This is a genomic window from Thermus aquaticus (assembly GCF_001280255.1).
Lineage (GTDB): Bacteria > Deinococcota > Deinococci > Deinococcales > Thermaceae > Thermus > Thermus aquaticus.
Genome location: NZ_LHCI01000106.1, coordinates 743,868 through 798,453, shown reverse-complemented (window position 1 = coordinate 798,453; position 54,586 = coordinate 743,868). Strand labels below are relative to the sequence as shown.

At 68.1% G+C, this 54,586-nt stretch carries 54 protein-coding genes, 2 tRNA genes, 2 pseudogenes and 1 riboswitch (1 of these 59 running past the window's edge); of the genes and pseudogenes, 22 read left to right on the top strand and 36 right to left on the bottom strand.

What is annotated here, in order from left to right:
- The 9 genes and pseudogenes from fusA to BVI061214_RS12520 all read right to left on the bottom strand — a co-directional run.
- Positions 1-1,580, bottom strand: partial view of an elongation factor G gene (fusA, locus tag BVI061214_RS05325; RefSeq protein ID WP_053767568.1) — the 5' portion only. It extends 496 nt beyond the left edge of the window; only the first 1,580 of its 2,076 coding nucleotides appear in the window; it begins with the start codon at positions 1,578-1,580; its stop codon lies beyond the left edge, outside the window.
- Between the two features lie 3 nt (positions 1,581-1,583).
- Positions 1,584-2,051: a 30S ribosomal protein S7 gene (gene rpsG, locus BVI061214_RS05320; RefSeq protein ID WP_053767567.1), complete on the bottom strand. Its 468-nt coding sequence runs from the start codon at positions 2,049-2,051 to the stop codon at positions 1,584-1,586.
- 7 nt (positions 2,052-2,058) lie between these two features.
- Complete coding sequence (gene rpsL, locus BVI061214_RS05315) at positions 2,059-2,472, bottom strand: 30S ribosomal protein S12 (protein ID WP_003043831.1); 414 nt, start codon at positions 2,470-2,472, stop codon at positions 2,059-2,061.
- 209 nt (positions 2,473-2,681) lie between these two features.
- Positions 2,682-2,756, bottom strand: a tRNA-Thr gene (locus BVI061214_RS05310).
- Between the two features lie 41 nt (positions 2,757-2,797).
- Positions 2,798-3,913: an ABC transporter permease gene (locus BVI061214_RS05305; RefSeq protein WP_053767566.1), complete on the bottom strand. Its 1,116-nt coding sequence runs from the start codon at positions 3,911-3,913 to the stop codon at positions 2,798-2,800.
- 18 nt (positions 3,914-3,931) lie between these two features.
- Entirely contained in the window at positions 3,932-4,360 is a 429-nt protein-coding gene (locus BVI061214_RS05300) for a 3D domain-containing protein (protein ID WP_053767565.1), read from the bottom strand.
- 196 nt (positions 4,361-4,556) lie between these two features.
- Positions 4,557-4,943, bottom strand: coding sequence for a hypothetical protein (locus BVI061214_RS13775; protein ID WP_248841727.1), 387 nt, complete (start codon positions 4,941-4,943; stop codon positions 4,557-4,559).
- Positions 4,882-5,229 (bottom strand): hypothetical protein, encoded by a 348-nt coding sequence (locus BVI061214_RS13770; protein ID WP_248841726.1) that lies wholly within the window; start codon positions 5,227-5,229, stop codon positions 4,882-4,884. The genes BVI061214_RS13775 and BVI061214_RS13770 overlap by 62 nt, the downstream gene beginning before the upstream one ends.
- Positions 5,230-5,314: 85 nt before the next feature.
- Positions 5,315-5,982: pseudogene (locus BVI061214_RS12520) on the bottom strand (DUF4277 domain-containing protein); the annotation flags it as partial.
- A 69-nt stretch (positions 5,983-6,051) separates the two neighbouring features.
- On the opposite strand from BVI061214_RS12520, the gene moaA reads away from it, so the two are divergent.
- The gene (gene moaA / locus BVI061214_RS05285) at positions 6,052-7,029 is read left to right on the top strand and encodes a GTP 3',8-cyclase MoaA (protein ID WP_053767564.1); all 978 of its coding nucleotides are present in this window, start codon (positions 6,052-6,054) and stop codon (positions 7,027-7,029) included.
- Here the strand turns inward: moaA and BVI061214_RS05280 are convergent.
- Complete coding sequence (locus tag BVI061214_RS05280) at positions 7,007-7,837, bottom strand: DMT family transporter (RefSeq protein WP_003043812.1); 831 nt, start codon at positions 7,835-7,837, stop codon at positions 7,007-7,009. The two genes, moaA and BVI061214_RS05280, sit on opposite strands and share 23 nt — an antisense overlap.
- Positions 7,838-7,854: 17 nt before the next feature.
- On the opposite strand from BVI061214_RS05280, the gene BVI061214_RS05275 reads away from it, so the two are divergent.
- The 5 genes from BVI061214_RS05275 to dusA are packed head-to-tail and all read left to right on the top strand — an operon-like array spanning position 7,855 to position 11,669.
- Positions 7,855-8,847, top strand: coding sequence for a polyprenyl synthetase family protein (locus tag BVI061214_RS05275; protein ID WP_053767563.1), 993 nt, complete (start codon positions 7,855-7,857; stop codon positions 8,845-8,847).
- Positions 8,848-8,854: 7 nt separating this feature from the next.
- Complete coding sequence (locus tag BVI061214_RS05270; protein WP_053767562.1) at positions 8,855-9,046, top strand: hypothetical protein; 192 nt, start codon at positions 8,855-8,857, stop codon at positions 9,044-9,046.
- Positions 9,034-9,624 (top strand): hypothetical protein, encoded by a 591-nt coding sequence (locus tag BVI061214_RS05265; protein WP_053767561.1) that lies wholly within the window; start codon positions 9,034-9,036, stop codon positions 9,622-9,624. The genes BVI061214_RS05270 and BVI061214_RS05265 overlap by 13 nt, the downstream gene beginning before the upstream one ends.
- Before the next feature lies 1 nt (position 9,625).
- Positions 9,626-10,648 (top strand): 4-hydroxy-3-methylbut-2-enyl diphosphate reductase, encoded by a 1,023-nt coding sequence (gene ispH, locus BVI061214_RS05260; protein WP_053767560.1) that lies wholly within the window; start codon positions 9,626-9,628, stop codon positions 10,646-10,648.
- Positions 10,641-11,669: a tRNA dihydrouridine(20/20a) synthase DusA gene (gene dusA / locus BVI061214_RS05255; protein ID WP_053767559.1), complete on the top strand. Its 1,029-nt coding sequence runs from the start codon at positions 10,641-10,643 to the stop codon at positions 11,667-11,669. The genes ispH and dusA overlap by 8 nt, the downstream gene beginning before the upstream one ends.
- On the opposite strand, the gene BVI061214_RS05250 is transcribed toward dusA, so the two are convergent.
- The 6 genes from BVI061214_RS05250 to glgC are packed head-to-tail and all read right to left on the bottom strand — an operon-like array spanning position 11,565 to position 16,468.
- A complete protein-coding gene (locus BVI061214_RS05250) occupies positions 11,565-12,146 on the bottom strand; it encodes a tetratricopeptide repeat protein (RefSeq protein WP_053767558.1) in 582 nt (193 codons plus the stop codon). The two genes, dusA and BVI061214_RS05250, sit on opposite strands and share 105 nt — an antisense overlap.
- The gene (locus BVI061214_RS05245) at positions 12,143-13,465 is read right to left on the bottom strand and encodes a glycogen synthase (RefSeq protein WP_053767557.1); all 1,323 of its coding nucleotides are present in this window, start codon (positions 13,463-13,465) and stop codon (positions 12,143-12,145) included. The genes BVI061214_RS05250 and BVI061214_RS05245 overlap by 4 nt, the downstream gene beginning before the upstream one ends.
- Before the next feature lie 3 nt (positions 13,466-13,468).
- Positions 13,469-13,843 carry a gamma-glutamylcyclotransferase family protein gene (locus BVI061214_RS05240; protein ID WP_053767556.1) on the bottom strand — a complete coding sequence of 125 codons (375 nt, stop codon included), beginning with the start codon at positions 13,841-13,843 and terminating at the stop codon, positions 13,469-13,471.
- Positions 13,843-14,517 carry a response regulator transcription factor gene (locus tag BVI061214_RS05235; protein ID WP_003043787.1) on the bottom strand — a complete coding sequence of 225 codons (675 nt, stop codon included), beginning with the start codon at positions 14,515-14,517 and terminating at the stop codon, positions 13,843-13,845. The genes BVI061214_RS05240 and BVI061214_RS05235 overlap by 1 nt, the downstream gene beginning before the upstream one ends.
- 17 nt (positions 14,518-14,534) lie before the next feature.
- Positions 14,535-15,221, bottom strand: coding sequence for a SagB/ThcOx family dehydrogenase (locus BVI061214_RS05230; RefSeq protein ID WP_053767555.1), 687 nt, complete (start codon positions 15,219-15,221; stop codon positions 14,535-14,537).
- Positions 15,222-15,223: 2 nt separating this feature from the next.
- Positions 15,224-16,468, bottom strand: a complete 1,245-nt coding sequence (gene glgC / locus BVI061214_RS05225) for a glucose-1-phosphate adenylyltransferase (protein ID WP_053767554.1) — start codon at positions 16,466-16,468, stop codon at positions 15,224-15,226.
- Positions 16,469-16,536: 68 nt separating this feature from the next.
- On the opposite strand from glgC, the gene BVI061214_RS05220 reads away from it, so the two are divergent.
- The gene (locus BVI061214_RS05220; protein ID WP_053767553.1) at positions 16,537-18,627 is read left to right on the top strand and encodes an AAA family ATPase; all 2,091 of its coding nucleotides are present in this window, start codon (positions 16,537-16,539) and stop codon (positions 18,625-18,627) included.
- Here BVI061214_RS05220 and BVI061214_RS05215 read toward each other — a convergent pair.
- A complete protein-coding gene (locus BVI061214_RS05215; RefSeq protein WP_053767552.1) occupies positions 18,624-20,927 on the bottom strand; it encodes a penicillin acylase family protein in 2,304 nt (767 codons plus the stop codon). The genes BVI061214_RS05220 and BVI061214_RS05215 overlap by 4 nt on opposite strands.
- A 27-nt stretch (positions 20,928-20,954) precedes the next feature.
- On the opposite strand from BVI061214_RS05215, the gene BVI061214_RS05210 reads away from it, so the two are divergent.
- The 3 genes from BVI061214_RS05210 to BVI061214_RS05200 are packed head-to-tail and all read left to right on the top strand — an operon-like array spanning position 20,955 to position 22,650.
- Entirely contained in the window at positions 20,955-21,428 is a 474-nt protein-coding gene (locus BVI061214_RS05210) for an AbrB family transcriptional regulator (protein ID WP_053767551.1), read from the top strand.
- 9 nt (positions 21,429-21,437) lie between these two features.
- Positions 21,438-21,647: a CDGSH iron-sulfur domain-containing protein gene (locus BVI061214_RS05205; protein ID WP_053767550.1), complete on the top strand. Its 210-nt coding sequence runs from the start codon at positions 21,438-21,440 to the stop codon at positions 21,645-21,647.
- 43 nt (positions 21,648-21,690) lie between these two features.
- Positions 21,691-22,650 (top strand): aldo/keto reductase family protein, encoded by a 960-nt coding sequence (locus tag BVI061214_RS05200; RefSeq protein WP_003043765.1) that lies wholly within the window; start codon positions 21,691-21,693, stop codon positions 22,648-22,650.
- Here the strand turns inward: BVI061214_RS05200 and BVI061214_RS05195 are convergent.
- Complete coding sequence (locus BVI061214_RS05195) at positions 22,647-23,264, bottom strand: hypothetical protein (RefSeq protein ID WP_053767549.1); 618 nt, start codon at positions 23,262-23,264, stop codon at positions 22,647-22,649. The genes BVI061214_RS05200 and BVI061214_RS05195 overlap by 4 nt on opposite strands.
- A 57-nt stretch (positions 23,265-23,321) precedes the next feature.
- Between BVI061214_RS05195 and BVI061214_RS05190 the strand changes: the two genes are divergently transcribed.
- From BVI061214_RS05190 to mutM, 10 genes and pseudogenes are all read left to right on the top strand, one after another.
- The gene (locus tag BVI061214_RS05190; RefSeq protein ID WP_248841725.1) at positions 23,322-24,098 is read left to right on the top strand and encodes an MFS transporter; all 777 of its coding nucleotides are present in this window, start codon (positions 23,322-23,324) and stop codon (positions 24,096-24,098) included.
- Positions 24,099-24,103: 5 nt separating this feature from the next.
- Positions 24,104-24,313: pseudogene (locus BVI061214_RS05185) on the top strand (hypothetical protein); the annotation flags it as partial.
- Positions 24,314-24,424: 111 nt separating this feature from the next.
- Positions 24,425-25,576, top strand: coding sequence for an MFS transporter (locus BVI061214_RS14025; protein WP_053767548.1), 1,152 nt, complete (start codon positions 24,425-24,427; stop codon positions 25,574-25,576).
- Between the two features lie 243 nt (positions 25,577-25,819).
- Positions 25,820-26,989, top strand: a complete 1,170-nt coding sequence (locus BVI061214_RS05175) for a hypothetical protein (protein ID WP_053767547.1) — start codon at positions 25,820-25,822, stop codon at positions 26,987-26,989.
- A 221-nt stretch (positions 26,990-27,210) separates the two neighbouring features.
- Entirely contained in the window at positions 27,211-28,587 is a 1,377-nt protein-coding gene (locus BVI061214_RS05170) for an FAD-binding oxidoreductase (protein WP_053767546.1), read from the top strand.
- 9 nt (positions 28,588-28,596) lie between these two features.
- A tRNA-Met gene (locus tag BVI061214_RS05165) sits at positions 28,597-28,673 on the top strand.
- Positions 28,674-28,726: 53 nt separating this feature from the next.
- Positions 28,727-28,969: a 4a-hydroxytetrahydrobiopterin dehydratase gene (locus BVI061214_RS05160; protein WP_053767545.1), complete on the top strand. Its 243-nt coding sequence runs from the start codon at positions 28,727-28,729 to the stop codon at positions 28,967-28,969.
- A gap of 6 nt (positions 28,970-28,975) precedes the next feature.
- Positions 28,976-29,350, top strand: a complete 375-nt coding sequence (locus tag BVI061214_RS05155) for an acyl-CoA thioesterase (protein ID WP_003043715.1) — start codon at positions 28,976-28,978, stop codon at positions 29,348-29,350.
- On the top strand, positions 29,334-29,645 hold the full coding sequence (locus tag BVI061214_RS05150; RefSeq protein ID WP_053767544.1) for a DCC1-like thiol-disulfide oxidoreductase family protein: 312 nt from the start codon (positions 29,334-29,336) through the stop codon (positions 29,643-29,645). The genes BVI061214_RS05155 and BVI061214_RS05150 overlap by 17 nt, the downstream gene beginning before the upstream one ends.
- On the top strand, positions 29,638-30,432 hold the full coding sequence (gene mutM, locus BVI061214_RS05145; protein ID WP_053767543.1) for a DNA-formamidopyrimidine glycosylase: 795 nt from the start codon (positions 29,638-29,640) through the stop codon (positions 30,430-30,432). Before BVI061214_RS05150 ends, mutM begins: the two co-directional genes overlap by 8 nt.
- A gap of 88 nt (positions 30,433-30,520) precedes the next feature.
- On the opposite strand, the gene BVI061214_RS05140 is transcribed toward mutM, so the two are convergent.
- From BVI061214_RS05140 to BVI061214_RS05070, 15 genes are all read right to left on the bottom strand, one after another.
- On the bottom strand, positions 30,521-32,029 hold the full coding sequence (locus BVI061214_RS05140) for an ABC transporter permease (RefSeq protein ID WP_053767542.1): 1,509 nt from the start codon (positions 32,027-32,029) through the stop codon (positions 30,521-30,523).
- Positions 32,030-32,184: 155 nt separating this feature from the next.
- On the bottom strand, positions 32,185-33,219 hold the full coding sequence (locus BVI061214_RS05135; RefSeq protein ID WP_053767541.1) for a thiamine ABC transporter substrate-binding protein: 1,035 nt from the start codon (positions 33,217-33,219) through the stop codon (positions 32,185-32,187).
- Positions 33,220-33,241: 22 nt separating this feature from the next.
- Positions 33,242-33,334, bottom strand: a riboswitch (TPP riboswitch).
- The gene (locus tag BVI061214_RS05130; protein WP_053767540.1) at positions 33,335-34,177 is read right to left on the bottom strand and encodes an alpha/beta fold hydrolase; all 843 of its coding nucleotides are present in this window, start codon (positions 34,175-34,177) and stop codon (positions 33,335-33,337) included.
- Positions 34,147-34,386: a hypothetical protein gene (locus BVI061214_RS05125; protein WP_003043704.1), complete on the bottom strand. Its 240-nt coding sequence runs from the start codon at positions 34,384-34,386 to the stop codon at positions 34,147-34,149. The genes BVI061214_RS05130 and BVI061214_RS05125 overlap by 31 nt, the downstream gene beginning before the upstream one ends.
- Before the next feature lie 64 nt (positions 34,387-34,450).
- Positions 34,451-35,029 carry a fuculose-1-phosphate aldolase gene (locus tag BVI061214_RS05120; RefSeq protein ID WP_053767539.1) on the bottom strand — a complete coding sequence of 193 codons (579 nt, stop codon included), beginning with the start codon at positions 35,027-35,029 and terminating at the stop codon, positions 34,451-34,453.
- Positions 35,030-35,081: 52 nt separating this feature from the next.
- A complete protein-coding gene (gene rpoC, locus BVI061214_RS05115; RefSeq protein WP_053767538.1) occupies positions 35,082-39,656 on the bottom strand; it encodes a DNA-directed RNA polymerase subunit beta' in 4,575 nt (1,524 codons plus the stop codon).
- Between the two features lie 19 nt (positions 39,657-39,675).
- Positions 39,676-43,035, bottom strand: coding sequence for a DNA-directed RNA polymerase subunit beta (rpoB, locus tag BVI061214_RS05110; protein WP_053767537.1), 3,360 nt, complete (start codon positions 43,033-43,035; stop codon positions 39,676-39,678).
- A gap of 188 nt (positions 43,036-43,223) precedes the next feature.
- Entirely contained in the window at positions 43,224-43,856 is a 633-nt protein-coding gene (locus BVI061214_RS05105; RefSeq protein WP_003043697.1) for a hypothetical protein, read from the bottom strand.
- Positions 43,857-43,928: 72 nt separating this feature from the next.
- Positions 43,929-44,360 (bottom strand): 3-hydroxyacyl-ACP dehydratase FabZ, encoded by a 432-nt coding sequence (gene fabZ / locus BVI061214_RS05100; RefSeq protein WP_053767536.1) that lies wholly within the window; start codon positions 44,358-44,360, stop codon positions 43,929-43,931.
- 4 nt (positions 44,361-44,364) lie between these two features.
- Positions 44,365-45,396 (bottom strand): rod shape-determining protein, encoded by a 1,032-nt coding sequence (gene mreB, locus BVI061214_RS05095; protein WP_053767535.1) that lies wholly within the window; start codon positions 45,394-45,396, stop codon positions 44,365-44,367.
- A gap of 11 nt (positions 45,397-45,407) precedes the next feature.
- Positions 45,408-47,135, bottom strand: coding sequence for a ribonuclease Y (rny, locus tag BVI061214_RS05090; protein WP_053767534.1), 1,728 nt, complete (start codon positions 47,133-47,135; stop codon positions 45,408-45,410).
- Complete coding sequence (gene recA / locus BVI061214_RS05085; RefSeq protein WP_053767533.1) at positions 47,136-48,158, bottom strand: recombinase RecA; 1,023 nt, start codon at positions 48,156-48,158, stop codon at positions 47,136-47,138.
- Positions 48,109-48,702 (bottom strand): RNA 2',3'-cyclic phosphodiesterase, encoded by a 594-nt coding sequence (gene thpR, locus BVI061214_RS05080; RefSeq protein WP_053767532.1) that lies wholly within the window; start codon positions 48,700-48,702, stop codon positions 48,109-48,111. Before thpR ends, recA begins: the two co-directional genes overlap by 50 nt.
- On the bottom strand, positions 48,699-49,883 hold the full coding sequence (locus BVI061214_RS05075; RefSeq protein WP_053767531.1) for a CinA family nicotinamide mononucleotide deamidase-related protein: 1,185 nt from the start codon (positions 49,881-49,883) through the stop codon (positions 48,699-48,701). The genes thpR and BVI061214_RS05075 overlap by 4 nt, the downstream gene beginning before the upstream one ends.
- On the bottom strand, positions 49,856-50,629 hold the full coding sequence (locus BVI061214_RS05070; RefSeq protein ID WP_053767530.1) for a YgfZ family protein: 774 nt from the start codon (positions 50,627-50,629) through the stop codon (positions 49,856-49,858). Before BVI061214_RS05070 ends, BVI061214_RS05075 begins: the two co-directional genes overlap by 28 nt.
- A 37-nt stretch (positions 50,630-50,666) precedes the next feature.
- Here BVI061214_RS05070 and BVI061214_RS05065 point away from each other — a divergent pair, with 37 nt between their 5' ends.
- The gene (locus tag BVI061214_RS05065) at positions 50,667-51,704 is read left to right on the top strand and encodes an MFS transporter (protein ID WP_053767529.1); all 1,038 of its coding nucleotides are present in this window, start codon (positions 50,667-50,669) and stop codon (positions 51,702-51,704) included.
- The gene (locus BVI061214_RS05060) at positions 51,697-52,323 is read left to right on the top strand and encodes an HAD family hydrolase (RefSeq protein WP_053767528.1); all 627 of its coding nucleotides are present in this window, start codon (positions 51,697-51,699) and stop codon (positions 52,321-52,323) included. The genes BVI061214_RS05065 and BVI061214_RS05060 overlap by 8 nt, the downstream gene beginning before the upstream one ends.
- Here the strand turns inward: BVI061214_RS05060 and BVI061214_RS05055 are convergent.
- The 3 genes from BVI061214_RS05055 to BVI061214_RS13425 all read right to left on the bottom strand — a co-directional run.
- Positions 52,318-53,394 (bottom strand): enolase C-terminal domain-like protein, encoded by a 1,077-nt coding sequence (locus tag BVI061214_RS05055; RefSeq protein WP_053767527.1) that lies wholly within the window; start codon positions 53,392-53,394, stop codon positions 52,318-52,320. The two genes, BVI061214_RS05060 and BVI061214_RS05055, sit on opposite strands and share 6 nt — an antisense overlap.
- Positions 53,395-53,474: 80 nt before the next feature.
- Complete coding sequence (locus BVI061214_RS05050; protein WP_053767526.1) at positions 53,475-54,197, bottom strand: DEAD/DEAH box helicase family protein; 723 nt, start codon at positions 54,195-54,197, stop codon at positions 53,475-53,477.
- Positions 54,198-54,396: 199 nt separating this feature from the next.
- The coding region (locus tag BVI061214_RS13425) for an IS4 family transposase (RefSeq protein ID WP_082333122.1) at positions 54,397-54,586 on the bottom strand (190 nt) is incomplete at its 5' end.

The following is a 54,586-nucleotide window of genomic DNA, read 5'->3' as shown; positions in this document are numbered from 1 at the left end:
TTGACGAACTCAAAGCCGGAGCCCCGGGGCAGAGGCTCGGCCTTGATCTTCACGTGGCCGTACTGGCCGCGGCCACCGGTCTGGCGGATGAACTTGCCCTCCACGTCCACGGGCTTGGTGATGGTCTCCCGGTAGGCCACCTGGGGCTTGCCCACGTTGGCGTCCACCTTGAACTCCCGCCTGAGCCGGTCCACGATGATCTCCAGGTGGAGCTCGCCCATCCCGGAGATGATGGTCTGGCCGGTCTCGGGGTGGGTGGAGACGCGGAAGGTGGGGTCCTCCTCGGCCAGGCGGGCCAGGGCCTGGGAGAGCTTGTCCTGGTCCGCCTTGGTCTTGGGCTCAATGGCCACGTCAATGACGGGCTCGGGGATCTCAATGGACTCGAGGATCACCCGGGGCGCATCCTCGCCCACCAGGGTGTCCCCGGTGATGGTCTCCTTGAGGCCCACCACGGCCCCCAGGTCCCCCGCCTTCAGCTCCTCCACCTCCTCGCGGTGGTTGGCGTGCATGCGGAGGAGGCGGGCCACCCGCTCCTTGCGACCCTTGGTGGTGTTGTAGACGTAGGAGCCAGAGGTGATGGTGCCGGAGTAGACCCGGATGAAGGTGAGGCGGCCCACGTAGGGGTCGGCCATGATCTTGAAGGCCAGGGCCGCCAAGGGGCCGTTGGGGTCGGGGTGGATCTCCACCTCCTCCCCATCGGGGGTGGTGCCCTTGATGGGGGGAATGTCCAGGGGGGAGGGCAGGTAGTCCACCACGGCGTCCAGGAGGAGCTGGACGACCTTGTTCTTCAGGGCGGAGCCCAAAAACACGGGGGTGATCTTGATGTCTATGGTGCCCTTGCGGATGGCCGCCACCAGCTCCTCCTCGGTGGGGGCTTCCCCCTCCAGGTACTTGAGCATCACGTTCTCGTCAAAGTCGGCGGCGGCCTCAATGAGCTTCTCGTGGTACTCCCGGGCCTGCTCTAGGTACTCCTCGGGGATGGGGATCTCGCGGATGTCGGTACCCAGGTCGTTGCCGTAGGTGTAGGCCTTCATCCTGAGGACGTCTATGATCCCCGAGAAGGTGTCCTCGCGGCCGATGGGGAGCTGCATGACCACGGGCCTCGCCCCCAGGCGCTCCTGCATGGTGCGGATGACGAGCCCAAGGTCGGCCCCGGTCTTGTCCATCTTGTTGGCGAAGGCGATCCGGGGCACCTTGTACTTCTCCGCCTGGCGCCAGACGGTCTCGGACTGGGGCTCCACCCCCTGGCTGGAGTCAAAGACCACGATGGCCCCGTCCAGAACCCGCATGGAGCGCTCCACCTCAATGGTGAAGTCCACGTGGCCGGGGGTGTCGATGATGTTAATGCGGTGGTCCCTCCAGAAGCAGGTGGTCACGGCGGCGGTGATGGTGATGCCCCGCTCCCGCTCCTGCTCCATGAAGTCCATGGTGGCCGCGCCCTCGTGCACCTCGCCGATCTTGTGGATCTTGCCGGTGTAGTAGAGGATGCGCTCGGTGGTGGTGGTCTTACCGGCGTCAATGTGCGCGGCGATGCCGATGTTGCGAAGCCTCTTTAGGTCGTACTCTACCTTAACCGCCATGGTTTACCACCGGTAGTGGGCGTAGGCGCGGTTGGCCTCGGCCATGCGCTCCACGTCCTCCTTCTTCTTCACCGCCCCGCCCTTGCCCTCGGCGGCGTCCATGAGCTCGTGGGCGATGCGCACCGCCGCCCCGCGCTCGGAGCGGGCGTTGGCCGCCTGGACCAGCCAGCGGAGGGCCAGGGACTGCTGCCTGCGGGGGGAGACCTCTATGGGCACCTGGTAGTTGGCCCCACCCACGCGGCGGGAGCGGACCTCCATCCGAGGCTTCACGTTCTCCACCGCCTGCTTGAAGACCTTGAGGGGCTCCTGACCGGTCTTCTCCTGGAAGATGCGGCAGGCCTCGTAGAAGATGCGGGCGGCCAGGTTCTTCTTGCCGTCCCGCATGATCTTGTTGATGAAGGCCGAGACCACCACATCCCCGTAGACCAGGTCGGGCTGGAGCTGGCGTACTTCTGCTCTTCTTCTGCGCATACCTCACCTACTTCTTCTTGGCAGGAGCCGCGCCCTTGGTCTCCTTGGGCTTCTTGGTGCCGTACTTGGAACGGCTCTTCTTCCGGTCCTTCACGCCCTGGGCGTCGTAGACGCCGCGGACGATGTGGTAACGCACGCCCGGAAGGTCCTTCACACGGCCGCCCCGGACCAGGACCACGGAGTGCTCCTGCAGGTTGTGCCCCTCGCCGGGGATGTAGGCGGTCACCTCGTACCCGGAGGTGAGGCGCACCTTGGCCACCTTCCGCAAAGCGGAGTTGGGCTTCTTGGGGGTCACGGTGCGGACCACGGTGCACACCCCCCGGCGAAAGGGCGAGCCCTTCAAGGCCGGAACCTTGCTCTTCTTCTGGACCTTCTCGCGGCCCCTTCGTACCAGCTGGTTGATCGTCGGCAGTGCCACCACTCCCTTCTTCTTGGACTTGCCCCTGTGTTCTCAAGATCCGCCCGGGGAAGGAGGCCTTCCCCGATTTTGCCCGCACAGGGCACCGCCTTCAGGACCAGGGGCTGGCCCTGAAGGCCCTCAACTTGCCTAGTGTACAGGACCCTGCTCCTCTTGGCAAGACGGGGGAAAAAGCCAAACCCCGCCCGCGAAAGGCCCCGGGCGGGGTCCATTGGAGCCGGTGGCCGGATTTGAACCGGCGGCCTACCGCTTACGAGGCGGTTGCTCTACCGCTGAGCTACACCGGCCCGCCCTAGAAGAGTCTAGGGCAGAAACCCCGGGGGCGCAACTACCTGAGGACCACCCCCGGACGCACCCTAAAGGCGCGGGCCAGGGGCAGGAGGGAGGCCAGGAAGGTGGCGAGGAGGCTGGCCCCGCTCACCTGCAGGAAGTCCGTAAGGCGCATCTCCACGGGGAGGTGGGTGAGGAAGTAGAGCTCCCCGGGAAGGCCCACGGGCCGCAGGGAAAGGTAAAGGCAGAGGAGGTAGCCCATAAGGTTGCCCAGGGCTACCCCCAAAAGGCCCAGGACCGCCCCTTCCAGGGCGAAGACCAGGCCCACGGTGAACCTCGAGGCCCCCATGGCCCGGAGGAGGGCGATCTCTGGCGTCTTCTCCACCACCTTCAGCACCAGGAGGTTGGCCACGCCCAAAGCAGCCACGGCCACGATCAGGAAGATCAGGATGCCCAGAACCCGCTTCTGGAGGGAAAGCTGCTCCAAAAGCGTCCGCTGGGTGTCCTGCCAGGCCTGGGGGAAAAAGCGCGTTCCCGCCAGGGCCTCCCCCACCTCTTTGGCCCGCCAGGGGTCCTTGAGGCGCACCTGGTACCCCTGGGCCTTAAGCCCGGCCAGGGCCTCCACCGTCTTCAGGTCCACGAAGGCGTAGCCCGAGTCCAGGAGGAAGTTGCCCGTGCGGAAGGAACCCAGGACCCTAAGCCTGACCCTCTCCTGGGTGGCGGACATGGCCAAGAGGGTGTCCCCGGGGTAGACCCCCAGGGTCTGGACCAGCGCCGCGCCCAGGTAGATGCCTCCAGGCTCCAGCTTGAGGCCGAGCTCGGGGTAGAGGGCCTCTCCACCCTCCCCCAGGCCCACCAGGGTGGCGAAGTCCACCCCCGCCCCCCGCCCGCCCTCCGCCGGGCGCACCAACAGGGCTTTGGTGGCGGCGAAGGGGGCGCTTTGCTCCACCTCGGGGTGGGGGGGAAGAGGGGGAAGCTCCTCGCCGAAGCTGAAGAGAACCAGATGGGGATAGGCCTTGAGGGTGGCCCGCACCAGGCCGTCCGTGAAGCCGTTGGTGAGGGAGAGGGCGGCCAAAAGCACCGCCACCCCAACCCCAATGCCCAAAAGGGCCAGGCCCGTCTGCAGGGGGCGCCGCTTCAGGTGGGCCAGGGCCAGGAAAAGGGCGAAGCGCACGCCCTCAGGATAAGGGCTTCAGCGCCTGGGGTACTCCACCACCTCCAGCTGGACTAAGCGGCGGCCAAAGCGCAGGGCGGTGGCCCGGTCGGGAAGCCAGACGTCCAGCTTCTGCCGCATCCTGGGGTTCATGACGTCGGCCACCACGAAGACCCGCCCCTCAAAGAGGTAGCTGAACTGCCCCCGGCCCCGGCCCTGGACTGTGCCCAGGTCCTTGAGGCGCACCTTGGTGCCGTAGGGAAGGACCCTGAGGAGGTCCGGGCTCACCGCCAGGACCCCGAGCCGCGTGCGCATGCCGGTGGCGGTGACAAAGGGGGTGCTGTCGGTCTCCCGGACGCTGGAGGTGTAGGCCGTGGCCTGAAGGACCATGACCTTCTTGGGCCCGGTCTGGGCCAAGGCTCCCGCAATGGCGAGAACCAGATAAAGCGAAAGGAGAGAACCCCGCATAGCGTCCATGAGTATGCTGGGGCCTTCCGGAGGAAGCTGAGAAGGATGAGGCTTCCTCCTCATCCGGAAGCTCCCTGTTTATTTGGAATCGCTTTATGGGTTTAATAACCCCGCCGAGTAGGGGACTCCTAAGGCGGGCTTGCATGAGAAAAGTCTTAAGCGCCTTTAGCCTGGTCTCACCTAACTCAAAGAAGGCCTACGGGCAAGGGGTGTCGGAGATCTCCAGCGTGTAGCGGCCGCTTAAGGACTCGTCAAAACCGGCCCGGGCTAGGCCCCGGTCCCGCACCACCAGAAGGGTGGCGGGGGCGATGGGGGCACAGTTCACCACCGGGTCCAGCGTGCGGGGATAGGCGTCGTTGAGCCTGTTATAAAGGAGGAGGGCCACCAGGTCTAGAGGGCCGCTGTAGGTGAAGCGCAGGTAGCCCGTGGCAGAGGCCACGTTGTACCAGTCAAAGTCATCAACAAACTCTATGGCCCCTCGCTTGGTGCTGGAAGAGAAGGCCTCTCCCTGGCCCTGGGAGTTAGGGGTGAAGGCATCGGCGTAGAGGGTGACCCGGTCCTCGCTCAAGGCGTAGTTTTCCACCGTTTAGGTAGAAGACCTGCCCCGCCTGGCCCCGGAAGTTGAGGCGGAAGCCGGGGTCGGTGGTGATCTGGGGCCTCAGGGCCAGGGGGGTGAGCTCCTGGCGGGCTGCGAACCAGTTCCGGGCCACGCTCACGGCCTGCACCACGCCCTTCTCGTCCAACAGGACCAGGTGGAGCCGGGCGGAAAGCTCTAGCTGGCTGGAGACCGCCGAAATCCGCACGGCCCCATCCGAGGTAAGGGGAATCCGGTAGACGGCCACCCTGGGCCTGAGCTCCCCTCCCCCCACCTCCTGGGCGGCAGGCAGGTCGGCGATCTGGTACCCACATTCCGCACCCCCCTCACTCCAGGAGATAATATCGCCGTGCCCCCAGTAGGCCCCGCCTCGCCCGCTCCAGCTTCCCCTCGTCCACCTCCAAGCGGGCCAGGAAGCGGTAGCCCACCGAGAGGGGCGCCTCCCCCTTCCAGGGACGCCCCACCCGCCCCCAGCGCCGCTCTTCCTGTACCCCCAGGTAGACCAGGCGGTGGTAGGAAAGCTTCCCACTGGCCTCCTCATCTACCGCCAGGGCCCGCCGGGCGTCCGCCTCGCAGGCGAACCTGCGGGAAAGGAGCTTTCCCAGGGTCTTCTCAGCCTCCCCCTCCGCCCGCGCCACCCGCCGCCGGAGGCCCTCTTCCGGATCCGAGAGAACCCCTCCAGGGCCCGGAGGTTCTCCCGGCTGTACCCCGCCCCGTCCAGCACCACCACCGCCCCCAGGTCCAGGGCCTGGCGGTAGCGGGCCAATAGAGGCACCAGGGCCTCCCGGTCCGACTGGTTTCCGTCCCCGGGGGCGAAGAGCAGGGGAATCCCCCCGGTGTCGGCGCAGACCAGGTTCATGGCGTTCAAGAGGGCGGCCTTGAGGGCCATCCCGGTGGAGACCTTTTCCCCGGGCCTAGGGCCCACGAGGCGGTCCACGGTCTCCACCAGCCGGATTCTGTCCAGCACGCTAGCCACCAGGCCCAGGTGGCCCAGGTCGTAGACCTGTAGGTTGGGTGGGGTTTCCATCCCAAAATCCTAAGGCATGGGGGGAGGGGTGCGGAATGTCGGGTGTATCCTGTTGGGCAAGGGGGAAGCATGCGCCTACTGGACACCTACGGGAGGGTCATCAAGGACGTTCGCATCTCGGTGACGCCCCGTTGCAACCTTCACTGCCTCTACTGCCACCCCCTGGGCCTCGAGGTGGCCGAGCCCCCGGGTACCCTCACCGTGGAGGAGGTGGACCACTTTCTGGAGGCCGCCTCCCTCCTGGGCCTCTCCGCCGTGCGCTTCACGGGGGGCGAACCCCTGGTGCGCAAGGAGCTTCCCCAGATGATCGCCAAGGCCCGGGAGAAGGAGGGCATAGAGGACGTGGCCATCACCACCAACGGCCTCCTCTTCGCCAAACGGGCCAGGGAGCTGGTGGAGGCGGGCCTCAACCGGGTCAACATCTCCCTGGACGCCCTCACTCCCGAGGTCTTCACCCGCATCACCCGGGGGGGCAGGGTGGAAAGGGTTTTGGAGGCCGTGGAGACCGCTTTGGAGCTGGGCCTCCACCCGGTGAAGCTGAACGCCGTGGTCATCCGCGGGATGAACGAGGAGGAGGTGGTCCCCCTGGCGGGGCTCTCCCTGGAGCGCCCCCTCCACATGCGCTTCATTGAGTACATGCACCTGGACAACTCCGACCCCGAGGAGTACCGCCGCCGCTTCGTTCCGGGCAAGGAAACCCGGGCCCGCATTGAGGCGGTCTACGGACCCCTGGAGCCCGTTCCCCACGACCCCTCCTCCCCGGCCCGGGTCTTTCGCATCCCCGGAAGCCAGGGAACAGTGGGCTTCATCAACCCGGTCACCGAGCCCTTCTGCTCCAACTGCTCCAGGCTCCGCCTCACCTCGGACCGGAAGCTCAGGCCCTGCCTCCTCACCGACCTAGAGATGGACATCTCCTGGGCCTTCGCCGCCGAGGAGCCGGTGGAAGCCCTGGTGGACGCCATCCTGATCGCCACAAAGCGGAAGCCCGCCTTCGGCAACACCCTGCCCACCCTGCGCAAGCGGGTCATGCTGGGGATCGGCGGATAGCCTGGAAGGTGGCCAGTATGACCAGAAGGGCCCCCAGGAGGCCTGAAGGCCCCAGCCTCTCCCCCAGGACCAGGAAGGCGAAGAGGGTGGCCCAGACCGGCTCCAGGGTGTAGAGGATGGCCGCCTGGGGCGCGGGCACGTGCTTCTGCCCCCAGGTCTGGAGCCAGGTGGTGAGGGCCGTGGCCGCCACGCCCAGATAGAGGACCGCTCCCCAGGGCACCCCCTCCAGGCGGAAGCCCTCCGCCAGAGCCCAGGGCAGGGCCAAGAGGCCTGTGCCCAGGACCTGGACGGCGGTGAGGGGCAAAGAGGGTACGGCCTTGGCGTGGACCTCGAGGCGGACGATGTAAATGGCGTAGGTGAGGGCGGTGAGAAGGGTCCAGAGGTCCCCCACGTTCAGGGGGGGCTGCCTGGGGTCGTAGGAGAGAAGCCCCACCCCCAGAAAGGCCAGAAAGGCCGCCAGCCAGACCCCCTCCACCCGCCTCCCCGCCAGGGAGAGGAAAAGGGGCACCAGGACTACGTTCAAGGCGGTGATGAAGGCGCTCCGGCTGGCGGAGGTGTGCTCGAGGCCCATGGCCTGGGAGGCGTAGCCTAAAAGGAGCCAGAAGGCCAGCTCCAGGCCGGGGCCCAAGGACCCGGGAGGGAGGCGGAAGAGAAAGGGCAGGAAGAAGAGGCCCGCCACCAAAAAGCGCAGGAGGACCAAAAGGCTGGGAGAGATCTCCGCCACCGCCCCCTTGACCACCACGAAGGTGGTGCCCCAGATAAGGGTGAGGAGGTTGAGGGCGAGAAGGCCCAGGGCGTAGGCGCGCATGGCCTAAAGTGTATAGCATGGTGCCCGAGCCCCAGGAAGTGAGGCGGGCGCTTTTGGAAAGGCTCCTAAAGCGCCTCCTCCACCCCGACCCCCTTTACCAGGAACTCCTCCAGGACTACCCCCGCCGCGGGGGGAAGATGCTCCGGGGCCTCCTCACCTACTACAGCGCCCTGGCCCACGGGGCCCCAGAAGAGGCGGCCCTGCTGGCCGGGGAGGGCCTGGAGCTTTTCCAGAACTGGGTCCTCATCCACGACGACATAGAGGACGGCTCCGAGGAGCGCCGGGGGCTTCCCGCCCTCCACCGCCTCCACCCCATGCCCCTGGCCCTGAACGCGGGGGACGCCCTGCACGGGGAGATGTGGGGCCTCCTAGCCGAGGGGGTGGCCCGGGGAAGCTTAAGCCCCGAGGTCCTCCTGGAGTTTCACCAGGTGGTGCGGCGGACCGCCTACGGCCAGCACCTGGACCTCCTCTGGACCCTCACGGGACGGCTGGACCTGACCCCGGAGGACTACCTGCGCATGGTGGCCCACAAGGCCGCCTACTACACCGCCGTGGCCCCCCTGCGCCTGGGAGCCCTTCTTGCGGGGAACACCCCCCATCCCCTCTACGAGGAGGCGGGCCTCAAGCTGGGGACGGCTTTCCAGATCGTGGACGACGTCCTGAACCTGGAGGGGGACGAGGCCTACGGCAAGGAGCGGGCCGGAGACCTCTACGAGGGCAAACGGACCCTGATCCTGATCCGCTTCCTGGAGGAGGCCACCCTCGAGGAGCGCCAGAGGGCCATGGCCCTTCTGCGCCTCCCCCGGGAGGCCAAGCCGGAAGAGGAGGTACGCTGGCTCTGGGAGAGGCTCCTTGCCTCCGAGGCCCTGGCCTGGGCCAAGGGCGTGGCCCAACGCCTCAAGGAGGAGGGGCTTGGGGCCCTTCTTCCCCTCCTGAAGGCCCTGCCCAACCAGGAGGCGGCCCGGGTTCTAGTGGGCCTCCTCGAGGCCCTGGTGGAAAGGAGGGCATAATGGGGCCATGCAGGGGGTGCACTTCAAGGTCATCACCGGGAACGACCCGGACATTTTTCAAGAGCGTCTTAACCGCTTCGTGGAGAGCCTGCCGGAGGACGTGGTCCTGGTGGAGGTGAAGTTCGCCGTGGCCGAGGGCCCCTCTCCCCTCTTCGCCGCCTTGGTGCACTACAAGGAAGTGGAGGCGTGGAAGGAGTAGAGGCCTTTCGCCTTTTTCTGGCCCTCAAGGGGGAGGCCCTCCGGGAGGAGGTCAGGAGCCGTTTTCCCCGCCTGGTGCCCCTCCTCAAGGCCCTGGGGGAAGAGGTGGAGGCCCAGGGGGAGGCCTTCCGCCTCGCCCGCCCCCTGAGGCTTTCCTGGTTCGCCCCCCTCCTGGCCGCCCACCTTGCCCACCTCTCCCAGGAAGAGCGCCTCCTCGCCCTGGAAAGGCTTGTGGAGGCCGCCCACGCCTCCGCCGAGGCCGGTGAGCCCTGGGTGGAGGGGGATGGCCTTCTGGCGGCGGCCCGGGCCTTCCAGAGGGGAAGCGAGGCCCTCCTGAAGGGGCGCTACCGGGAGGCCCTCCACCGCTTGGGCGAGGGGCTTGGCCTTTTGGAGGCGGCGGGCCTCCCCTTTCCCGCCACCGCCCTGGGCCTTTTGGCCCTGGCCCAGGAGGGGTTCCGCCCGGGGGGCAAGGGGAGGCAGACGGCCAGGAAAGCCCTGGAGAGGGCTCAAACCCCCTTCGCCAAGGAGCTTGCGGCCAGGGTCCTCCAGACCACAGAGGAAGGGCCGAGGAAGCCCTAGAATGGAGGGCATGCTGGGGCTTAGGCGGGTTTATCTGGCCCGGCCTCGAGGCTTCTGCGCCGGGGTGGTCATGGCCATTGAGGCCGTGGAGCGCTGGGCCGAGGCCCTGAGGGACCAGGGGGAGCTCGTCGTCTACCACGAGATCGTCCACAACCGCACCGTGGTGGACCGCCTCCGGGGCAAAGGGGTCCACTTCGTGGAGGACCTGAAGGAGATAGAGGAGCTCCGCCAAAGGAGGCCGCTTGCCGGCACCCTGGTCTTCTCCGCCCACGGCCACCCGCCCCAGGTGCGGAAGGAGGCGGCCCGGATGGGCCTCACCATCCTGGACGCCACCTGTCCCCTGGTCACCAAGGTCCACACCGAGGCCAGGCGCTACGCCAGGGAGGGGTACTGGATCCTCCTCATCGGAGACTCCGCCGACCACCAGGAGATCAAGGGCACCTACGGGGAGGCCCCGGAGAGGACCATCCTGGTGGCCGTCCACACCCACGTGGGCAAAGACCCCCGCCTGGCCGACCCCCACACCGTGGCCGTGCCCGACCCCGAGCGGGTGGTGGTCCTGACCCAGACCACCCTCAGCGTGGACGACACCCTGGCCACCATAGACATCCTCAAAAAGCGCTTCCCCAAGCTGGTGGTGCCCCCTAGGAAGGACCTCTGCTACGCCACCCAGAACCGCCAGGAAGCGGTGAAGCGCCTGGCCCCCAAGGTGGAGGCCTTTCTGGTGCTCACCAGCCCCCACTCCTCCAACGGGATGCGCCTACTGGAGCTCGCCCAAAGCCTTACCGGGCGGGCCTACCGCCTCGAGGGCCCCGAGGACCTGCGCCCCGAGTGGCTCCAGGGCGTGGAGAGCGTGGGCATCACCTCCGCCGCCAGCACGCCCGAGGACCTGGTCCAGGGCCTCCTGCAAAGGCTTAAGGCCCTGAGCCCAGGCCTAGAGGTCATAGAGGAGGGGGAGTGGGAGGAAATCGCCTTCCGGGAGCCCAAGCCCCTTCCCCCTGAGGAGGCCTTGAAGGATGCCTGACCTCCGCCTGGCCGTGGCCCCCATGGTGGACCGCACCGACCGGCACTTCCGCTACCTGGTCCGCCAGGTGAGCCGGGGAGTGCGCCTTTACACGGAGATGACCGTGGACCAGGCGGTCCTCAAGGGAAACCGGGAGCGCCTTTTGGGCTTCCGCCCCGAGGAGCGCCCCCTGGCCCTGCAGCTTGCGGGCCACGACCCCGAAAGCCTGGCCGAGGCCGCGAGAATCGGCGAGGCCTTCGGGTACGACGAGGTCAACCTCAACCTGGGCTGCCCCTCGGAAAGGGCCCAGGAGGGAGGCTATGGGGCCTGTCTCCTAAGGGACCCCGGGCGGGTGGCCGAGATCCTCAGGGCCATGGTCCAGGCGGTGCGGGTGCCGGTCAGCGTGAAAATGCGCCTGGGCCTGGACGGAGGGGAGTCCTACCCCGCCCTGGCCCGGCTGGTGGAGCGCTTCGCCCAAAGCGGGGTGGAGGTCTTTATCGTCCACGCCAGAAGCGCCCTCCTCGCCCTCTCCACCCGGGCCAACCGGGAAATCCCTCCCCTGAGGCACGAGTGGGTCTACCGCCTAAAAGAGGACTTCCCCCACCTCACCTTCGTCACCAACGGCGGCATCCGGAGCCTGGAGGAGGCCTTGGCCCACCTCAAGCGGGTGGACGGAGCCATGCTGGGCCGGGCCGTCTACGAGGACCCCTTCGTCCTCGAGGAGGCCGACCAAAAGGTCTTCGGCCTCCCCCACCGGCCAAGCCGCCTCCAGGTGGCCCGGGCCATGCGGGCCTACCTGGAGGAGGAGGTGGCCCTGGGCACCCCGCCCTGGGCCGTTCTCCGGCACATGCTCAGCCTCTTCCGGGGTAGGCCCAAAGGGAGGCTCTGGCGGAGGCTTTTGAGCGAAGGAAGAAGCCTGAAGGCCCTGGACGAGGCCCTAAGGCTTGTGGAGGAAGAGGTAGGCGAGAAGGGCCAGGAGGAGGAAAAGGGCCCAGAGGGGAAAGCGGAAAGGGCGCTTGCGCTCCCCCGTGAGGGGGTCTAGGGCGGGCGGGGCCATCTTCAAGCGGGTCGCCCGCTTCATGTGGGCCACCATCTTGTCCAGGTCCCCTTTCTTCTTGTAAAGGGCGGCCAGGTTCTCGTGGAGGAGGGGGTCGTCGGGGCAGAGCTTCAGGGCCCTTTGGTAAAGGTCCAAAGCGGCTTCCAGCTCTCCCCTTTCCAGGTACAAAGTCCCCAAGTTGGTGAGGGCCCGGTGGTGAAAGGGGTCTAACTGTAGGGCCTTGTGGAAGCGGGCCTCCGCCTCCTCCCGCCTGCCCTCCCGCACCGCCTTCACCCCCAGGACCACCTCCCGCTCGGCGGCGAAGAGGGGGTCTTCTAGGGCCTCCGGGTCCCTCTCCAAAAGGTCCAGGCCCCCAAGGAGCCGCTCCCTCTCCCCCTCGGGGAACCCCTCGGCGTAGGCCCTGGCCCCCCCGTAGTCCTTGCGGCGGAGGAAGGCCAGGAAGCGGTCCAGGGCCTCCTTCATCCCCTCCAGTTTAGGGCCTCCCGGTAGACCCCGTGGTAGGCCAAAGCCGGCCCCCGCCAGGAGAAGTCCTTCTCCATGCCCCTGAGGCCCAGGGCCTCGGCCCCCAGGTGGAAAAGGCGCAGGACCCCGTAGAGGAGGCCCTCCGGGTGGTAGCTTTGGAAGAGGACCCCGGTCCGGCCGTCCTCCACGGTGTCCTTGAGGCCCCCCACCGCCCGGGCCACGGGGGGCGTGCCGTAGCGCTGGGCGATCATCTGCACCAGGCCGCAGGGCTCAAAGCGGCTGGGCACCAAAAGGGCCTCGGCCCCGGCGTAGGCCAGGCGGGCCATGGGCTCGTGGTAGGCCTCCAGGAAGGCCACCCGGCCCGGGTGGGCCTCCGCCGCTTCCCGGAAGGCCTGGGCCAGCCCCTCCTCCCCCACCCCCTGGACGTAGAGGCTGAAGCCCAGCTCCGTGAGGCGGGGAAGGGCGGCCTGGAGGAGGTCCAGGCCCTTCTGGAAGTCCAGCCGCCCCACGTAGGCCAGGATGGGGGGCTTCAGGCCCGTCTTTTCCCGGAAGGCCGCCTTGGCCAGGGCCTTCCCCGAGGGGTCCTCCCGGGTGTAGGGGGCGGGGAGGTGGGGGTCTTGGGCCGGGTCGTAGACCTCGAGGTCCAGGCCGTTCAGGATCCCCTTAAGCTTGCCGGCGTGGCGGCGGAGGACCCCGTCCAGGCCCATGCCCAACTCCGGGGTCTTGATCTCCTCGGCGTAGCTGGGGCTCACCGTGGTCACCCGCCGGGCGAAGACGATCCCCCCCTTCATCAGGTTGACCTGGCCGTAGTACTCCAAAGCCTCTATGTGAAAGAGGTTCCAGGGAAGCCCCGTCCAGTGGAAAAAGGGGCCGGGGTCCACAAGCCCCTGGTGGGCCAGGTTGTGGATGGTGTAGACCGTGGGGGCGAGGAGGGCGAGAAGGGCCGCCGTCCAGTCGTGGGCGTGGACCAGGTCGTAGCCTTGGGCCAGCCTCCCCGCCGCCAGGGCGAAGCGCAGGTAGCGCTCCTGGTCGTCGGGGTAGCCGTAGACCCGCTCCCGGCCAAAGCCCTCCACCCCGAGGAGGAGGAAGCGCACCCCCCCTTCCACCCGCTCCCCCAGGGGGGCCACCTCCTCCCGCCCGGCGAAGGTGAAAAGGACCTCGCCCACCCGCCTGGCCTCGAGGCCCCCGTGCCAGGGGAGGAGGACCTCGGCCTCCACCCCTAAGGGCCTCAGGGCCTTGGGCAAGGCCCCCACCACGTCGGCGAGCCCCCCTACCTTGATCAGGGGGTAGGCCTCCGGGGCCACGTGAAGCACCCGCATGGGCTAAGGATAGCCCCCCCAGGACCCGGAAGGAAGGGGCCTCGCCCCCTCCAGGTCCCCCAGGTAGAGGTAGGCCCAGGCCTCCAAGGGGCCCTCGGGGGTCTCCGCCCGCCCCCTCACCCGCCTATACTCCACCCCCTCCTCCTCCAGCTCGTCCAGAAGGGGTAGAGCCTCAGGGTCCAGGAAGAGCACCTCCCCCTCCACCCAGCCCTCCCCCGGCACCATGGCCGGGTAGGGGTAGGGGCGGCCTCCCCCTTCCAGGTGGAAGAGGCGGAAGCCCAAGACCCTCCCGGGAAGGACCCGGTGGAGGTAGGGGGCCACCAGGGCGTGGTTGCGCTCCCCCCGCTTGAGGGTGCCGTAGACGAAGACCCGCTCCACTACTCCCCCAAAAAGCGGTAGCCCATCCCCACCACGGTCTCAATGAACCGGGGGGCCTGGGCGTCGTCCTTGAGCTTCTTGCGCAGGAGGCGGATGTAGGCGTCCACCACCCGCTCCGAGCCGGGAAAGTCCGGCCCCCAGACCCTCTCCAGAAGCTCCTCCCGGGTGTAGACCCGGCCCGGGGCCTGGACCAGGGTCAGGAGGAGGTTCATCTCCGTGGGGGAAAGCTTTAGGGGCTCCCCCTCCAAAAAGGCCTGCCGGGCCTCCAGGTCCAGCTCCAAAGGGCCAAAGCGCCGCCTCCCCTCCTTGCCCGCCCGGCGCAGGAGGGCCTTGATGCGGGCGAGGAGCTCCTTGAGGGAAAAGGGCTTGCCCAGATAGTCGTCGGCCCCCTCCAGAAGCCCCTCCACCCGGCTATCCTCGTCGGCCCGGCCCGTGAGGAGGAGGACGGGCAGGAGGGGGTCAAGCTCCCGGAGCTCCTTGAGGACCTCGAGGCCCTCCATGTCGGGAAGGCCCCGGTCCAGGACCACCAGGTCCGGGCGCTCCCCCTCAAAGACCCGCCCCAGGGCCTCCCCCCCGGAGCGGGCCCAGAAGACCTCCATCCCCTCCTTCTCCAGATAACGCCGGACCAGCTCCCCCACCTGCGGGTCGTCCTCCACCAATAGAATGCGCGCCATAATCCTTACCCGAATCCCTACCTTCCCAGAACCAGCACCACCCCGGGGTACTCCCCCTCGGGCAGGCCCAATAACCGGGCCACGGCCTCATCGTAAAAGGTCTCGGCTGGGTAGGCAGCCAGACCCTGGCCCACCGCGGCCAGAAAAGCGAGCCCCGTGGCGTAGCCCACCTCCAGAAGAGCATACCGGTACCCCCTGATTCCAAACAAGGCCTCGCTGCGCTCGGGGACCAGGGTGAAGACGAGAAGGGCGGCCGCCTTGTCCAGGGGAAGGTCCAAAAGGGCCTGGGACCAGGCAAGGGCCTCGGCCCTGGCGGAGAGCTGGAAGAGCTGGTGCTCCTTGGGGAAGTAGTGGTAGACTCCGGGGAAGACCCCCTCCACCCGGAAGGTCACCAGATAGGCCTCGAGGGGGTAGGCCTCCCCCGCCGAGGGAAAGCCCCGCCCCCCCTCCCGCTCCGCCAAGGGGTAGAGGATCTGGGAGAGGTCCTTGAGGGAGAGCGCCGAACCCACCTGGGGGAGGAGGGGCTTGAGGTGGGACAGGGCCCGGAAAAGGGGAGGCCCCCCATCCTGGCGGAAGGGGGGAAGGGCCTGGGTCTCCAGGGGGTTGGCGTAGACCTTGGCCTTGGGCTTCCGCCTGAGGGGGAGCTCGTCCTCCGGGCTCAGGCGGGAAAGGCGGTAGAAAAGCTTTCCCGGGTGCTTCTCCATGGCTAGAAGCGGTAGCTTTTGGGCACCACCACCACGCCCTCGGGGGTCACGGTGAAGCCCCGGGCCCGGTCCAGCTCCAGGTCGTAGCCGATCTCGGTGTGGGGGGGGATCTTCACGTTCTTGTCCACGATGGCGTTCCTTATGCGGCAGTAGCGGCCCACCTCCACATCGTCAAAGAGGACGGAGCGCTCCACCAGGCTGTAGGAGTTGACCCGCACCCGGCGGAAGAGGACGGACTCCCGCACCGTCCCCCCGCTCACGATCACCCCACCCGCCAGGAGGCTATTCAGGGCCCGGCCCACCCGGTCCCCGGTCTCGTGGACGAACTTGGCCGGGGGGCTGAAGAGGTTGGCGGTGCGGAGGGGCCACTCGGGGTTGAAGAGGTCAAACTCGGGGATCACCTTGACCAGGTCCATGCTGGCCTCGTAATAGGCGTCCAGGGTGCCCACGTCCCGCCAGTAGAGGTTGGGCCCTTCCTGGCCCGGAATGGGGTTGCGGTGGAAGTCATAGGCGTAAACCCTATACCCCTCCTTGAGGGCCTTGGGGATCACGTCCTTGCCGAAGTCGTGGCTGCTGGTTTCGTCCCTGGCGTCGGCCTCCAGGAGCTCAAAGAGGACCTCGGTGCGGAAGATGTAGTTGCCCATGGAGGCCAAGGCCAGGTGGGGCCTGCTGGGGAGGGGCTTGGGGGCCTTGGGCTTTTCCTGGAACTCGGTGATGCGCCACTCCTCGTCCACCTGCAGGACCCCAAAGCGGCTCGCCTCCTCCACCGGCACGGGGTAGGCGGCGATGGTGATGTCCGCCCGCTTCTCGTAGTGGTACTCCACCATGTGGCGGACGTTCATCTTGAAGATGTGGTCCCCGCCGAAGACGGCCACCGCCTTGGGGGCGTGGTTCTGCACCAGGTGGAGGTTCTGGTAGATGGCGTCGGCCGTGCCCCGGTACCAGACGGGCCCCAGCTCCTCGTAGCGGTACATCTGGGCGGGCACCAGGAGGATGAAGTGGTCCTCCAAAAAGGCCCCGAAGCGCCAGTAGCGCTGGATGTGCTCCGTGAGGGACTGGGCCTTGTACTGGGTGAGGACGTAGATGGCGTAGATGCCGGAGTTGACGAAGTTGTTGAGGACGAAGTCAATGATGCGGTACTTGGCCCCGAAGGGCACCGCGGGCTTGGCCCGCTTGGCGGTGAGGGGGTAGAGGCGGCTCCCCTGCCCTCCCGCCAGGATCATGCCCAGAACCTCCACCTTCACCATAAAATCCCTCCTTGCCCGCCAGTTTACCCCAAGGCGGCCGGGGCAAAGGTCCGGGTATAGTGGGCCCGATGCGGGTCCAACGCCTTCGCTGGTTCACCCCTCCCACCGCTCCCAAACCCGCCCCGGCCTTCTTCGGCCAGGAGCGGGCCCTAAAGGCCCTCGAGGCCGCCTTCCGCCACGGCGGGCACGGGTACCTGGTGGGGCCTAGCGGCCTGGGCAAGCGCAAGCGGCTTCTGGCCTATCTCCAGGGCAGGGCCTTCCCCAAGGAGGAGCTAGTCTACCTCCCCCTGGGAGAGGAGGCCTTCCCCCTCCTCCTTCCCGAGGGGAAGGGCAGGGCTTTGGTGGAGGGGGTGGAGGCCCTCATGGCCGAGTTCACCCCAGCCCTCTTCCGGGAGAAGGGCTTCCTCTACGCCAAAAGCCTGGTGGAGTCCCGCTACGAGAAGGAGGCCGAAGCCCTTCTAGAGGCCCTGGCGGAGGAGGCCAAGGGGCACGGCTTCACCCTTGCCGAGGGGGAGGGCGAGCTCAGGCTCTCGGGGAAGGGCCCCCTGCCCCCGGAGCTTTCCGCCAGGCTGGAGGAGACCATCCTGGCCTACCTGGACCTGCGCCAGCGGGCCCAGGCGGAGGTGGCCGCCCTCAGGCGGGGCTTCGCCGAGCGCTTCCTTCTACCCAAGGCGGAGGGCCTGAAGGCCCAGTTCCCCGAGGCCGGGCCCTATCTGGACTACCTCCTGGAGAACCTCCTCAGGGCGGCGGCCCTGGAGGAGGAGCCCGCCCTGGAGGCCCTCTTCCCCAAGCTCCTGGTGGCGGGGGGAACGCGGGTGGTCCACGAGCCCAACCCCACCCCAGAACGGCTTTTCGGCCACCTGGAGTACGAGGCCAGGGAGGGGGTCCTCTCCACCCACCTGGGCCTCCTCCGGCCCGGGGCCCTGGTCCTGGCCACGGGGGGGGTGCTGGTCCTCGAGGCCCACCGGGTCCTGGAGCTGGGGAGCTACCCCCTCCTCAAAAGGGCCCTGGCCACGGGGGAGGTGGAGCCCCTCACCCCCAGGCCCGAGGTCCGGGGCCCGAGGCTCAAGCCCGCCCCCTTAAGGGCCCAGGTCTTCCTGGTGGGCCCGCCCGAGGTCCTGGCCCTCCTGGAGGAAGACGAGGAGTTTTTGGAGCTTTTCCCCTTCCGGGTGGAGTTCAGCCCGGAGATCCCCTACACCGAGGAGAACGTGGCCTACCTGGGGGGCTTTCTGGAGGCGGAGGGGGTGGCCGTCACCCCGGAGGGCGTGGCGGCCCTGGCCGACGAGGCCCGCCGCCTGGCGGGGCACCGGGACCGGCTGGACGCCAGGCTCTACCGCCTCCTGGACCTAGCCAAGGAGGCCGTGGCCTACGGAAGCCCCCTGGACCGGAAGGCGGTGGAGCGGGCGGTCCTGGCCCGGGAGGAGCGCTTTGGCCTGGAGGAGGAGCTCTACCTGGAGGAGCTCAAGGAGGGCGTGGTGGCCCTCGAGGTCCGGGGGGAGCGGGTGGGGGAGGTCAACGGCCTGGTGGTGGTGGAGGGCCCCTTGCCCGCAGGCCGCCCGGTGCGCATCACCGCCCAGGCGGGGCCCGGGCGGGAGGGCATCCTCTCCATTGACCGGGAGGTGGGCCTGGGGGGGCAGGTCTTCCACAAGGCGGTCCTCACCCTGGCCGGGTACCTGCGGGGCACCTACGCCCAGGTGGGGGCCCTCTCCGCCACCGTGAGCCTGGTCTTTGAGCAGAGCTACGGGGGCCTGGAAGGGGACTCGGCGGGGCTCGCTGAGCTTCTGGCGGTTCTTTCCGCCCTGGCGGGCCTCCCCCTGAGGCAGGACCTGGCGGTGACCGGGGCCGTGGACCAGACGGGAAGGGTTCTGGCCGTGGGCCGGGTGGCGGAGAAGGTGGAGGGGTTTTACCGGGTGTGCCGGACCCTGGGCCTCACCGGCACCCAGGGCGTGGTACTCCCCAAAGCCAACCTCCCCCACCTCACCCTGAAGGAAGAGGTGGTGCGGGCGGTGGAGGAGGGCGCCTTCCACCTCTACGCCGTGGAGGAGGTGGACGAGGCGGTGGAGCTCCTCTTCGGCCGCAAGGCCTACTGGGTCCACGAGAGGGTGCGGGAAGTGCTGGAACACTTCCAGAAGTTGGAAAACGGGGAGGAAAAGGCTTAGCGGCCGGGCTCCAAAAGGAGGGTCCTCCCCTCCCCGGCGAAGCCCATGGGGAGGTAGTCCCCCCGAGCCCACAGGGGGAGGAGGTCGGCGTAGTGGGGGGAGAGGAGGTGGCCCGCTTGGCCCATGGGGTGGACGAAGAGGGAGGCCTCCATATCGGCCAGGTCCACGATCTGGCGGTAGCTGGGGCCGTGGTCCATGCGGAGCGTCCTAGGGTCAAAGGGCCCCACGTTGACCGTGTAGCGGTCCCCGCCGAAGGGCAAGGCGCGGTCGCTGAGGCGCTTTAGGGGGGTGTGGCTGAGGACGGCGTGGGCGAAGCCCGCCCGGTGGACCTCCCCCCAGGCCCTGGCCTTCAGGGCCTCTTTGCGCTCCAGGGCCCGCTCCAGGGCCAAAGCGGCGTAGTCCAGGCAGGTCTCCTTGTACTCGGTCTCGGGCTGGTCGCAGTTCTTATCCCCCTCCCGCATGGCCCGAAGGAGGTAGCGGGGCTCGTCCCAGTAGGCCTCCCCCACTTCCCTCTCGGGAAGCCGGGTGAGCTCGGTGTACCAGAGGGCGAAGACCAGGGCCTCCTCGGAGGAGGCCGCCATGGTGCCGTCCCAGGCGAGAAGCCTCTCCCGCCAGACCCGGGCCCTCTCGGAAAGGGGGGAAAGAAGCTCCAAAACGGGGCGGAAGTCCCGGTAGAGGAGGCTCTTTTGGTCCTGCTGGATGGCCTTCATGTCCTCGAGGGAGAGCTTTTCCTTGCCCAGGATCAGTTCCTCTATGCGCCTGGCCCGGTAGGGCTCGGCCCAGTCGTAGGTGAGGGCGTAGGGGAAGCCCTCGGGGGTCACCTTGTGGTTGGCGGTGACGATGTAGCCCCTGGGCGGGTCCAGGACCTGGGGCCACTCCTCGGGCCTGCGGTAGCCCAGCCAGTCCCAGTCCCCATTGCCGGGCACCGGCACCATGCCCGTGTGCCCCGCCTTGCGGATGGGGAACTTCCCGGGGGCGATGTAGCCGATATGGCCTTCCACATCGGCGTAGACGAAGTTCTGGCTGGGGGCGGAGTAGTCCCTTAAGGCGGCCACGAAGGAGGCCCAGTCCCGGGCCCGGTTCACTCCCAGGAAGGCCATGAGGATGTGGTCCTCTGGGTCCAGGCTCACCCAGCGAAGGGCCATGGGGGTCTTGGGGGGGTCCTGAAGGGCGTCGGTGATGACGGGGCCGTAGACCGTCTCCCGCACCTTGAAGACCTCTTCCCTGCCTCCCTTGACCCGGATCCTTTCCTCCCGCACCCGGTAGGGGCGCACCTGGCCCTTGTAGCGGTACCCCCCGCCCGCCTCCTCCAGGAGGTAGAGGTCCTGCACGTCGGCCCCCACGTTGGTGACCCCCCAGGCGATGCGGTCGTTGCGGCCGATGACGATGCCGGGCACCCCGGGGAGGCTGGCCCCGATGGCCCGGTAGCCGGGGGCCTCGAGGGCCATGAGGAACCAGAGGCTTGGGGCCTGGAAGCGGAGGTGGGGGTCGTCGGCCAGAAAGGGCTTGCCGGTGGTGGTGCGGCTTCCCGCCACCACCCAGTTGTTGCTGGCCTCGAGGAAGCGGGGCGGGGCCATCTGGAGAAGGACCGAGGGCGCCTCCTCCCGCTTGATGGGCAGGCGGAGGTCCTCGGCCCTGAGGATGGTGGGGGCGTCCTCGGGGTAGGGGGGCAAGAGCTCCAGAAGCCGCTCTGGGGAGACACCCCGGGCCAGGAGGCGGTGGCGCAAAAGCTCCTCCTCCCAGTTGCCGGAGAGGTCAAAGCTCATCATCTTGGCCCAGACCAAGACGTCGGGGCCCGTCCAGGGCTCGGGACGGAAGCCGAGGAGGGTGAACTCCGGCGGCAAGGGGGCCCCAGAGGCCAAGAAGGCGTTCACCCCGGCGGCGTAGGCGTCCACCGCCTCCTTCTCCTCGGGGTAGAGCCTTTCGTAAGCCGCCTCGGCCGCGCGGTAGAAGCCCCAGGTGCGGAGAAACCGGTCTTGGGGAAGCGTGGCCTCCCCCAGGACCTCGGAGAGGCGCCCCTGGCCCACCCGGCGCTGGAACTCCATCTGCCAGAGCCGCTCCTGGGCGTGAGCGAAGCCCTGGGCGAAGAAGAGGTCCCTAAGCGTCGCCGCCCGGATCCGCACCACCCCCTTTCCGTCCCGCACCACCTCCACCGGAGCGGAAAGCCCCTTCAGGGCAATGCGGCCCTCCTCTTGGGGCAGGGAGGACCTCAGGTAGAGGTACCCCGAAAGGGCCAGGAGAAGGACCAGGAGAAGCCCTAAGGCCAAAAGCCAAGCCATCGCCCGCAAGAAGCGCTTCATGGTTGGCAGGAAGCATACCATAACCCCATGGACCTCCTGCGCGCCTCCTTGAGCGGGGTTTTCCTTGGGCTTCTCTTTTACCGCCTGGGCCTTCCGGGCGGGGCCGTGGTGGGGGCCATGCTGGGCACGGGCCTCCACCAGCTCCTCGCCTCCCCCGCCCCCATCCCCAAGGGCCTGGACCTCACCGTACAGCTCGCCGCCGGGGTCTTGGTGGGGCTTTCCTTCCGGAAGGAGCTCCTCTCCCCCAAGCTCCTCCCCTATGCCCTCCTCAGCGCCCTCGCCTTCCTCGCCCTCGCCCTCCTCCTCGCCTTCCTCCTGGCCAAGCCCCTGGGCCGGCCCCCCCAGGCCCTCCTCTTCGCCCTGGCCCCCGGGGGGATCACGGGCATGGGGCCCTTGAGCCAGGCCGAGGGGGGAAGCCCCGCCCTGGTGGGGGTCTTCCACACGGTGCGCGTCCTCGCCCTCTTCCTCCTCGTCCCCTTCCTCGCCCGGCTTCTTAGGTAGAGTAAAGGCATGCGGCTGGAGTTTCTGGAAAACGGCCCCATCCGGGTAGAGGGTAGGCGCTTCGTGGTGCGCGTGGGGGAGAAGGAGGAGGTCTTGGAGCGCCCACGGGTCTTCCTCTGCCGCTGCGGGGGTTCGGCCAACAAGCCCTTCTGCGACGGCACCCACAAGCGGATCGGCTTCCAGGCCTCGGGCGGGACCTTGGAGGTGGAAGGCGACTGACCCGCTGGTCAATCCCGGCCGGAGGGGGTAAACTCCGGGGGCTATGGGCGCGATGCGCTACCGGAAGCTCGGCAAGTGGGGCCTGAAGGTTTCCGAGATCTCCCTGGGCGCCTGGGTCACCTTCGGCGACGCAGTCAAGGACAAGGAGACGGTGCGGGAGATCGTCCGGATCGCCTACGAGGGCGGGGTGAACTTCTTTGACAACGCCGACGTCTACGCCCGGGGCCTGGCGGAGGAGGTCATGGGCGAGGTCCTGAAGGACTACCCCCGCCACACCCTGGTCCTTTCCACCAAGGCCTACTGGCCCATGTCCGAGGACGTGAACGACCGGGGCCTGAGCCGCAAGCACCTCCTGGAGAGCATCACCAAAAGCCTGAAGCGCCTCAAGACCGACTACGTGGACCTCTTCTTCGCCCACCGCTACGACCCCGAGGTGCCCATGGAGGAGATCGTCTACGCCATGCACACCATCGTGGAAAAGGGCTACGCCCTCTACTGGGGCACCTCGGAGTGGCCCGCGGCAAGAATCGCCGAGGCCGTGACCTTCGCCAAGGCGAACGGCCTCCACCCGCCCGTGGTGGAGCAGCCCCAGTACTCCATGCTCTACCGGGAGCGGGTGGAAGGGGAAATCCTTCCCGAGGCCGAGCGCTTTGGCATGGGCCTGGTGGTCTGGAGCCCCCTGGCCATGGGGGTTCTGGCGGGCCGGTACGACGAGGGCATCCCCCAAGACAGTCGCTTCGCCCGATACCCCCAGTTCATGGAGCGCCTCCTGACCGAGGAAAACCGCCAGAAGGCCCTGAAGCTTAAGGCCGTGGCCGAGGAGCTGGGCCTCACCCGGGCCCAACTGGCCCTGGCCTGGGTCTTAAGGCTTCCCGGGATCTCTAGCGCCATCACCGGGGCCACCCGTCCCGAGCAGATCCGGGAGAGCCTGGGAGCGGCGGGGGTAGACCTGCCGAAGGAGGCCCTGGAGAAGATTGAGGCCATCCTCCGGGGTGAGGCCTAAGGAGCCGGGGCCAGGCCCAGGTGGACCAGGTAGCGGGCCTCGCCCTCTTCCTGGCGAACCGGGGAGAGGGCGGCGTAGCGGTGGTAGAGCCCAAGAAGCTCCCGCTGTAAGGCCTTGGCCTCCTCCCGGCGAAGGTAGAGCCCGGCGCTCCAAAGGTTCAAAAGGGGCGGGAAGTCCTCGGCCAGGATATCGGGCTCTTCCTCAGAGCCGAACTCCAAAAGCCCCTCCGGGTTGAGGAAGACCCGTAAGATCGCCCCGTAGCCGGGATCGTGGGCTTCCAGGGCCTTTTGCCACTCCTCTTGCCAGCTTTGGGCGGCCTCCAGGGCCCGCAGTACCCTCTCCGGCACCAGTTTCCGGAGGATGCGGAAGTCGGTGTCCACCGCCCGGTAAAGCCGGATGGGCCTGCCCCGGCGCCTCCTGACCCCCACGGGCTCCAGGAGACCCGACTTTAGGAAAAGCCCCACCAGATAGTGGGCCCTTTGCAGGCTGATGCCCCGGGCCTGGGCCAGGTCCTTCACCGTGGCCGGGCCCTTCATGAAGGGCTTCAGGCAGACCGCAAGGTCCGGATCGGCGAGCAGACGGGCCGCCAAGGGGTGCTCCACTAGGTAGGCCATGGCTCTGCTCCAAATCCCCGCTTGCTCCTGGAGTAAAGGAGGGGCAAGAGTGGGAGGGTGCGGGGTTTTGCCGCCTTTCGCGTCCTCTGGCTGGGCCAGGCCCTGGCCCTTCTAGGCCGGGAGATGACCTGGTTCGCCCTCACCCTCTACGCCTACCAGAAGACGGGCCAGGCCACCACCCTCTCCCTCCTGGGCTTCTTCCACTTCCTCCCCCTGATCCTCCTCTCCCCCCTGGCCGGGGCTTTGGTGGACCGCTACCCCAGGAAGTGGGCCATGCTGGCCGCGAACCTCGGCGGGGGGCTGGCCACCGGCTTCCTCCTTTTGCTCTATCTCCTGGGCCGCCTCGAGGTCTGGCCCCTCTACCTGGTCTCCGCCCTCACGGGGGCCCTCTCCAGCCTCCACTGGCTCGCCCTCTCCGCCGCCTTGTCCGCCATGCTGGAGAAGCGGGACTACGCCCGGGCGAGCGGCATGATGAGCCTGGCGGAGTCCCTGGCTAGGGTGGGGGCCTCCATCCTGGCCGCGGCCCTCTTGAAGCCCCTGGGCCTCGGGGGGATCTTCGCCCTGGACCTTCTGGGGGCAAGCGCCGCGGTCCTCAGCCTTCTCCTGGTACCCATCCCCAACCCGAGGCTCGAGGCCCGGGAGAAGACCTCCTGGATAGGGGAAGCCCTCTTCGGGTTCCGCTTCATCCTGGAAAGGCCTCCCCTCCTCGGCCTCCAGCTCATGTTCTTCGGGATCAACTTCCTCACGACGCCAAGGAGCCTTTATGAGAGCTTCCTGAGTTACGTGGGCGTTACCTTCCCCTTGCTACCCTGGGGCCAACCCGTAAGGGGGTGAAGGAGATGCAGGAGGTCAAGGTCGGCGGCCGGACGCGGCGGGTTTACGTGAGGCCCTTCGCCTGGAACCTGCACGCGTCCTCCCACATGGAGTGGGTCCCGGATGGAAGGCTCCTGGTGGTGGAGCGCACCACGGGCAAGGTGAAGGACGTCACCAAGGGTGGGGACATGGAGGAGGCCAAGCCCTTCGCCTGGGGGCTCCAGGGGCCCTCCAGCACGCCATGGCCTCATGCGTACGCTTCTCCCCTGATGGCGAAAAAATGTTCGTCTGCTCACCGCAGAGTGGGGCAATTTGGCAAGTAGAGGGGTTCTCTGGATAAGCCTGCTTTGCAGACAAAGCATCTTTTCGCCGAGTCCCTAGGTGTCTTCGGGGGGAGCCTGGCCTTCACGGTCCTCAGGCTCCTCCTGGGTCTCGAGGAGACCCCCTGGGCCCTGGCCCTCCTGGCAGCCCTTCCTTACCTCACCCTGCCCCTGGACCTCCTCGCCGGCCTCCTCCTGGACCGGCTGGACCGCAGAACTCTCCTCCTCGTAGGCGTCTGGCTTAGGGCCGGGATCCTCGGCCTCCTCGCCTTTCTCCCCAAGGAGCCCCTCTTCCTCCTGCCCCTGGCTTTCCTCTTCCAGGCTGTCCTGGCCCTGGACCTCCCGGCCTGGCACGCCCTCCTGGTCCGCCTGGCCCGAGACCGGCTGGAGCGAGAGGGGGGAAGGCTGCAGGCGGCCCAGCTCCTCGGGGACAGCCTGGGGGACCTCCTGGCCGCCCCCCTCCTGCTCCTCGCCAAGCCCCTGCCCTTCGCCTTGGGAGGGCTTCTCCTCGCGGGAGGGGGCTTGCTCCTCCGGGACCTCCCCGCCTACCCACCCCCGCGGGCGGCGAAGGGGGAGGGCTTCACCTTAGGGGCCCTCTTCGCGGGGCTCGCCTTCCTCCTCGGAGACGGGAGGCTCCTTCCCCTCACCCTCTACGCCCTGGCCATAAGCTTCATCTCCGGGCTGGCCCTGGCCCTCCTGCCCCTCGTGGCCCTGGCCCAGGGGGCGCCCCCCGCCCTCTACGGCCTCTACCCCTGGGGCCTCTCCATAGGGGGCTTCCTGGGAAGCCTCCTGGCGGGAAGGATCGGGCCCTGCCTCGGGGTTTGGGGCGGGCACGGGTTGAGGATCCTGGGGCTTGCCCTCCTCCTCCTGCCCTTTCCCTTCGGGCCCCTGGGAACCTTCCTCGCGGGGGTGGGCGGTGCCTTGGACGGGGTCCACCTCCGGGCTTACCGGCAACGCCTCGCCCCGGAGCCCCTCCTGGGCCGGGTACAGGCGGGGTCGGTGGCCCTCCTCTCCTCAGGAAGCCTCCTCGGCATCCTCCTTGCTGGAGGCTTGGGGGGGCTTAACCCTCGCGCCCCCCTCCTCACCGCCCTCCTGGGCCTCCTTCTCCTCCTGCCCTTGGCCTTGGGGCCTCTGGGCTGCGGGCGGCTCCTCGCCTTGAGGGAGGGGAGGTCCCCGTGAGTCTTCCCCTTCTCCTCTTCCTCGGTCCCTGAGCGGGAAGGGGGTGGACGGGCCAAGGTAGATCCCGATTCCCTAAAGCGGACTGGCTAACCTGGAAGGGGGTGAAGGAGATGCCCAAGGCGGTGCAGGAGGTCAGGGTCGGCGGCCGGAGGCGGGTCCACCAAATGGCGCAAAAAATGTTCGCTTGCTCTATTTCCGGCCTCCGGCGGGGTGGTCTGGGTGATATGAGGAGGTTCTCTCCACATGAGGCATAGCGCGTCTGTCTTGGCCGAGGCCCTGAGCAACCTCGGGGCCTCCCTAGGCTTTAGCGCCCTCGCCCTGGAAGTAGCCCGCACGGGGGAAGCTTTCTGGGTGGGCTTCTTTGCCGCCTTGGGCTACCTCACCCTGGGACCCCTTCTCTTCCTCAGCCCTTGGGTGGAGCGGCAGGGCCTAGCCCGGGCCCTCCTAAAGTTGCGCCTGGCCCGGGGCCTTCTATTCCTTCCCCTTCTTTTCCTGCCGCGGGAGGCTGCCCTCCTGGTCCTCTACAGCTATCCCCTCATGGTCCTCACCGACCTCGCCGTCGTGGCCTGGGAGGGTCTCCTGGTGAGGCGGGACCGGGGCAGGCTGGCGGAGAGGAGCGGCAAGCTCTACGCCGCCTGGGAGGTAGGAGGTCTGGCGGGGACGGCCCTCGGCCCTATCCTCTTCATCCTCCATCCTGCCTTGCCTTACCTGCTTTCCACCGGTATCCTCCTCCTGGCCTGGACCCTCCTCCGCTCCGACCTCCTGGGGGAGGAAGGCTCCGACCTCCTGGGGGAGGAAGAGAGAAAAGAAGGGGAAGCGAAGCCCGAGGGCTTGGGCCGGGCTCTTCGCCGCCTCCTGGCCTGCACGCCCCTCAGACCCTACCTCCTCATCTCGCTCTTCTTCACCCTGGCCCACGCCCTCACCACCGCTCTGCTGGGCCTTTTAGTCCTCCGAGCGGGCACTCCGGAAGCCTTTTTCGGCTTGGTCTTCGCCCTGCAGAGCCTGGGCTACGCCCTGGGGAGCTACTTTGCCGGCCGGGTCCCACTGGCCTTGGCCTTTAGGCTGGGCCCATTAGGGGCGGCCCTCGGGGGGATGGGCTTTCTCCTGCCCTTTCCCCTTCTCCTCGCCGCCCCACCCCTCTTGGGCCTGGCCGTGGCCCTCCTCAGCACCCACCTGCGGGCGGTGCGGGGTTGGCTCCTGCCCGAGGTGGGCCTGGCCCCAAGTCTCGCCGCCATCCGGGCCCTCCTCTACGGGGCCGGGGCCCTGGGGGGCCTGGGAGCAGGGGTCCTGGGCCAGGGGGATCCATCCCTGCCCCTCCTCCTGGGGGCCTCGGGATTCCTGGTGCTTCTCCCTTTCACCCTCGGACCCCTCCACCCTAAGCGGCTGGAAGCCTTGAGGCAGAAGGTGGAGTGAAGCATGACACCAAACTTCCTCTTCACCCTCCTGGAGGCCCTGCGGATGGTGGCGCCGGAGAGAAGTAGGTGAACCCCCGTAGGTTCCCCCCCGAAGCCCCGGGGCCGGGTAGCGGTGGGGTTACTGGCTGGGGCGGGACTTCACCTACTCCTGGCGGGGGGGCTACTCCTTAGGCTTCGCGGCCCTTTCGGGGCGGCGGAGGGCGGCGTAAACTCAGGGGCATGGAAAAGCTGGAAGCCCTGAAGCGCCTCTTTCCGGGAAAGGTGGACCTCTCGGAAAGCGAGCGCCTGCGCCACGGAAAGGACGAGGGCTACCCCCTGGCGAGGCCGGTCTTGGCCGTGGTCCACCCGGAGAGCGTGGAGGACGTGCAGAAGGCCCTCCATTGGGCCCGGGAGTGGGGGGTGGCGGTGATCCCCTTCGGGGCGGGCACGAGCCTCGAGGGCCACCTCTACCCCACTCGGGAGGCCATCAGCCTGGACCTGAGCCGGATGAACCGCCTCCTGGAGGTGAGGGCGGAGGACTTCCTCTGCGTGGTGGAGCCCGGCCTCACCCGCAAGGCCCTGAACGAGGCCCTTAAGGGCACGGGCCTCTTCTTCCCCGTGGACCCGGGGGCGGACGCCTCCTTGGGGGGCATGGCGGCCACCAATGCCAGCGGCACCACCACGGTGCGCTACGGGGGGATGCGGCAAAACGTCCTGGCCCTCCAGGTGGTCCTGGCGGGCGGCGAGGTCCTGGAGCTAGGGAGGCCGGTGCGCAAGACCTCTTCGGGCTACGACCTCAAGGACCTCTTCATCGGAAGCGAAGGCACCCTGGGCATTATCACCCGCCTCACCTTAAGGCTCCACCCCCTCCCCGAGCACGTCCACACCCTAAGGGTCTTCTTTCCCGGGGTGGAGGAGGCGGTGGAGGCGAGCTATAGGGTCATGACCACGGGGCTTCCCGTGGCCAGGCTGGAGCTTTTGGACGAGCTCGCTATGCGGGCGCTGAACCGGTACCTGGGGGCGGGCTTCCCCGAGCGCCCCGCGCTTTTCCTGGAGTTCCACGCCTCCACGGAGGAGGCCCTGGAAGCGGAAAGCACCCTGGCCCTGGAGCTCATGCGGGAGGCAGGCGCCCTCTCGGTGGAGGCCGCCAAGACCGAGGAGGAGCGCAAAAGGCAGTGGGAGGCCCGGCACCAGGCCTACTGGGCCCTGGTCCACCTTTACCCCGGCCACCATTTCGTCATCACCGACGTGGCCGTGCCCCTCTCCCGCCTGGCCGAGATGGTGCGCTACGCCCAGGGCCTCATGGCGGAGATGGGCCTAGCGGGCAACATCCTGGGCCACGTGGGGGACGGCAACTTCCACACCCTGGTCCCCGTCCTCCCCGAGGCCTACCCCAAGGCGGAGGCCTACGCCGAGAGGCTGGTGGAAAGGGCCCTGGAGCTTGGGGGTACCTGCACCGCCGAGCACGGCGTGGGCCTCAGGAAGAAGAAGTTCCTCCCCAAGGAGCACGGGAACGCCCTGGAATGGATGCGAAAGATCAAGGCCCTCCTGGACCCCGAGGGGCTTCTGAACCCGGGGAAGGTGCTTGACATATCCCCTTCCCCCGGCTATAGTTGAGGATGGCGACGCGGGGTGGAGCAGCCTGGTAGCTCGTCGGGCTCATAACCCGAAGGTCGCGGGTTCAAATCCCGCCCCCGCAACCAGAATCCTGCCCCCGGGCACCATGGGCCCGGGGGTTTGGCCTTAGGCTTGGGGCATGGACTGGGAGGAGCGGGAAAACCCCAAGCGCCTTTACAAGGCCTTCGCTTTTAAGAACTTCCGCGAGGCCCTGGCCTTCGCCCAGAGGGTGGGGGAGCTTGCGGAGAGGGAGAACCACCACCCCCGCCTCACGGTGGAGTGGGGGCGGGTCCTGGTGGAGTGGTGGACCCACTCGGCGGGGGGTATCACGGAGAAGGACCGGGAGATGGCCCGCCTCACCGACGCCCTTTATGTAGGCTGAGGGCGTATGGAGGCGCGCACCCTAGAGCTGGTCTTCCCCGAGCACACCAACCCCCTGGGAGCGGCCTTTGGCGGTTTTGTCCTGGGCCTCATGGACAAAGTGGGCTCCTACGCCGCCGCCCGCCGGGCCAAAAAGCCGGTGGTCACCGTGGCCGTGGGGAGCGTGGAGTTCAAGGTGCCCATCCGCACCGGGGACCTTCTGGAGGTGGTGGCCAAGGTGGTCCGGGTGGGGAGGACCTCCTTGACCGTGGAGGTGGAGGTCTACAAGGAGCGCTTCGGGGAAAACGGCCGCGTTCTCGCCACCAGGGGCATCCTCACCTATGTGGCCGTCAACGAAAGGGGGGAGCCCGTCCCCGTGGAGGACCATGCGGGTGCTGATTGACGCCCGCTGCCCCTACTGCCGGGCCTTGGGCAGGGCCTTAGAGGCCCTAGACCTGGGGAAGGGGCTAAAGGTGGAGCCTTTGCAGGAAGCCCGCGACCTGCCCCAGGAGGCGCTTCTGAAGGAGCTCCACGTCCTGGAAGGGGAAAGGGTTTACCGGGGCTACGCCGCCCTCCTCCAGCTCGCCCGGCGGCTTCCCCTCCTCCGCCCCCTCTACCCCCTCCTCCTCCTGGGCCGGGTGGGGGGCCTGGGGGAAAGGCTTTACCAGGCTTGGGCCAGGAGGCGGCCCCGTGCCTGAGCTTCCCGAGGTGGAGACCACCAGGAGGAGGCTTCTGCCCCTCCTAGAGGGCAAGCGCCTCCTCGAGGTGCGCCACCAGGACCCCCTCCGCTACCGCCACACGGAAAGGGCAAGGGAGCGGGCGGTGGAAGGGGTGGGAAGGCGGGGGAAGTTCCTCCTCCTTGCGCTCTCCGGGGGTCTGGAGATGGTGGTCCACCTGGGGATGACCGGGGGCTTCCGCCTGGAGAAGACCCCCCACACCCGGGCCGAGTTCCTCCTGGAAGATGGGGTCCTCCACTTCCACGACCCCCGGCGCTTCGGGCGCATCTGGGTGGTGGAAAGGGGAGCCTACGGGGAGATCCCCCTCCTGGCGCGGCTTGGACCCGAGCCCCTCTCCCCAGAGTTCCGCCCGGAGGCCTTCCTCCTGGGCCTCCAGAAAAGCCGCAAGCCCCTAAAGGCCCTCCTCCTGGACCAGACCCTGGCGGCGGGGGTGGGCAACATCTACGCCGACGAGGCCCTCTTCCGGGCGGGCCTAAGCCCCTTCCGCCTGGGGCGGGAGGTTTCGGAGGAGGAAGCTTTGAGGCTCTTCCAGGCTCTCCGGGAGGTCCTGGCGGAGGCGGTGGCCTTGGGCGGCAGCACCCTCTCCGACCGCACCTACCAGCAGCCCGACGGCCTCCCGGGAGGCTTCCAAAAGCGGCACGCCGTCTACGGGCGCACGGGCCTCCCCTGCCCCAGGTGCGGCGCCCCCATCGCCAAGGGGGTGGTGGCAGGGCGGGGGACCCATCACTGCCCCCGGTGCCAGCGCTAAGGGCCCGCACTTTGGTCATGGGGTGCCCAAGGTCGGGGCTAAAGGCTTTTCTGGGGCCCCCACCGCGGCTTTTGCCGCGGTGGGGCACTTAGCCGATCCGCCCCCGCCCCCGGTCCAGGAGGTAGAAGAGGAGGCCGGAGAGGAGGGCCAGGAGGGCGGCCAGGGCCAGGGCCTCCCGGTAAGGGCCTTCTCCGGGCCGCCCCAGCCTTTCGTAGATGGCCAGGGTCAGGGTGGTCCACTCGGGCCGCCAGAGGACCAGGCTCGCCCCAAACTCCCCCAGGATGGCGGCCAGGGCCAGGGCGCTCCCCGAGGCCAGGGCGGGGAGGAGGAGGGGAAGCTCCACCCTCAGGAAGGCCCTAAGGGGAGTGGCCCCTAAGACCCGGGCCGCCTCGAGGAGGCTTTTGGGAAGGCTCCTCAGGGCGGGGAGGAGGGCCCGGGCCAGGAGGGGGTAGGCCAGGAGGGCGTAGGCGGCGAGGAGGAGGGCCAGGGAGCCCCTGAGGGAGGGGTAGGCCAGGAGGTAGCCCAGACCCACGGCCACCGGGCTCACCATGAGGGGGAAAAGCCCCAGAAGGTCCAGGCCCCCCCGCTCCCGGGCCGCCCCGGCGTAGGCCACCCCCAGGGGCAGGGCCAGAGAAAAGGCCAGAAGGGTGAAGCGGAGGCTATTCCCTAGGGCCACGGGCAGGGGGGTGAAGTCCTCCGAGGCCCAGGCCCGGGCCAGGGCCCCGGGGTCCACCTCCAGGAAGAGGGCGAGGAGGGGGGCGTAAAGGAGGAGGAAGAAGGCGGAAAGCCCCAGGGTGAGGGCCCAGGGCCGCCCCACGGGCTCCGGCCCCCCGGGGGGAAGGGGGTAGGTGGGGAGGCGGAGGTAAAGGAGGGCGGCCAGGGCCAGGGTGAAAAGCTGGAGAAGCGTGAGGGCGGCCGCCTCGGCGAAGGCCAGGCGGTGGGCCAGGAGGGTGTAGACCTCCACCTCCAGGGTGGCGTACCGTCCGCCCCCCAAAAGCAGGGGCACCCCGAAGGCGGAGAAGGCGTAGATGAAGACGAGAAGCCCCGCCGAGCCCAAGGCGGGCAAAAGAAGGGGAAGCCCCACCCTGAAGAAGGCCCGGTAAGGCGTGGCCCCCAGGACCCGGGCCGCCTCGAGGGCCCCCCGAAGCCTCAGGGCCACGGGGACGAGGACGCGAAGCGCTAGGCCCAGGTTGTAGAAGAGGGCCACCAGGAGGAGGAGGGCCAGGGTGCCGTAGAGGTCCACCCCCAGAAGCCCCCTGGGCCCCAAAAGGGCCATGAAGGCCAGGGCCACCACCGGCGTGGGAAGGACGAAGGGGAGGGTGCTGAGGGCCAGGAGAGCCTCCCGCCCGGGAAAGCGGAAGCGGAAGAGGAAGGCCAGGGGAAAGGCCAGGGCCAGGGTGAGGAGGGCGGAAAGGAGGCCGTACTGGAGGCTGAAGAGGTAGCGGCCCAGGTAGTAGGGGTTGCCCAGGGCCTCCCAGAACCCCGTCCCCAGGCCCAAAAGGAGGATCCGGGCCAGGGGGTAGAAGAGGGCGAAGGCCAGGAAGGAAAGGAGAAGCGCCCCTAATACCCTTGTTTCCTGTTTCCCTCGGCCCCCCATGCCTGGTAACTTGCCGGGGCCCCCATGCTGGCGTAAGCCAGCATGGGGTGGTATTAAGTGCTCGCGCTTTGGTTTCGCAACATGGAGTGTCCAAATCGGGGCTTTGGAAGGGCTTTTCTGGGGCCCCCACCGCGGCAAAGGCCGCGGTGGGGTACTTAGCGCCTCGCCCGCCTCACCGCCTCGGGGCTCTGGCCCTGGAGGACCACCTTGGTCCACTCCTCAATCCAGCGCTCCCGGTTCTTGGCCATGACCACGGGGTCCAGGCGCACGCTCCCCACGGGCTCGGGAGCGAAGCGGAAGACCTCAGGAAGCTTGGCGTCCCGCCTGGCGGGGTACATCCACATCTCCGTGGGCAGGTTCTCCTGGACCGGGCGGGAGAGGAACCAGTCCACCACCTTTTTGGCCCCCTCCAGGTTCTTCGTCCCCTTGAGGATGCCCACAAACTCCACCTGGAAGAAGCTGAGCTCCGGGAAGAGGTTCCCCGTGGGGGGTTCCTGGTACTTGCCCTCAGAGTAGTAGACCTCCGCCGCCGGGGAGGTGGTGTAGGAGACCACCAGGGGCCGGTCCCCCTTGTAGAGGGTGAAGTGGGTGTAGTAGGCCTCGCTCCAGCCCTTGGCCACCCGCACGCCCCCGTCCCTTAGAGCGGCCCAGAAGTCCAGGTAGCCGTCCTCGCCGAAGCGGGCCACCGTGGCCATGAGGAAGGCCAGGCCCGGGGAGCTGGTGGCGGGGTTCTGGACCACGAGGAGCCTGGCGTACTCGGGCCGGGCCAGGTCCTTGGGCGCCTGGGGCAGGGGGCGGCCTTTGAAGTAGGCCCGGTCGTAGTTGAGGCTCACCCAGCCGTAGTCCACGGGGAGGGCCCGGAAGGTGGGGTCTAAAAGCAGGGTGGCCTTCAGGTTCCGGATCTCCGGGCTCCGGTAGGGGAGGAGGATGTCGGCCTCCAGGGCCCGGGAGAGGAAGGTGTTGTCAAAGCCGTAGATGACATCGGCGATGGGGGCTCCTTTGGTGAGGATGGCCCGGTTCAGGGTCTCCCCGGCGTCGCCGCCTTTGAGGAAGCGGAGCTTGAGGCCCGTTTCCCGCTCAAACCGGGCGATGAGGGCCTTGTCCAGGGAAAAGCTGCTGTGGGTGAGGACCGTGATCTCCTGCGCCAGGCCGAAGGCCAAGAAGACGAGAACCGCCAGGATCCTAAGCATAAAACCCCTCCTTCGTCACCGGGAGGGGCCTCGGTCACCTTCCCTACGCCGGCATTACCCGGATCAGGTTCCAAGGGTATCTCTCAGCCCCTTAGGGGCACCCCCGGTGACGCCTCTAGTGTAGCACCCGCAAGGCGGCCAGGGCCTCGAGGAAGGCCTGGCCGAAGGCCTCCGGCTGGTCAATCCAGGGGAAGTGCCCCGCCTCGGGCACCACGTGGATGGGGGCTTTGAGGCGCTCGGCCACCTCTTCGGCGTAGGGGTAGCTGGTGCCGTCCTTTTCCCCCACCACGATGGCCACCGGCCTCCGGCTTGGGGTGAGGTAGGGGGTGTAGTCCAGGCGCCAAAGGCCATTCCTCAGAAAGGCTCGGGCCGGGGCGTCGGGGCCTACGACCCCAGAGCCCTCCACCACCCACTCGTACTCCAGGCGGCCCCTGGGGCTTGGGAACATGAGGCGGTCAAAGAGGGCCTTGGGCTCGGCCCGTTCCAGGGCGGCCCGCAGGTTGGCCTCCGGGTCCCCCTCCGGGGTGAGCCCGGCGGCCTCGGCGAGCCTCTGGGCAAGCCAGGGAAAGCTGACCCAGGGCCCGAGGAGGATGGCCCCCTCCACCCCCGGGTAGCGGCGGAGGACCTCCAGGGCCACCAAGGCCCCAAAGCCGTGCCCCAAAAGGGCGAAGCGCTCCAGGCCCAGGGCCTCGGCCAGGAGGAGGGTGTCCTCCACCAGGGCGTCTATGGTGAAGAGCCTGGGGTCTTCGGGAAGCTCCAGGCTACGCCCCGAGCCCCGCTGGTCAAAGTAGATGGCGCGGAAGCCCTCCAGGTACTCCCCGAGGCCCTCCCGCAGGGCATAGGCGTTGCCCCCGGGGCCGCCGTGGAGGACCAAAAGGGCGGGAGCGTGGGGGTCCCCCACGTCCTCCACGTAAAGCTCTGCCTCCCCTACGGGGATGTAGCCGATTTCTTCCCGCATCCCCTATAGACTATCCCATCCTGGAGGCGGAAGGCCCAAACCTTAACCCCCGGCACCTCCCGGGCCCGGGCCAGGGCCTCCTCCGAGGCCCCGAAGACCTGCAGGAGGAAGACGCCCTCCCCCGCAAGAAGCCAGTAGGGGTGGGGAAGCGCCTGGGCTAGTGCCCTAAGGGCCGCCTCTTCCTTGCCCTCTACGAAAAGAACCCTCATCCCCTTGCCTCCATTTTCCGGCCCCCCAGCCCGGGTAAGCCTCGGTTCCCAACATGGGGTGGCCTCATCCCTTCTCCCAAAGGCGGTGGTAGAAGAGGATCTCGGCGCTCTCCTCCAGGGTGGTCATGAGGCTGTAGGCCTCGAGGAGGGCCTCCTCGGGCTTTTCCTTCCCGCTCCAGGTGAAGGCCCCGTGGCCCCTCAAGAGGCAGGCCCGGTGGGCCCCCAAAGCCTCGGCCACGGCCCTGGCGGCCTCCTCGGTGGCGGAGACCGTCTTGGGGCTAAGAACGGGCACCTCCTTCAGGTAGAACTGGCCCTCGAGGTCCAGGGGAACCAGGCTCCTGAGGTGAAGGGAGAGGGCCACCGCCACCCGGGGATGGGCGTGGACGATGGCCCGGGCCGGGGTCTTGCGGTAGACCTCCCGGTGGATGACGCTCTCCACGCTGGCCCCTTGGGGGATGGGGCCCTCTAGGGGCACCTCCACCAGGTCCTCGGGGGTGAGGTGGGCCTTCTGCACCCCGCTTCGGGTGATGAGAAAGCCCTCCTTGGTGCGCACGGAGAAGTTGCCCGCCGTGGCCGAGATGAGCCCCTGGTGAAAGAGGTCCTCCCCCACCTGGCGGAAGGCGGAAAAAACCTTGGCCAGCATTCTCCTCCCTAAAGGGGGTCCCCGCCAGGGCTTTGCCCCTAGCGGGGTAGGCCTAAAGGCCCTTCCCCGGCTGCTCCCGGCGCACGGGGCGGCGGGGAGCCTCCTTCTCCTTGGCCTCCACCGCCTCCTTGCGGGCCTCCTCAATGGCCTTCAGGGTCCTCTGGTCCACCACCTGGGTGAAGCGGACGAAGTCGGAGCCCGTGCCCGCAGGGATCAGGCGACCCAGGATCACGTTCTCCTTGAGGCCGATGAGCTCGTCCTTCTTGCCGGCGATGGCCGCCTCAGTGAGGACGTGGGTGGTGTTCTGGAAGCTGGCGGCGGAGAGCCAGCTCTTGGTGGAGAGGGCGCTCTTGGTGACCCCCATGAGGAGGGGCTTCCAGGCCACGGGCACCTTGCCCTCGGCGATCAGGCGCTCGTTCAGGGCCTCCACGTCCCACTTCTCCAGGACCTGGCCCTCCAAAAGGCGGCTATCCCCGGGGTCGGTGACCTCCACGTACTTGAGCATCTGCCGCACCACGATCTCAATGTGCTTGTCGTGGAGCTTCACGCCCTGGGCCCGGTAGACCTTCTGGATCTCGTCCACCAGGTAGCGCTCCACCGCCTCGGGACCCTTGGCCTCCAAAAGCTGGTGGGGGTCAATGGCCCCGCGGGTCAGGGGCTGGCCCGCCTCCACGTAGTCCCCGTCCTTGACCAAAAGGCGGGCGTCCTTGGGGAGCTTGTACTCCTTGGAGAAGCCCTCGGACTCCACGAAGACCGAGAGCCGGTCCTCGCCTTCCTCAATGCGCACCACGCCGTCAATCTCGGAGATGACCGCCTTGGCCTTGGGGCGGCGGGCCTCAAAGAGCTCAATGACCCGGGGAAGACCCTGGGTGATGTCGGTGCCCACCGCCACGCCCCCGGTGTGGAAGGTGCGCATGGTGAGCTGGGTGCCGGGCTCGCCGATGGACTCGGCGGCCACTACGCCCACGGCCTCCCCGATGGACACGGGGCGGGCCATGGACAGGTCGTAGCCGTAGCACTTCTGGCAGACCCCGTAACGGGTCTGGCAGGTGAGGGGGCTCCTCACGGGAACCTCCCGCACCTCCCCCGCCTCCGCCGCCTTGATGAGGAAGTGGACGTCCTCGAGGGAGAGGTAGCGCCCCTCCTCCAGCCTGCGGCCCAGAGCCTCCACCTCCCGGGCCAGGACCCGGCCGTAGAGGCCGGACTCTATGTCCGAGCGCTTCCTGAGGCGCAGGGTGCGGGTCACCTCGTCCATCTGGAAGAGGGGGACGGAGATGTAGTTGGTGGTGCCGCAGTCCGCCTCCCGCACCACGATCTCGTGGGCCACATCCACCAGCTTCCGGGTCAGGTAGCCGGAGTCGGCGGTGCGGAGCGCGGTGTCCGCCCCGCCCTTCCTGGCCCCGTGGCTACTGATGAAGTACTCCAAGACGGTGAGGCCCTCGCGGAAGGAGGAGCGCACCGGCACCTCAAAGGTCTCCCCCGAGGGCTTTTGCATCAGGCCCCGCATGCCGCAGAGCTGGCGGATCTGCTGCGGGTTACCCCGGGCCCCGGACTGGGCCATGACGTAGAGGGGGTTGAAGGGGTAGTTCTCCTCAAAGTTCTTGAAGACCGCCTGGGTCACCTTCTCCGTGGTCTCCGTCCAAAGCTGGATCACCTGGTCGTACCGCTCCCGGTCGGTGAGGAAGCCCATCTCGTAGGCCTGCTCAATCTGGCGGAGCTTCCGGTCGGCTTCCTCCAGGTACCTCTGCTTCTCCTCGGGGATCACGGCATCGTCAATGCCGATGGTGATGCCGCTGGTGGTGGAGAGGGTGAAACCGTAGTACTTGAGGGCGTCCAGGAGGCGGGCGGTCTTCTCCATGCCCAGGCGCAGGAAGGCCTGGTAGACCAGGTCCTTGAGGGAGTTCTTCTCCTGGGGGACGTCCATCTGGATGAGCTCCTGGGCCACCTTTTCGTCCCCCACGGCCTCGCCCACGATGCGGGCGAAGAGGATCCGCCCCGGGCTCGTCTCCAGCCGCCTGCCCAGGTAGCGGACGGTGACCACGTCCTGGAGGTCCAAAAGCCCGTGGGCCACCGCCAGAAGGGCCTCGTCGGGGTTGGCGAAGACGAACTTCAAGCGGCCCACGCTGGTCTCCCTGCCCGCCACCACGATGGGGGCGTTCAGGGCCACCTCGCCCCTTTCGTAAGCCGCCAAAGCCTCCTCGGGGGTAGCGAAGGCCATGCCGGCTCCCTTCTTCTCCTTTCGCACCTGGGTGATGTAGTAAAGGCCCAGGATGATGTCCCGGCTGGGCTTGGCCAGGGGCTCCCCCGAGGCCGGGGAGAGAAGGTTGTGGGCGGAGAGCATCTGGATCCGGGCCTCGGCCTGGGCGAAGGAGGAAAGGGGGACGTGGACGGCCATCTGGTCCCCGTCAAAGTCGGCGTTGAAGGCCTCGCAGACCAGGGGGTGGAGCTGGATGGACTGCCCCTCCACCAAAACGGGCTGGAAGGCCTGGATCCCCAGGCGATGCAGGGTAGGGGCCCGGTTCAGGAGGACCACCTTGCCGTGGATGACCTCCTCGAGGGCGTCCCACACCTCGTCCTTGATGTCCCGCTGGCGCTCCAGCATGCGCCTGGCCGCCTTCACGTTGGGGGCGATGCCCTTCTCCTCCATCTTCTTGAGGAGGAAGGGCTTGAAGAGCTCCAGGGCCATGCGCTTGGGCAGGCCGCACTGGTGGAGCTTGAGCTGGGGCCCCACCACGATCACGCTCCGGCCCGAGTAGTCCACCCGTTTGCCCAGAAGGTTCTGGCGGAAGCGGCCCTGCTTGCCGGAGAGGATGTCGGTGAGGCTGCGGAGGGGGCGCTCGGAGCCGGGGTTGGTGACGGGGCTGCCCCGGCGGCCGTTGTCTATGACGGCGTCCACCGCCTCCTGGAGCATGCGCTTCTCGTTGCGGATGATGATCTCGGGGGCCCCCTGGGCCAGGAGCTTCTTCAAGCGGTTGTTGCGGTTGATGAGGCGGCGGTAGAGGTCGTTGAGGTCGCTGGTGGCGAACCGCCCCCCGTCCACCTGGACCATGGGGCGGAGGTCCGGGGGCAGGACGGGGACGGCCTCCAGGATCATCCACTCCGGGCGGTTGCCGGAGTCCAGGAAGGCCCGCACCACCTCCAGCCGCTTCCTGGCCTTGGCCCGCCGGGCCCGGGAGGGGTGCTTCATCTCCTCCAAAAGCTCCCTCTCCAGCTTCTCCAGGTCCAGCTCCTTGAGGAGCTCCTGGATGGCCTCGGCCCCCATGCGGGCGTCTATGTCGTAGGACTCCACCACCCGCACCACATTGCGGACCAGGTCCACCTCCACCCGGCCGTAGATCTCGCTCTTGACCTTGCCCCCGTCGGCCAGGACGTCCCCGGGGGCCACCCGGTCCCCGGTGGTCACCTCCACGTCGTCCTCAAAGGGGTAGACCCGGGCCTTGACCACCAGGATGCTGGCGGGCTCGTGCAGGTGGACCACCCCCTCGGCCTCGGCGATGACCTCCTCCTCGGGGTCAATGGCGGCCACGATCTTCTCCCCCGCCTGCACCTTGGCCCCCTCGGGGACGATGACGTTCATGTGGGGGGCCACCTTGTAGTCCTTGGGCTCGGTCCACTCCAGGAACAGGGTGAGGTGGACGCTGTCCCCTTCCTCCTCGGCCTCCACCTCCTTGGCCGTCATGTGGCGGGGCAGGCGCAATAGCCCCTTCCCCTCGGCCAGAGGCTGGCCCACCTCCACGATCTCCCCCTCCACCACCAGGGGAGTCATGCCCGCGGGGAGGAAGTAGCGGGCCACCACCTCCTCCTCCTGGCGCAGGTAGATGAGGTGGCCCTCGGCGAGATCCTTGAGCTCCACCACCCCGCTCTCCTCGGCCCGGAAGAGGTAGGGCTCAGATAGCTCCGCCAGGACCTCCCCGGGCCGGTAGGCCTCCTTCTCCACCCAGGCGGAAAGGGGGATCCTGAGGGCGGCCCGCTCCTTCCTCAGGTAGTCCACCCGCACCCGGCGGGGGAAGCGGTAGAGAGCCACGCCGTCCATGCGGCTCACCACGCCGGGGGCCAGCTCCTGGCCCTTCACCACCTCTTCCCCGTCCTTGACCAGGGCATCCACCCCGGCGGGCAGGGGGTAGGTCTCCTGCTTGCCGTAGCGGAGCTCCCGGTACTCCTCGTCGGTGAGGAGCTGGCGCTTTTCCACCGGCACCCCGTCCAGGACGGCCCCCTTGGGGTCCAGGACGATGTACTTGTTGAAGTAGAGGACCTGCTCCAGCTCGGTGGCGGAGAGGTCCAGGAGGGTGCCGATCTTGGAGGGCACGTCCTTGACGAACCAGATGTGGGCGGCGGGGGTGGCCAGCTCAATGTGGCCCATGCGGTAGCGGCGGACGATGCTCCTCGTCACCTCCACCCCGCACCGCTCGCAGACCTTGCCCTCAAAGCGCTGGCGCTTGTACTTGCCGCAGGCGCACTCGTAGTCCTTGATGGGGCCGAAGATGCGCTCGTCAAAGAGCCCGTCCCGCTCGGGCTTCAGGGTGCGGTAGTTGATGGTCTCGGGCTTCTCCACCTCCCCGTAGCTCCAGGAGCGGATCTTCTCGGGGGAGGCCAGGGCGATGCGGACCTTGCGGACTTCCTTTTTCATCTTTCCTCCAGAAAAGGGCTCACCTCTTGGAGGCCAGGCCCTCAAAAATGTCCACGGGGTTGTCCTTCTCGTCCAGGGTCTGCACGTCCAGGGCCAGGGCCTGAAGCTCCTTCACCAGCACGCGGAAGGACTCGGGCACGCTGGGCTCGGGCACGTCCTCGCCCTTGATGATGGCCTCGTAGGCGGCGTTCCTGCCCTCAATGTCGTCGGACTTGATGGTCAGCATCTCCTGCAGGGTGTGGGCGGCCCCGTAGGCCTCGAGGGCCCACACCTCCATCTCCCCGAAGCGCTGGCCGCCGAACTGGGCCTTGCCGCCCAGAGGCTGCTGGGTGATGAGGGAGTAGGGGCCAGTGGAGCGGGCGTGCATCTTGTCCTCCACCATGTGGTAGAGCTTCATGATGAACATCTGCCCCACCACGATGGGCCCCTCAAAGGGCTCCCCCGTGCGGCCATCGTAGAGGACCACCTTGCCCTGGACGAAGAGCTCTTTGAGTTGCTCCTCGGGGCTCTTGCCCGGGGAAACCAGGCCCAGCTTCTCCGCCCGGGCCAGGACCTCCTTCTCCCGCTTGTCCACGCCGAAGCCCTCGCCCTGGCGCTTGCCGAAGTAGAGGTTGAAGGCCTCGGCCAGAAGCTCCTTGATCTCGGGCTCCGTGGCCCCGTCAAAGACGGGGGAGATGTAGCGCTGGCCCAGGAAGTAGCCCGCCAGGCCCAGGTGGGTCTCCAGGATCTGGCCCAGGTTCATCCGGCTGGGCACGCCCAGGGGGTTCAGGATCACGTCCACGGGGGTGCCGTCGGGCAGGTGGGGCATGTCCTCCACGGGGAGGATCTTGGCCACCACGCCCTTGTTGCCGTGGCGGTTGGCCAGCTTGTCCCCCACCTGGAGCTTGCGCTTCTGGGCCACGAAGACCCGGACCACCTCCCGCACCCCGGGCTTCAGCTCCACCCCGGGATCGCCCCGCCTAAGGCGCAGGCGCCCCACCACGATCCCCCCTTCCCCGGGGGGGACCCTCAGGGAGGTGTCCTTCACGTCCCTGGCCTTCTCCCCGAAGATGGAGCGCAGGAGGCGCTCCTCGGGGGAAGGTTCCTGCTCGCCCTTGAAGCTGGTGCGCCCCACCAGGATGTCGCCGGGCTTGACCTCGGCCCCGATGCGGACGATGCCCTCCTCGTCCAGGTCGCGAAGGGCGGCCTCGGAGAGGTGGGGGATGTCACGGGTAATACGCTCGGGGCCCAGCTTGGTGTCCCGGGCCTCAATCTCGTAGCGCTCAATGTGGATGGAGGTGTAGAAGTCCCGCTTGAGGAGCTCCTCGCTGATGACGATGGCGTCCTCAAAGTTGTACCCGTCAAAGGGCATGATGGCCACCAGGACGTTCTGCCCCAGGGCCAGAAAGCCCTCTTCCGAGGCGGGGCCGTCCGCCAGGAGGTCCCCCTTCTTCACCCGCTGGCCCACCCTGACCCGGGGCCGCTGGTCGAAGGCGGTGCCTTGGTTGGAGCGGGCATAGCGGCGCAAAGGGTGCTCCACCAGGCGGCCGTCCTCATAGCGGACGGCGATCCTGGTGCCGTCCACCTTGACCACCTCCCCGTCCTCCTCGGCGTAGAGGGCGGCCAGGGAGTCCCGCACCACGCGCTCCTCCAGGCCCGTCATGACCACCGGGGCCTGGGCCCGGATGAGGGGCACGGCCTGGGTCTGCATGTTGGAGCCCATGAGGGCCCGGTTGGCGTCGTCGTGCTCCAGGAAGGGAATGAGGTTGGTGTTGAGAGAGAAGACCTGCTTGGGGGAGACGTCCATGAACTCCACCTCCTCCGGAGCCACGATGACGGGCTCCCCCCTGCGCCTGGCCACCACCCGGTCGGTGGCGATGCGGTCGCCCTCGAGGGGGGTGTTGGCCTGGGCGATGGTGTAGCGGTCCTCCTCGGAGGCGGTCATGTAGACCACCTCCTCCGTGACCACGCCGTTCTTGACCCGGCGGTAGGGGGTGCGGATGAAGCCCAAGGCGTCCACCCGGGCGTAGGCGGCCAGGGAGGTGATGAGGCCGATGTTGGCCCCTTCCGGCGTCTCCACCGGGCAGATGCGCCCGTAGTGGGTGCGGTGCACGTCGCGCACGTCAAACCCCGCCCGCTCCCGGGTAAGGCCCCCGGGGCCCAGGGCGGAAATGCGCCTTTTGTGCCTCAGGGAGGAGAGGGGGTTGGTCTCGTCCTTGAACTGGGAGAGCTGGCTCCGGCTGAAAAACTCCCGCAAGGCGGCCTCCAGGGGGCGGCTGTTGACCAGCTTGGCGGGGGTGAGGGTGTCGGGGGAGCCCATGACCATGCGCTCCCGCACCCCTCGGGCCAGCCTGGCCAGGCCCACGCGGAACTGGTCCGCCATGAGCTCGCCCACGGTGCGGATTCGCCGGTTGCCCAGGTGGTCAATGTCGTCCACCTCGTGGCCGGGAACCCCGGCCGTTAGGGCGAAGAGGTAGCGGAGCGTGGGCAGGAAGACCTCGTCCTTGAACTCGCCGTCCTCAAACCGGACCAGGGTGCGCCCCGAAAGGCCCACGCCCAGCTTCTCCTCTGCCTTGTAGCGGCCCGCCTCTCCCAGGTCGTAGCGCTTGGGGTCGGCCAGAAGGCCAAAGAGGTAGGCCAGGGCCTTGTCCTTCTTGGGGGGGTCACCGGGGCGGAGGAGGGTGAACAGGCGGACCATGGCCTCCTCGGGGCGCATGGCCAAAACCGCCTCGTCCAGGAGGCCCTGGACCAGGTCCCCGTAGGCGGAAAGCTCCCGCACCAGGGTCTCCTGGTCGTAGCCCAGGACCCTGAGGAGGAGGACCAGGGGGAACTTGCGCTTGTTGACCTTCATGGTCACCACGCCGCTGGCCTCCACCTCGAGGTCAATCCAGGGCCCCCGCTTGGGCAGGGGGATGATGCTGGCGATGTACCTGCCGGGGCGGGCGGGGTCGGGGGTGAAGTAGACCCCGGGGGAGCGGTGGATCTGGGAGACGATGACCCGGTCGGCCCCGTTGATGATGAAGGAGCCGTCCTCGGTCATCAGGGGCAGGTGGCCCAGGAAGACCTCGTCCTCCTTGATGAGCCCGGTGTCCTTGTGGATGAGCTGGAGCCGGGCGTAAAGGGGAGCCTGGTAGGTGAGGTCCTTCTCCCGGCACTCGTCCTGGGAGAAGGGGGGGTCGCCGATGCGGTACTCCAGGAAGTCCAGAACCAGACCACCCTTGCCCTTGTCCCCCTCCTCTATAGGGAAGGTCTCCTTGAAGGCGGCCTGGATGCCCACGTTCTCCCGCTTTTCAGGGGGAACGTCCGCCTGGAGCGCCTTCTTATAGGACTCCACCTGGATTTCCGTAAGGGGGGGAAGGGGAATGACCTCTCGGATGCGACCGAACCGCTTAATCTCCATGCGTCACCTCTAAGGGAAAGCGGGCCGCCCGAGGTAAGCTAACAGGGTTCTTCCGCAAGGGCGCATCCCCTTGCGGCAGCTGGCTCTTACCGTGCTCCCTTGGCCCGACCAAAGAGCACAAACCTTAGCCTATAGGGCTCTCCCTTATTCCGTCAAGCCTACCGGTCAAGCCTGCCCAACCCTTTTCCCTAGCGCTCCACCTCCACCCTGATTTTATAGTTGCCCCGCCTGGTTTCGCCAAGAACCTCAAGAAGCCTCAGGCTCCCAAGGCCCTCGGCCAGGAGGACATCCCCGGGGGCCATCTCATCCTTGGGAGAGGCCACCTTGCCCCTCAGGCGCACCTTCCCCGCCTTGACCCCCTGGGCGAAGTAGCTGCGGGAAACCCCGAACCCCTTGGCCCCCACGGCGTCCACCCGCAGGGAGGGCACCACCAGGGTGCGCACCCTCGAGGGCCTAAAGGCCCCTTCCGGAGGGGGAAGGAGGGTAAAGCCCGCCTCCTCCAGAGCCTTCTTCCCCTTGGGGAGCAAGGCCACCAGAAAGCCCTCCTCCAGGGGCTCCACGTCCCCCATGGCCTCGCCCAGGTCTGGGGGCTCCTTTTCCAGGAAGAAGACCTGCACCGGGTCGTGGACGGAGGGCACCTCGGGCGGGTAGAGGACCGCCACCTTGCGCTCCGCCAGGGGGAAGCCCCCGAAGAAGGCCACGTTGAGGCCCTCCCGCCCGGCCAGGTCCAGAAGCTCCGCCTGGGCCTCCGGGGGGAGGAAGCCCGTCTGCACCACCCGGCCGCCCCGGGCCCGCTTGAGGTAGGCCATCAGGTCTTCCATGGGGTCTGATGATATCCTGGAGAGCGTGGACTTGGCCCTGGAGGAAGCCCTGAAGCTCAGTTCAGCCAGATCTTACTGCGAACCCTGCCGAAGGGCGAAGCTTAGGGTAGCGCTGGCCCTTTCCTCCCCCTCCACCAGGGCCCGCACCGCCACCTTGCCCAGGCCCCGGCGGAAGAAGAGGAGCTCCCCCTCGAGGACCAGGGTGTCCCCGGGGACCACGGGCTTCTTAAAGCGGGCCTCCTCCACGCCCACCAGGAAGACCAGGCTCCCCGGGGCCATCCCCGGCTGGCGGGCCAGGGTGCCCACCGCCGCCTGGGCCATGGCCTCCAGGATCAGGACCCCGGGCATGATGGGGTAGCCGGGAAAGTGCCCCTGGAAGTGGGGCTCGTTGAAGGTGACGTTTTTTAGAGCGCGGAAGCGCTTCTCGTCGGCCTCGAGGACCCGGTCAATGAGGAGAAAAGGGTAGCGGTGGGGAAGAAGCCTCAGGATCTCCCCGATCTCCACGGCCTCACCTCTTCAGGACGTCATCCGAGGAGAGGATGGTGTCCTCCAGGACGTGGAGCATTTCCAGGGCCTTGCCGGTGCCCAGGGCCACGGCCTCAATGGGGTTCTCCGCCACCACCACCGGCACGCCGGTGGCCTCCTGCAGGGCGAGGTCCAGGTTCTTCAGCAAAGCCCCACCCCCCGTGAGGAGGATGCCCCGCTCGTAGATGTCCGAGGCCAGCTCCGGCGGCGTGGTCTCCAGCACCGACTTCACCCCCTGGAAGATCTTGTCCAGGGGCTCCTTTAGGGCCTCGGCCACGTCCTCGGCGGGGATCTCCGCGGTACGGGGAAGGCCGGTGATGAGGTCCCGGCCCCGCACCTCGGCCACCTCCTTCTCCTCCCCGGGAAGGACCTTGGCCCGGCCCAGCTGGATCTTGAGCTCCTCGGCGGTCCGCTCGCCGATGAGGAGGTTGTACTTTTGCCGGATGTAGCGGATGATGGCCTGGTCCATCTCGTTGCCGGCGATCCTGAGGCTTTCCGAGCGCACGATGCCCCCCAGGGAGATGACGGCGATATCGGTGGAGCCGCCCCCGATGTCCACCACCATGCTGCCCGTGGGCTCGGCCACGTTGATGCCCGCCCCGATGGCCGCCGCCAGGGGCTCCTCAATGAGGTAGACCTTCTGGGCCAGGGCGGAGACCGCCTGGACCACCGCCCGCCTTTCCACGTCCGTGACCCCCGAGGGCACCCCCACCATGACCCGGGGCTTGAAGAAGCGGCTCATGGGGGAAAGCACCTTCTGCAGGAAGAGGAGGAGCATCCTCTCCGTGAGGGCGTAGTCGGCGATGACCCCGTCCTTGAGGGGCCGCACGGCCACGATGTTGCCCGGGGTGCGCCCCAGCATCCGGTAGGCCTCGGCCCCCACGGCCTTCACCTCCTTTTTGCCCTGGACCACGGCGATCACCGAAGGCTCCCGCAAAACGATGCCCTTCCCCCGCACGTAGATGAGGACGCTGGCCGTCCCCAGGTCAATCCCGATGTCTTCGCCCTTCAGCATATCCCCTCGCTCTACTTAGCGTACTCCACCGCCCGAGTCTCCCGCACCACGGTCACCTGGACCTGGCCGGGGTAGTTCATCTCCCGCTCAATGCGGTTCGCGATTTCTCTGGCCAGCAGGGTGGCCTTGGCGTCGGTGATCTTGTCGGGCTTGACGATGCCCCGCCCCTCCCGCCCCGCCTGCACGGCGAAGGCCGTCTCCACCCCGGGGAAGGAGAGGGCGATGCGCTCCAGGGCCTCGAGGCGCTGCAGATACTCCTCCAGGCTCTCCCGCCTGGCCCCGGGCCGGGCGGCGGAGAGGGCGTCGGCGGCGGCCACCAGGACGGCGTAGACCGTCTCGGCGTTCTCCGGGTCGTGGTGGTGGGCGATGGCGTCTATGACCTCAGGGGGCTCGCCGAAGCGGCGGGCCAGGGCGATGCCGATCTCCACGTGGCTTCCCTCCACCTCTCGGTCCACGCTCTTGCCGATATCGTGAAGAAGCCCCGCCCTGCGGGCGAGCCCTGCGTCCAGGCCCAGCTCCGCCGCCATGATGCCGGTGAGGTGGGCCACCTGAATGGAGTGCTTGAGGACGTTCTGGCCGTAGCTGGAGCGGAAGTGGAGCCGGCCCAATAGCTGGATCAGGCCGGGCTTCAGGCCCACCACCCCGGCCTCGAGGGCCGCCTCCTCCCCCCTCTCGTAGATGAAGGTCTTCATCTCCTGCTTGGCCTTCTCCACCACCTCCTCTATGCGGCTTGGGTGGATGCGGCCGTCTTTGAGGAGCTCCTCCAGGGCCATGCGGGCGATCTCGCGCCGCACGGGGTTGAAGGAGGAAAGCAGGACCGCCTCCGGGGTGTCGTCAATGATCAGGTCCACGCCGGTGAGGGCCTCAAAGGTGCGGATGTTGCGCCCTTCCCGGCCGATGATGCGGCCCTTCATGGCGTCGGAAGGGATGGGGACCACGGACACCGCCAGCTGGGCCGCGGTCTCCGAGGCCTGGCGCTGCATGGCCTGAGCCAGGATCTTCTGGGCCTCGCGCCTGGCCTCTACCCGGGCCCGCTCCAAGGCGGCCCGCACCCTGGCCGCCTTCTCCTCCTCCAGCTCCCGGTCCAACCGTTCCAGGATGAGCCTCCTGGCCTCCTCGGGGGAGAGGCCCGCCACCTGGTAGAGCCTCTGCTCAATCTCCTTTTCCCGCTCAAGGAGGCCGGCCTCTTTGGCCTTCAAGACCTCTTCCCGCTTGGATAGCGCCTCCTCCAGGGCGTCCAGCTTCATGGCCCGGGCGTCCAGGGCCTCGCCCCTTTTGGAAAGCCGTTCCGCCTCCCGGCGAAGCTCCTCCCGCTCCTCCTTGAGGCGCTCCCTTTCGGCCTTGAGCTCCTCCTGGAGGGCCTTAAGCCGCTCCCTCTCCGCCCTGAGCTCCTCCCTTTCCGCCTTCAGGCGCTCCTCGGCCTCGGCCAGGCGCCTCCTGGATTCCTTCTCCAGGGCCTCGGCCCGGGCCCGGGCCTCCTCCTCCAGCTCCTGCCGAAGGGCCTTTAGGCGGCTTTCGGCCTCCTCCCTCAGGGCCTTGGCCTCCTGGCGGGCCGCCTCCAGGATCTCCCTGGCCTCCTTGCGGGCAGACTCCAGGGCCTCCTTGGCCTCGGCCTTGGCGGCCTCGAGGATCTCCCTGGCCTCCCCCCTCGCCTCACCCTCACCCCCCTTGCGCCTCAGGAAGAGGGCGGCGAGAAGGGCCAGGACCAGGAGCAAAAGCACCAGGTCCAGAAGGGTCATCTACTCCCCCTCTTCCTCGCCGGCGGCCAGGACCACCTTGTCCGCCCGCTCCAGGACCTTGGCCCGGATCTCCTCCAGAAGCTCCGGCCGCTCCCTCAGGTACTCGGCCGCCTTCTCCTTGCCCTGGCCCAGGCGGTGCTCGCCGTAGGAGAACCAGGAGCCGGCCTTCTCAATGCCCCCCGCCGCTACGGCCACGTTGACCAGGTCCATAACGGGGTCCAGGCCCCGGCCGAAGTAGATCTCCAGCTCCGCCTCCCGGAAGGGCGGGGCCAGCTTGTTCTTCACCACCTTGACCTTGACCTTGATGCCCACGGCCTCGTTGCCCACCTTGATGGGCTGGCCGCTTTTGCGCACGTCCAGGCGCACGCTGGAGTAGAACTTGAGGGCCCGGCCGCCCGGCGTGGTCTCGGGGTTGCCGTACATGACCCCCACCTTCTCCCGCACCTGGTTGATGAAGATGGCGGCGGTGTTGCTCTTGGAGAGGACGGCGGGCAGCTTCCTCAGGGCCTGGCTCATGAGCCGGGCCTGGAGGCCCACGTGCTGGTCCCCCATCTCCCCCTCAATCTCCGCCTTGGGCACCAAAGCGGCCACCGAATCCACCACGATCACGTCCACCGCCCCCGAGCGGGCCAGAAGCTCCACGATCTCCAAAGCCTGCTCCCCGGTGTCCGGCTGGGAGACCAGAAGCTCCTGCACGTCCACCCCGAGCTTCTTGGCGTAAAGGGGGTCTAGGGCGTGCTCGGCGTCCACGAAGGCCGCCACCCCGCCCCCCTTCTGGGCCTGGGCGATGATGGTCAGGGCCAAAGTGGTCTTGCCCCCCGACTCCGGCCCAAAGATCTCGGTGACCCGCCCCCGGGGGATGCCCCCGATCCCCAGGGCCAGGTCCAGGCCCAAGGAGCCCGTGGGGATCACGTCCACCTGGAGCTTGGGCATCTCCCCCAGGCGCATGACGGCCCCCTTGCCAAACTCCTTTTCAATGGTCTTGAGGGCGTTTTCCAGCGACTTCCTCTTGTTCTCTTCCATGCTCACCTCGCAAAGGGAACTTTTCCAGAATGGTGTAGACGGGCCCCCTAGGCTTGAGCTCCGAGCGCACCAGGGCGAAGGACTCCACGGGCCAGGTGAGGCCGAAGACCACCGGGGGAACCCTGGGGGCGGGGGCCTTGCGCCGGGCCAGGGTGATGTGGGGCTTGAAGGCCCGGTCCCCTTCGGCCTTAAGGGCCTCCTCCCCCAGAACCTCCCTCACCCCATCCCTCAGGCCCCGGGCCAGGAGGTTAAACCCCTCCCCCTCGGCCTTGGCGAACCAGACCCGGGGCGTGCCCTCGTTGGGGAAGTAGCCGGTGCCCCTGAGGCCGGCCACAAAGGGCGGGGTCTTCCGCCCCAGGCGGTGGCCCAGGGCGATAAGGTCCTCCAGGTCCCCCTCGGGCCTTTCCCCCAAAAAGAGAAGGGTAAGGTGGAGCTGGTGGGGCGGCACCGCCTTCCAGCCCTTGTAGCGGGAAAGCTTCTCCTGGGCGGCCTCCAGGGCCCGCCTCACATCCTCGGGGAGAAAAACGGCGTAGAAAAGCCTCATGTCACCAGAAGGGCCAGCGCGGCGTACACGCTCCGTAGCCTCACCGCCTCCCGGTCCCCGGGGAAGCGGTACCGCCTGGCCTCCGCCCCCTGGGGGCCGGCCACGGCCACGTAGACCGTGCCCACGGGCTCCCCTTCCAGGGGGTCCGGCCCCGCCACGCCCGTGGTGGCCAGGGCGTAGGTGGCGCCAAAAAGGGTCCGAGCGGCCTCCGCCATGGCCTTGGCCGTCTCGGCGGAGACCGTCTTGGCGAGGCGTTCCTCCGGCACACCGAAGCGGGCCTTGGCCCCTACGGAATAGGATACCACGCCCCCCAGGTAGAAGCGGCTGGCCCCGGGAAGGCGGGTGATCTCCGCCCCCAGAAGCCCCCCGGTCAGGCTCTCCATGGTGGCCAGGGTGGCCCCCTCCAGCTCCATACGCCGCTTCACCGCCTCGGCCAGGGTCATCTCCCCCTCGCCCCAGACGGCCTTCAGGAGCTTCTTTTTGATCTTTTCCGAAAGCTCGGCCACCAGGTCCTCCCGGCCCCGCACCACCACCTCCACCCCGTGGACCTTGGGGTAGGTGCCCACCTCCACCTCCTCCCCCCGGAGGAAGAGCTCCCCCAGCCTTTCCACGATCTCCGACTCCCCCAGGCCCCAGGTCTTCAAAACCCGCTTGGCGTAGGCCCTTTGGGGCAGGGCCAGCCTGGGAAGCACCTCCTGCCACATGGGCCGCCACTCGGAAGGCGGCCCCGGGAGGAGGACCAGGTCCTTCCCCGCTTTGCGCACCCACCAGCCGGGGGCGGTGCCGTGGGGGTTATCCAGCCACTGGGCCGAGGGGATCTTCATGGCCTGCTTGCGGTTGGCCTCGGGCATGGGGCGGCCCCGGGCGCGGAAGAGGGCTTCAATCTGGGAGAGCATGGCCTCGTCCAGCTCTAGAGGCTCCCCCAAAGCCTGGGCCACCGCCTCCCGGGTCACGTCGTCGGGGGTGGGGCCCAGGCCCCCGGAGAGGACCAGGAGACGGGCCCGTTCCCAGGCCTCGGCCACCTCCCGGGCCAGGGGTCCGGGCTCGTCCACCACCCTCAGGGTCCTTTCCACTTTGAGGGCGTAGGCCTCGAGGCTTCTGGCGATCTCTGCCGTGTTGGTGTCCAGGGTCTCCCCGTAGACGAGCTCCGTGCCTACGCCGATGATCTCTGCCCGCTCCATAGGCCCTCCTCAAAGGGGTAGCGGAGGAGGCGGTACTCCCCCCCGCCTCCCGTCACCACGCTGCCCAGGGGCACCTCCCTGCGCACCAGCCCCAGGCCCAGAAGGCCGAAGGGCGTCCTCTGTAGGCGCTTGATCTCCCCCACCCGCCGCCCCTCCAAGAAGAGCTCCCCCACCTCCCCCGCCTTCAGGCCCTTTAGGCCCACCAGGCGGTAGGGAACCTCCTTGCCCTCGGTGCGGGCCATGATCTCCTGGCCCACATAGCACCCCTTGCCGTAGTCCACCAGGTGGAGAAGCCCCACGCTCTGGGGAAGCTCCCCCCGGATGTCCTCCAAAAGGGGAACCCCCTTGAGGAGGGCGTAGAGGGGGAAGACCTCCAGGGGAAGCCCCCCCTCCCCCCTCTCGGCCACCTCCTCCCGGCCGTCGGCGTGGAGGAGGCGGTAGAGGGGGAGTTCCTCCAGGACCACCTGGTCAAAGACGATGTAGCGCTCCAGGCGGGCCCTGAGGCCCTTTAGGGTGCCCCAGGGAGCCAGCAAAAAGCCCTCGGGGTGGGGGAAAAGGGTGGCGGCCTCCTCAATCTGGCCCCTATGGTTCAGGAAGAGGACCCCACCGGGGCCCTCTAGCCGCCTCAGGTCCCGGGTGCCCTGGCCCTGGAGAAAGCTGAAGGCGTCCGGCCCCTTGAGGAGAAGCAGGCCGGGGAAGGCGAAGAACCCTTCCCCCCTCAGGGCCATCCTCAGGGCCTCCTCCATACCCCCATTATTGACCAAAGGGTCAGACGGGGGGAGAATGGCGGACGTGCGCTTTTTCCTGGGGGCCTTTCTCTCCCTCTTCCTGGTGGGCGTGGTCGTGGCCCTGCCGGGGGCCGCCCTCCCCCACTGGCGGGAGGCCTTTGCCGTGGGCAAGGAGGTCTCCTGGTTCTTCACAAGCCTCCTCCTGGGGCTTCTCCTGGGCATCCGCCTGGCCCAGGGGGAAAGGCGCCACCCCCTCTTTCCTCTGGCCCTCTTCCTCCTGGCCCTGGCCCTCACGGGGGTGGCCCTGGCCCCAAGCTTTCCCTGGGTGGTGGCCATGGCCTTCCTCATGGGCCTGGCCGAGGGGGTCATGAACGTCCACGGCAACAGCCTGGTGGGGGACCTCTACCCCGAAAGGCGGGTGGAGCTCCTGAACCGGGTCAACGTGGGCTTCGGCCTGGGGGCGGTCTTCACCCCCCTGGCCCTCACCCTGATGCCCTACCGGGCCCTCCTTCTCCTTTCGGCCCTCATGGCCCTTCTGGCGGGCCTCCTGGTCTATGGCGCCCCTCCGGTGAGGAGCCTGGCCAGGGGGGAGGCCCGGGGGCTTCTGCCCTTTTTGCTGGCCGTGGGCCTTTACACGGGCCTCGAGGGGGCCTTGGCCACCTGGAACCGGGTGTGGCTGGAGCGCCTGGGCCACGCCACCGCCACTGGAGGCCTGCTCCTCTCCCTTTACTGGCTCTTCCTGGCCCTGGGGAGGTTGTTTTTGGCCAGGCCGGTGGCGGAAAGACCCCTGGCCGCCCTGCGCGGCCTCCTCCTAGGGGTCCTTCTCCTCCTTCTCCTTAACCTCTTTCCCCCCACCGCCCTCCTCTTCCCCTTGGCAGGCTTCTTCCTGGGCCCCCTTTTTTCCACCCTCTTCGCCTTAGTCCAGGCCCGCTTCGGCCACCGGGCCCTGGGAGGGCTCCTCTACGCCGGGGCGGCGGGAAGCACCCTGATCCCCGCCCTCTTCGCCCTCCTACCCCTTCCGGGCATCCCCCTGGGGCTTTTGGCCCTGGCCCTAGGGCTTTTTCTGCTTCTGCGGGGGTTGGGAGATGGTTAAGGCCCTCCTCTTTGACCTGGACGGCACCCTAGCCGACACCGACCCCCTCCACCTCCTCGCCTGGCGGGAGGCCCTGCGCCCTTATGGCCTCGAGGTGGACCTCGGGTTTTACCGAAAGCGCATCTCGGGCCGCCTGAACCCCGAGATCGTCCAGGACCTCCTCTCCCTGGAAGGAGAGGAGGCCAGGAGGCTCATAGAGGCCAAGGAGGCCCGCTTCCGGGATCTGGCCAAGGACCTGAAGCCCACCCCCGGCCTCCTAGAGCTCCTGGATCTAATCCAGAAGAAGGGGCTACGCTGGGGCGTGGTCACCAACGCCCCCAAGGAAAACGCCCGCCACGTGCTGGGCGCCTTGGGGCTGGACCCGCCCCTCCTCGTCCTGGCGGAGGAGGTGGGCCGGGGCAAGCCCGACCCCCTCCCCTACCAGGTGGCCCTGAAGCGCCTCGGGGTGGCCCCCGAAGAGGCCCTGGCCTTTGAGGACTCCCCTTCCGGGGTGAAGAGCGCCGTGGGGGCGGGCCTTCCCACCTACGCCCTCCTCACCGGGCACCCCCAGGAGGCCCTCCTGGCCGCGGGGGCCAGGGGGGTCTTGCGGGACTTTTGGGAAGCCCTGCCCCTCCTATAGGGCGTAGCGGCGGAAGGCCTCCTCGTCAAAGCGGGCCTCTATGAGGTCCTCCCAGTAGAGCCACCCCTCCCGGAAGGCGGGGAAGTCCAGGAAGCCGCCTTCCGCCTTCAGGTGGAAGGCCAGCTCGTTGGGCTCGGTGACCCCCTGCTGGAAGGCCAGGAGGGCGGACTGGTAGGCCCCGAAGCTGCTCTGGGCCTGGCTTCCCACCATGGCCCGCTTGCCCTTCTCCCGGGCCAGGGAGAGCATCTCCAGGGTCCAGGTGGCCCCGCTGCGGGCGGGCTTGAGGTTCAGGATGTCAAAAGTGTCCAGGACCAGCTCCCGCCTGAGGTCCTTGGGGGTCATGGCGCTGTCGTCGGCGATGAGAGGGAGGATGCCCTTGGCCCGAAGGGCCCTTCTCGCCTCCACCTCCTCTATGGGCAGGGGCTCCTCCACGTAGCGGAGGCCCAGCGCCTTCCAGGCCGTCAGGTAGACCTCGGCCTCCTTGGGGGTCAGGCTCTCGTTGGCGTCGGCGTAGAGGTCCACCTCGGGGAAGGCCTCCTTGAGGCGGGCGATCTTTCTGGTGTCCCCCTCCAGGTCCCGGCCCACCTTGACCTTGAAGACCCTGACCCCGGCCCCGTAGGCCATGCGGGCGTCCGAAAGCATCTCCTCCTCCGAGGCCAGGCCCAGGATGTAGGCCACCCGCACCCGGTGTTTGGCGGGCTTCAGGACCTGGTGGAGCTCCTCCCCCTCGCTCCTGGCCCAGGCCTCCCAGAGGGCCAGGTCCAGGGCCCCCTTCAGGGCGTGGTTGCAGGGGAAGGCCTCCAGCACGGCGCGGATGGCCTCTTGGTCGTCGGCCTCGAGGCCCAAAAGCCTTGGCCTCAGGTAGGCCAGCCCCGCCTCCACGCTTCCCAGGGTCTCCCCGTAGATGGTGGGGCGGATGGCCACCTCGGCCCGGCCCAGGGAGCCGTCGGAAAGCTCCACCTCAAGCAGGGCGTGCTCCAAAGCAGAAAGCTCCGAGGCCTTCCCCCAGCGAAGGGGGGCCTTCAGGGGGATGCGGAAGGGCATGAGGCGCAGGTCTTTGACGGTCGCCATGAGGCCCATTCTAAGTACCCCGCCGCGGCCAGGGCCAAGGCGGGGGCCCCAAGAGGGCGCACCCAGGGCTCAGACCAGGCTTACTGGGCGAAAAGGCCCTTGGCCTCCAGGAAGGCCCGCACCGCCTGGGCCTCGGCCAGGGGGTCCAGGGCCTCGGTGTCCAGGACCAGGGCCCTGGGGTGGTCCCTTAGGAGGCGCAGGGGGCCTTCCGGGTCGTAGTTCCTCTTCTCCTCGGCCACGATCTTCAGCTTGGCCAGAACCTCCTCCGCCGGGGCCAGGGCTAAGGCCTCCGCCAGCTCCTCCGGGGCGAGGACGCCCTGGGCCAGCTCCTTTAGCTTCTCCGCCTCCAAGGGAGAGAGGGCCACCCGGTCAAAGGCGTCCTGGCGGGCGAGGAGGCGCTTTAAGCGGGTGATCTCCCGGGCGTGGAGGACGACAAAAAGGGCCTTGGGCAGGTGCTCCAGGGCGTAGGCCACCTCCTCCTCCCCCCTGAGGCCGTCAAAGAGGAGGAGGGGGGCGGGAGGCACAAACCCCCGGGCGAGGACCTCGGCCACGCCCCCGGGAAACTCCTCCCGGAAGCGCCGGGTGAGGCGGAAGCGCTCCTCCCGGGGGATGGGGGGTTTGGCCCCGTAGCGGGGAAGGACGTAGAGGTCCACCAGCTCCCGCCGGTCGGGAAGCCTGGGCAAGCCCAGGGCCTCCACCAGGGTGCTCTTCCCCACCCCTGTGAGGCCCACCAGGATGAGGAGGGGCTGGGTCTTCAGGGACACCAAGCCCTCTTGGAACTCCAGGGAAAAAGCCACGCGCACCTTGACATTTTACTGGTTTTTCCCTACCCTTGCAGAGGGAGGTGATAGCAAATGAAGCTGTGGCAAGGTTTTTTGGGAGCCAGCTTGCTTTTCTTGTTGACCGCCTGCTCACAGACACCAGCCCCGCCTCAAAGCAACACCACACCCAGCGAGCTCAGCACTGCCCTTCAGAATGTTGGTCAAGATATCCAACAGGGCTTTACCCAAAACTCCTTCCTCGCCCTCCCTTAGCCTGCTTCAAGAGTTCTTGGGTGACTTCATAGTTGAGCAGGCGAACCAGGCCCCTCAGGAGCAGGTACGGACCATCCCTCTCGCTGGGCAGCCCCAGCTTGCCCCCGAGCTGCAAAAGAAACCCCTTGAACGGATCCCCCAACCGCTCAACTTCCCAA

Coding starts and splice junctions, on each gene's coding strand:
- BVI061214_RS05215 (WP_053767552.1), bottom strand. CDS start 20,927: ATGAAGCGCTTCTTGCGGGCGATGGCTTGGCTTTTGGCCTTAGGGCTT.
- BVI061214_RS05210 (WP_053767551.1), top strand. CDS start 20,955: ATGGACCTCCTGCGCGCCTCCTTGAGCGGGGTTTTCCTTGGGCTTCTC.
- BVI061214_RS05200 (WP_003043765.1), top strand. CDS start 21,691: ATGGGCGCGATGCGCTACCGGAAGCTCGGCAAGTGGGGCCTGAAGGTT.
- BVI061214_RS05235 (WP_003043787.1), bottom strand. CDS start 14,517: ATGGCGCGCATTCTATTGGTGGAGGACGACCCGCAGGTGGGGGAGCTG.
- thpR (WP_053767532.1), bottom strand. CDS start 48,702: ATGAGGCTTTTCTACGCCGTTTTTCTCCCCGAGGATGTGAGGCGGGCC.
- recA (WP_053767533.1), bottom strand. CDS start 48,158: ATGGAAGAGAACAAGAGGAAGTCGCTGGAAAACGCCCTCAAGACCATT.
- glgC (WP_053767554.1), bottom strand. CDS start 16,468: ATGGTGAAGGTGGAGGTTCTGGGCATGATCCTGGCGGGAGGGCAGGGG.
- BVI061214_RS05170 (WP_053767546.1), top strand. CDS start 27,211: ATGGAAAAGCTGGAAGCCCTGAAGCGCCTCTTTCCGGGAAAGGTGGAC.
- BVI061214_RS05075 (WP_053767531.1), bottom strand. CDS start 49,883: ATGGAGCGGGCAGAGATCATCGGCGTAGGCACGGAGCTCGTCTACGGG.
- BVI061214_RS05270 (WP_053767562.1), top strand. CDS start 8,855: ATGCAGGGGGTGCACTTCAAGGTCATCACCGGGAACGACCCGGACATT.
- BVI061214_RS05125 (WP_003043704.1), bottom strand. CDS start 34,386: ATGAGGGTTCTTTTCGTAGAGGGCAAGGAAGAGGCGGCCCTTAGGGCA.
- BVI061214_RS05300 (WP_053767565.1), bottom strand. CDS start 4,360: ATGCGGGGTTCTCTCCTTTCGCTTTATCTGGTTCTCGCCATTGCGGGA.
- BVI061214_RS05070 (WP_053767530.1), bottom strand. CDS start 50,629: ATGGAGGAGGCCCTGAGGATGGCCCTGAGGGGGGAAGGGTTCTTCGCC.
- BVI061214_RS05135 (WP_053767541.1), bottom strand. CDS start 33,219: ATGCTTAGGATCCTGGCGGTTCTCGTCTTCTTGGCCTTCGGCCTGGCG.
- moaA (WP_053767564.1), top strand. CDS start 6,052: ATGCGCCTACTGGACACCTACGGGAGGGTCATCAAGGACGTTCGCATC.
- BVI061214_RS05205 (WP_053767550.1), top strand. CDS start 21,438: ATGCGGCTGGAGTTTCTGGAAAACGGCCCCATCCGGGTAGAGGGTAGG.
- BVI061214_RS05130 (WP_053767540.1), bottom strand. CDS start 34,177: ATGCGGGAAGAAATCGGCTACATCCCCGTAGGGGAGGCAGAGCTTTAC.
- BVI061214_RS05230 (WP_053767555.1), bottom strand. CDS start 15,221: ATGGAGAAGCACCCGGGAAAGCTTTTCTACCGCCTTTCCCGCCTGAGC.
- mreB (WP_053767535.1), bottom strand. CDS start 45,396: ATGCTGAAGGGCGAAGACATCGGGATTGACCTGGGGACGGCCAGCGTC.
- BVI061214_RS05280 (WP_003043812.1), bottom strand. CDS start 7,837: ATGCGCGCCTACGCCCTGGGCCTTCTCGCCCTCAACCTCCTCACCCTT.
- rpsG (WP_053767567.1), bottom strand. CDS start 2,051: ATGCGCAGAAGAAGAGCAGAAGTACGCCAGCTCCAGCCCGACCTGGTC.
- BVI061214_RS05250 (WP_053767558.1), bottom strand. CDS start 12,146: ATGAAGGAGGCCCTGGACCGCTTCCTGGCCTTCCTCCGCCGCAAGGAC.
- BVI061214_RS05245 (WP_053767557.1), bottom strand. CDS start 13,465: ATGCGGGTGCTTCACGTGGCCCCGGAGGCCTACCCCCTGATCAAGGTA.
- BVI061214_RS05220 (WP_053767553.1), top strand. CDS start 16,537: ATGCGGGTCCAACGCCTTCGCTGGTTCACCCCTCCCACCGCTCCCAAA.
- dusA (WP_053767559.1), top strand. CDS start 10,641: ATGCCTGACCTCCGCCTGGCCGTGGCCCCCATGGTGGACCGCACCGAC.
- BVI061214_RS05155 (WP_003043715.1), top strand. CDS start 28,976: ATGGAGGCGCGCACCCTAGAGCTGGTCTTCCCCGAGCACACCAACCCC.
- rpoB (WP_053767537.1), bottom strand. CDS start 43,035: ATGGAGATTAAGCGGTTCGGTCGCATCCGAGAGGTCATTCCCCTTCCC.
- BVI061214_RS05120 (WP_053767539.1), bottom strand. CDS start 35,029: ATGCTGGCCAAGGTTTTTTCCGCCTTCCGCCAGGTGGGGGAGGACCTC.
- BVI061214_RS05175 (WP_053767547.1), top strand. CDS start 25,820: ATGAGGCATAGCGCGTCTGTCTTGGCCGAGGCCCTGAGCAACCTCGGG.
- BVI061214_RS05275 (WP_053767563.1), top strand. CDS start 7,855: ATGGTGCCCGAGCCCCAGGAAGTGAGGCGGGCGCTTTTGGAAAGGCTC.
- BVI061214_RS05160 (WP_053767545.1), top strand. CDS start 28,727: ATGGACTGGGAGGAGCGGGAAAACCCCAAGCGCCTTTACAAGGCCTTC.
- BVI061214_RS05065 (WP_053767529.1), top strand. CDS start 50,667: ATGGCGGACGTGCGCTTTTTCCTGGGGGCCTTTCTCTCCCTCTTCCTG.
- BVI061214_RS05150 (WP_053767544.1), top strand. CDS start 29,334: ATGCGGGTGCTGATTGACGCCCGCTGCCCCTACTGCCGGGCCTTGGGC.
- BVI061214_RS05195 (WP_053767549.1), bottom strand. CDS start 23,264: ATGGCCTACCTAGTGGAGCACCCCTTGGCGGCCCGTCTGCTCGCCGAT.
- ispH (WP_053767560.1), top strand. CDS start 9,626: ATGGAGGGCATGCTGGGGCTTAGGCGGGTTTATCTGGCCCGGCCTCGA.
- BVI061214_RS05140 (WP_053767542.1), bottom strand. CDS start 32,029: ATGGGGGGCCGAGGGAAACAGGAAACAAGGGTATTAGGGGCGCTTCTC.
- BVI061214_RS05055 (WP_053767527.1), bottom strand. CDS start 53,394: ATGGCGACCGTCAAAGACCTGCGCCTCATGCCCTTCCGCATCCCCCTG.
- BVI061214_RS05105 (WP_003043697.1), bottom strand. CDS start 43,856: ATGGAAGACCTGATGGCCTACCTCAAGCGGGCCCGGGGCGGCCGGGTG.
- BVI061214_RS05060 (WP_053767528.1), top strand. CDS start 51,697: ATGGTTAAGGCCCTCCTCTTTGACCTGGACGGCACCCTAGCCGACACC.
- rny (WP_053767534.1), bottom strand. CDS start 47,135: ATGACCCTTCTGGACCTGGTGCTTTTGCTCCTGGTCCTGGCCCTTCTC.
- rpoC (WP_053767538.1), bottom strand. CDS start 39,656: ATGAAAAAGGAAGTCCGCAAGGTCCGCATCGCCCTGGCCTCCCCCGAG.